This is a genomic window from Actinomadura syzygii, assembly GCF_008085905.1.
Taxonomy (GTDB): Bacteria; Actinomycetota; Actinomycetes; order Streptosporangiales; family Streptosporangiaceae; genus Spirillospora; species Spirillospora syzygii.
Genome location: NZ_VSFF01000022.1, coordinates 1 through 55,634 on the forward strand (window position 1 = coordinate 1; position 55,634 = coordinate 55,634).

53 protein-coding genes, 3 tRNA genes and 2 pseudogenes (1 of these 58 running past the window's edge) are annotated in these 55,634 nt (G+C 71.8%); 28 read left to right on the plus strand and 30 right to left on the minus strand.

The genetic code is table 11. The features are described 5' to 3' along the window. Positions 1–1,293, plus strand: a 1,293-nt coding sequence (gene qcrB / locus FXF65_RS42285) for a cytochrome bc1 complex cytochrome b subunit (protein WP_148356128.1), incomplete at its 5' end; no start/stop codon positions are given. A 21-nt stretch (positions 1,294–1,314) separates the two neighbouring features. Here the strand turns inward: qcrB and FXF65_RS42290 are convergent. After that, positions 1,315–1,884, minus strand: a complete 570-nt coding sequence (locus FXF65_RS42290; protein WP_148356129.1) for a TetR/AcrR family transcriptional regulator — start codon at positions 1,882–1,884, stop codon at positions 1,315–1,317. A gap of 90 nt (positions 1,885–1,974) precedes the next feature. Between FXF65_RS42290 and FXF65_RS42295 the strand changes: the two genes are divergently transcribed. Beyond that, positions 1,975–2,373, plus strand: a complete 399-nt coding sequence (locus FXF65_RS42295) for a DUF3291 domain-containing protein (protein WP_148356130.1) — start codon at positions 1,975–1,977, stop codon at positions 2,371–2,373. A 22-nt stretch (positions 2,374–2,395) separates the two neighbouring features. On the opposite strand, the gene FXF65_RS42300 is transcribed toward FXF65_RS42295, so the two are convergent. The 5 genes from FXF65_RS42300 to FXF65_RS42320 all read right to left on the minus strand — a co-directional run bounded on the left by FXF65_RS42300 (position 2,396) and on the right by FXF65_RS42320 (position 7,282). Further along, entirely contained in the window at positions 2,396–3,097 is a 702-nt protein-coding gene (locus FXF65_RS42300) for a Crp/Fnr family transcriptional regulator (protein ID WP_148356131.1), read from the minus strand. A 46-nt stretch (positions 3,098–3,143) separates the two neighbouring features. Further along, positions 3,144–3,770: a LysE family translocator gene (locus FXF65_RS42305; RefSeq protein WP_148356132.1), complete on the minus strand. Its 627-nt coding sequence runs from the start codon at positions 3,768–3,770 to the stop codon at positions 3,144–3,146. Between the two features lie 63 nt (positions 3,771–3,833). After that, positions 3,834–4,625 carry a DUF427 domain-containing protein gene (locus FXF65_RS42310; RefSeq protein WP_148356133.1) on the minus strand — a complete coding sequence of 264 codons (792 nt, stop codon included), beginning with the start codon at positions 4,623–4,625 and terminating at the stop codon, positions 3,834–3,836. Positions 4,626–4,689: 64 nt separating this feature from the next. Beyond that, positions 4,690–6,039, minus strand: a complete 1,350-nt coding sequence (locus tag FXF65_RS42315) for an erythromycin esterase family protein (RefSeq protein ID WP_148356134.1) — start codon at positions 6,037–6,039, stop codon at positions 4,690–4,692. Positions 6,040–6,151: 112 nt separating this feature from the next. Next, complete coding sequence (locus tag FXF65_RS42320) at positions 6,152–7,282, minus strand: AraC-like ligand-binding domain-containing protein (protein WP_187412825.1); 1,131 nt, start codon at positions 7,280–7,282, stop codon at positions 6,152–6,154. 258 nt (positions 7,283–7,540) lie between these two features. Between FXF65_RS42320 and FXF65_RS42325 the strand changes: the two genes are divergently transcribed. The 3 genes from FXF65_RS42325 (at position 7,541) to FXF65_RS42335 (ending at position 10,760) form a co-directional block, all read left to right on the plus strand. Beyond that, positions 7,541–8,197 carry a dioxygenase family protein gene (locus FXF65_RS42325; protein WP_148356136.1) on the plus strand — a complete coding sequence of 219 codons (657 nt, stop codon included), beginning with the start codon at positions 7,541–7,543 and terminating at the stop codon, positions 8,195–8,197. 249 nt (positions 8,198–8,446) lie between these two features. Then, the gene (locus FXF65_RS42330; RefSeq protein WP_148356137.1) at positions 8,447–9,586 is read left to right on the plus strand and encodes a DUF2637 domain-containing protein; all 1,140 of its coding nucleotides are present in this window, start codon (positions 8,447–8,449) and stop codon (positions 9,584–9,586) included. 106 nt (positions 9,587–9,692) lie between these two features. Further along, positions 9,693–10,760, plus strand: a complete 1,068-nt coding sequence (locus FXF65_RS42335) for a hypothetical protein (RefSeq protein WP_222869050.1) — start codon at positions 9,693–9,695, stop codon at positions 10,758–10,760. A gap of 10 nt (positions 10,761–10,770) precedes the next feature. On the opposite strand, the gene FXF65_RS42340 is transcribed toward FXF65_RS42335, so the two are convergent. The 9 genes from FXF65_RS42340 to FXF65_RS42380 all read right to left on the minus strand — a co-directional run bounded on the left by FXF65_RS42340 (position 10,771) and on the right by FXF65_RS42380 (position 18,996). Next, the gene (locus FXF65_RS42340; RefSeq protein ID WP_222869051.1) at positions 10,771–12,483 is read right to left on the minus strand and encodes an MFS transporter; all 1,713 of its coding nucleotides are present in this window, start codon (positions 12,481–12,483) and stop codon (positions 10,771–10,773) included. A gap of 179 nt (positions 12,484–12,662) precedes the next feature. Further along, complete coding sequence (locus tag FXF65_RS42345) at positions 12,663–13,280, minus strand: YbhB/YbcL family Raf kinase inhibitor-like protein (RefSeq protein WP_222869052.1); 618 nt, start codon at positions 13,278–13,280, stop codon at positions 12,663–12,665. 208 nt (positions 13,281–13,488) lie between these two features. Beyond that, complete coding sequence (locus tag FXF65_RS42350; protein WP_148356139.1) at positions 13,489–14,589, minus strand: hypothetical protein; 1,101 nt, start codon at positions 14,587–14,589, stop codon at positions 13,489–13,491. 45 nt (positions 14,590–14,634) lie between these two features. Continuing rightward, positions 14,635–15,078, minus strand: a complete 444-nt coding sequence (locus FXF65_RS42355; RefSeq protein ID WP_148356140.1) for a nuclear transport factor 2 family protein — start codon at positions 15,076–15,078, stop codon at positions 14,635–14,637. Next, complete coding sequence (locus FXF65_RS42360; protein ID WP_148356141.1) at positions 15,078–15,716, minus strand: SRPBCC family protein; 639 nt, start codon at positions 15,714–15,716, stop codon at positions 15,078–15,080. The genes FXF65_RS42355 and FXF65_RS42360 overlap by 1 nt, the downstream gene beginning before the upstream one ends. Next, complete coding sequence (locus FXF65_RS42365) at positions 15,713–16,069, minus strand: ArsR/SmtB family transcription factor (protein WP_148356142.1); 357 nt, start codon at positions 16,067–16,069, stop codon at positions 15,713–15,715. Before FXF65_RS42365 ends, FXF65_RS42360 begins: the two co-directional genes overlap by 4 nt. A gap of 42 nt (positions 16,070–16,111) precedes the next feature. Further along, on the minus strand, positions 16,112–16,711 hold the full coding sequence (locus FXF65_RS42370; RefSeq protein ID WP_148356143.1) for an FMN reductase: 600 nt from the start codon (positions 16,709–16,711) through the stop codon (positions 16,112–16,114). Beyond that, a complete protein-coding gene (locus FXF65_RS42375) occupies positions 16,708–17,787 on the minus strand; it encodes an LLM class flavin-dependent oxidoreductase (protein WP_148356144.1) in 1,080 nt (359 codons plus the stop codon). Before FXF65_RS42375 ends, FXF65_RS42370 begins: the two co-directional genes overlap by 4 nt. A 72-nt stretch (positions 17,788–17,859) precedes the next feature. Continuing rightward, a complete protein-coding gene (locus FXF65_RS42380; protein WP_148356145.1) occupies positions 17,860–18,996 on the minus strand; it encodes a TDT family transporter in 1,137 nt (378 codons plus the stop codon). 93 nt (positions 18,997–19,089) lie between these two features. Here FXF65_RS42380 and FXF65_RS42385 point away from each other — a divergent pair, with 93 nt between their 5' ends. The 7 genes from FXF65_RS42385 to FXF65_RS45695 all read left to right on the plus strand — a co-directional run bounded on the left by FXF65_RS42385 (position 19,090) and on the right by FXF65_RS45695 (position 22,830). Further along, entirely contained in the window at positions 19,090–20,022 is a 933-nt protein-coding gene (locus FXF65_RS42385; RefSeq protein WP_148356146.1) for a LysR family transcriptional regulator, read from the plus strand. Positions 20,023–20,139: 117 nt separating this feature from the next. Then, positions 20,140–20,955 (plus strand): universal stress protein, encoded by an 816-nt coding sequence (locus FXF65_RS42390; protein ID WP_148356147.1) that lies wholly within the window; start codon positions 20,140–20,142, stop codon positions 20,953–20,955. Positions 20,956–21,128: 173 nt separating this feature from the next. After that, positions 21,129–22,103: a CHAP domain-containing protein gene (locus FXF65_RS42395; protein WP_148356148.1), complete on the plus strand. Its 975-nt coding sequence runs from the start codon at positions 21,129–21,131 to the stop codon at positions 22,101–22,103. 42 nt (positions 22,104–22,145) lie between these two features. Then, a tRNA-Gly gene (locus FXF65_RS42400) sits at positions 22,146–22,218 on the plus strand. 28 nt (positions 22,219–22,246) lie between these two features. Beyond that, positions 22,247–22,317: transfer RNA gene (locus FXF65_RS42405), tRNA-Cys, on the plus strand. 23 nt (positions 22,318–22,340) lie between these two features. After that, positions 22,341–22,415 (plus strand) — tRNA-Val (locus FXF65_RS42410). 19 nt (positions 22,416–22,434) lie between these two features. Continuing rightward, the gene (locus tag FXF65_RS45695) at positions 22,435–22,830 is read left to right on the plus strand and encodes a hypothetical protein (RefSeq protein ID WP_246199496.1); all 396 of its coding nucleotides are present in this window, start codon (positions 22,435–22,437) and stop codon (positions 22,828–22,830) included. Positions 22,831–23,052: 222 nt separating this feature from the next. On the opposite strand, the pseudogene FXF65_RS46375 reads toward FXF65_RS45695, so the two are convergent. The 3 genes and pseudogenes from FXF65_RS46375 to FXF65_RS42425 all read right to left on the minus strand — a co-directional run. Next, a pseudogene (locus FXF65_RS46375) lies at positions 23,053–23,451 on the minus strand (recombinase zinc beta ribbon domain-containing protein); the annotation flags it as partial. A gap of 6 nt (positions 23,452–23,457) precedes the next feature. Beyond that, positions 23,458–24,045, minus strand: coding sequence for a serine integrase family protein (locus tag FXF65_RS42420; protein ID WP_148356149.1), 588 nt, complete (start codon positions 24,043–24,045; stop codon positions 23,458–23,460). Further along, positions 24,038–24,217 (minus strand): hypothetical protein, encoded by a 180-nt coding sequence (locus FXF65_RS42425; protein ID WP_148356150.1) that lies wholly within the window; start codon positions 24,215–24,217, stop codon positions 24,038–24,040. Before FXF65_RS42425 ends, FXF65_RS42420 begins: the two co-directional genes overlap by 8 nt. 58 nt (positions 24,218–24,275) lie before the next feature. Here FXF65_RS42425 and FXF65_RS42430 point away from each other — a divergent pair, with 58 nt between their 5' ends. Continuing rightward, positions 24,276–24,827 (plus strand): DUF5753 domain-containing protein, encoded by a 552-nt coding sequence (locus FXF65_RS42430; protein ID WP_148356151.1) that lies wholly within the window; start codon positions 24,276–24,278, stop codon positions 24,825–24,827. 33 nt (positions 24,828–24,860) lie between these two features. Then, positions 24,861–25,064, plus strand: coding sequence for a DUF397 domain-containing protein (locus tag FXF65_RS42435; protein ID WP_148356152.1), 204 nt, complete (start codon positions 24,861–24,863; stop codon positions 25,062–25,064). A 27-nt stretch (positions 25,065–25,091) separates the two neighbouring features. On the opposite strand, the gene FXF65_RS42440 is transcribed toward FXF65_RS42435, so the two are convergent. Further along, positions 25,092–26,378: an ATP-dependent nuclease gene (locus FXF65_RS42440; RefSeq protein ID WP_246199497.1), complete on the minus strand. Its 1,287-nt coding sequence runs from the start codon at positions 26,376–26,378 to the stop codon at positions 25,092–25,094. A 156-nt stretch (positions 26,379–26,534) separates the two neighbouring features. Beyond that, a pseudogene (locus tag FXF65_RS46380) lies at positions 26,535–26,660 on the minus strand (AAA family ATPase); the annotation flags it as partial. Positions 26,661–27,159: 499 nt separating this feature from the next. On the opposite strand from FXF65_RS46380, the gene FXF65_RS42445 reads away from it, so the two are divergent. Beyond that, positions 27,160–28,239: a hypothetical protein gene (locus FXF65_RS42445; protein ID WP_148356154.1), complete on the plus strand. Its 1,080-nt coding sequence runs from the start codon at positions 27,160–27,162 to the stop codon at positions 28,237–28,239. On the opposite strand, the gene FXF65_RS42450 is transcribed toward FXF65_RS42445, so the two are convergent. Next, complete coding sequence (locus tag FXF65_RS42450; protein WP_148356155.1) at positions 28,229–28,924, minus strand: TioE family transcriptional regulator; 696 nt, start codon at positions 28,922–28,924, stop codon at positions 28,229–28,231. The genes FXF65_RS42445 and FXF65_RS42450 overlap by 11 nt on opposite strands. A 90-nt stretch (positions 28,925–29,014) precedes the next feature. Here FXF65_RS42450 and FXF65_RS42455 point away from each other — a divergent pair, with 90 nt between their 5' ends. The 3 genes from FXF65_RS42455 to FXF65_RS42465 all read left to right on the plus strand — a co-directional run bounded on the left by FXF65_RS42455 (position 29,015) and on the right by FXF65_RS42465 (position 33,438). Further along, positions 29,015–30,184: an erythromycin esterase family protein gene (locus FXF65_RS42455; RefSeq protein WP_246199499.1), complete on the plus strand. Its 1,170-nt coding sequence runs from the start codon at positions 29,015–29,017 to the stop codon at positions 30,182–30,184. A gap of 142 nt (positions 30,185–30,326) precedes the next feature. After that, positions 30,327–32,297 carry a WD40 repeat domain-containing protein gene (locus FXF65_RS42460; protein ID WP_148356157.1) on the plus strand — a complete coding sequence of 657 codons (1,971 nt, stop codon included), beginning with the start codon at positions 30,327–30,329 and terminating at the stop codon, positions 32,295–32,297. 31 nt (positions 32,298–32,328) lie between these two features. Beyond that, positions 32,329–33,438, plus strand: a complete 1,110-nt coding sequence (locus FXF65_RS42465) for an alpha/beta hydrolase (RefSeq protein ID WP_148356158.1) — start codon at positions 32,329–32,331, stop codon at positions 33,436–33,438. Between the two features lie 56 nt (positions 33,439–33,494). Here FXF65_RS42465 and FXF65_RS42470 read toward each other — a convergent pair whose 3' ends face one another. The 8 genes from FXF65_RS42470 to FXF65_RS42505 form a co-directional block, all read right to left on the minus strand. Continuing rightward, positions 33,495–34,472: an alpha/beta fold hydrolase gene (locus FXF65_RS42470; RefSeq protein WP_148356159.1), complete on the minus strand. Its 978-nt coding sequence runs from the start codon at positions 34,470–34,472 to the stop codon at positions 33,495–33,497. A gap of 83 nt (positions 34,473–34,555) precedes the next feature. Beyond that, the gene (locus FXF65_RS42475) at positions 34,556–35,542 is read right to left on the minus strand and encodes an NAD(P)H-dependent flavin oxidoreductase (RefSeq protein ID WP_148356160.1); all 987 of its coding nucleotides are present in this window, start codon (positions 35,540–35,542) and stop codon (positions 34,556–34,558) included. A 73-nt stretch (positions 35,543–35,615) separates the two neighbouring features. Further along, positions 35,616–37,277, minus strand: a complete 1,662-nt coding sequence (locus tag FXF65_RS42480) for an AMP-binding protein (RefSeq protein ID WP_148356161.1) — start codon at positions 37,275–37,277, stop codon at positions 35,616–35,618. 3 nt (positions 37,278–37,280) lie between these two features. Beyond that, positions 37,281–38,051 carry an enoyl-CoA hydratase/isomerase family protein gene (locus FXF65_RS42485; protein WP_148356162.1) on the minus strand — a complete coding sequence of 257 codons (771 nt, stop codon included), beginning with the start codon at positions 38,049–38,051 and terminating at the stop codon, positions 37,281–37,283. Between the two features lies 1 nt (position 38,052). Continuing rightward, positions 38,053–39,243 carry a CaiB/BaiF CoA transferase family protein gene (locus tag FXF65_RS42490; RefSeq protein ID WP_148356163.1) on the minus strand — a complete coding sequence of 397 codons (1,191 nt, stop codon included), beginning with the start codon at positions 39,241–39,243 and terminating at the stop codon, positions 38,053–38,055. Continuing rightward, positions 39,240–39,980 carry an enoyl-CoA hydratase/isomerase family protein gene (locus tag FXF65_RS42495; RefSeq protein WP_148356164.1) on the minus strand — a complete coding sequence of 247 codons (741 nt, stop codon included), beginning with the start codon at positions 39,978–39,980 and terminating at the stop codon, positions 39,240–39,242. The genes FXF65_RS42490 and FXF65_RS42495 overlap by 4 nt, the downstream gene beginning before the upstream one ends. Continuing rightward, complete coding sequence (locus tag FXF65_RS42500) at positions 39,973–40,944, minus strand: hydroxymethylglutaryl-CoA lyase (protein ID WP_148356165.1); 972 nt, start codon at positions 40,942–40,944, stop codon at positions 39,973–39,975. Before FXF65_RS42500 ends, FXF65_RS42495 begins: the two co-directional genes overlap by 8 nt. Positions 40,945–41,055: 111 nt before the next feature. Next, positions 41,056–41,547, minus strand: coding sequence for a MarR family winged helix-turn-helix transcriptional regulator (locus FXF65_RS42505; RefSeq protein ID WP_067888371.1), 492 nt, complete (start codon positions 41,545–41,547; stop codon positions 41,056–41,058). Positions 41,548–41,681: 134 nt separating this feature from the next. On the opposite strand from FXF65_RS42505, the gene FXF65_RS42510 reads away from it, so the two are divergent. From FXF65_RS42510 to FXF65_RS42555, 10 genes are all read left to right on the plus strand, one after another. Next, positions 41,682–43,130, plus strand: coding sequence for an aldehyde dehydrogenase family protein (locus tag FXF65_RS42510; RefSeq protein ID WP_148356166.1), 1,449 nt, complete (start codon positions 41,682–41,684; stop codon positions 43,128–43,130). Between the two features lie 14 nt (positions 43,131–43,144). Next, positions 43,145–44,452: an aminotransferase family protein gene (locus FXF65_RS42515; protein ID WP_148356167.1), complete on the plus strand. Its 1,308-nt coding sequence runs from the start codon at positions 43,145–43,147 to the stop codon at positions 44,450–44,452. A 45-nt stretch (positions 44,453–44,497) separates the two neighbouring features. Beyond that, positions 44,498–45,562 carry an ABC transporter substrate-binding protein gene (locus tag FXF65_RS42520; protein WP_187412827.1) on the plus strand — a complete coding sequence of 355 codons (1,065 nt, stop codon included), beginning with the start codon at positions 44,498–44,500 and terminating at the stop codon, positions 45,560–45,562. A 4-nt stretch (positions 45,563–45,566) separates the two neighbouring features. Further along, entirely contained in the window at positions 45,567–46,469 is a 903-nt protein-coding gene (locus FXF65_RS42525) for an ABC transporter permease (RefSeq protein WP_148356169.1), read from the plus strand. Beyond that, positions 46,462–47,304, plus strand: coding sequence for an ABC transporter permease (locus FXF65_RS42530; protein ID WP_148356170.1), 843 nt, complete (start codon positions 46,462–46,464; stop codon positions 47,302–47,304). The genes FXF65_RS42525 and FXF65_RS42530 overlap by 8 nt, the downstream gene beginning before the upstream one ends. After that, on the plus strand, positions 47,301–48,452 hold the full coding sequence (locus FXF65_RS42535) for an ABC transporter ATP-binding protein (protein ID WP_148356171.1): 1,152 nt from the start codon (positions 47,301–47,303) through the stop codon (positions 48,450–48,452). Before FXF65_RS42530 ends, FXF65_RS42535 begins: the two co-directional genes overlap by 4 nt. A 62-nt stretch (positions 48,453–48,514) precedes the next feature. Continuing rightward, positions 48,515–51,520, plus strand: coding sequence for an aminotransferase class III-fold pyridoxal phosphate-dependent enzyme (locus FXF65_RS42540; RefSeq protein ID WP_148356172.1), 3,006 nt, complete (start codon positions 48,515–48,517; stop codon positions 51,518–51,520). A 19-nt stretch (positions 51,521–51,539) separates the two neighbouring features. Further along, on the plus strand, positions 51,540–53,204 hold the full coding sequence (locus FXF65_RS42545) for an amidohydrolase (RefSeq protein ID WP_148356173.1): 1,665 nt from the start codon (positions 51,540–51,542) through the stop codon (positions 53,202–53,204). A gap of 37 nt (positions 53,205–53,241) precedes the next feature. Continuing rightward, positions 53,242–54,354 (plus strand): NAD(P)-dependent alcohol dehydrogenase, encoded by a 1,113-nt coding sequence (locus FXF65_RS42550; RefSeq protein WP_148356174.1) that lies wholly within the window; start codon positions 53,242–53,244, stop codon positions 54,352–54,354. 66 nt (positions 54,355–54,420) lie between these two features. Further along, the gene (locus tag FXF65_RS42555) at positions 54,421–55,602 is read left to right on the plus strand and encodes a GNAT family N-acetyltransferase (protein ID WP_222869053.1); all 1,182 of its coding nucleotides are present in this window, start codon (positions 54,421–54,423) and stop codon (positions 55,600–55,602) included. Here FXF65_RS42555 and FXF65_RS42560 read toward each other — a convergent pair. After that, positions 55,599–55,634, minus strand: the end of a protein-coding gene (locus tag FXF65_RS42560) for a serine/threonine-protein kinase (protein ID WP_148356175.1). The gene runs 1,611 nt beyond the window's last position; the window shows 36 of its 1,647 coding nt (coding positions 1,612–1,647); its start codon lies off the right edge, out of view — the gene reads right to left on this strand; the stop codon is at positions 55,599–55,601. The genes FXF65_RS42555 and FXF65_RS42560 overlap by 4 nt on opposite strands.

Genomic DNA, 55,634 nt, shown 5'->3' on the forward strand with positions numbered 1-55,634 from the left:
GGCGCGATCCTCGTCCACCTGCTGCGCAACTTCTTCACCGGCGCGTTCCGCAAGCCGCGCGAGCTGAACTGGCTGCTCGGCCTCGTCATGTTCGTGCTCGTGATGTTCAACGGGCTGTTCGGGTACTCGCTGCCGGACGACCTGCTGTCCGGGACGGGGCTCCGCGTGGTGGAAGGCGTGACGCTGTCCGTCCCCCTGGTCGGCTCGTACGCGGTGATGTTCCTGTTCGGCGGCGAGTTCCCGGGGACGGACATCGTCCCCCGCCTGTACGTCATCCACGTCCTGCTGATTCCCGGTATCCTCGCCGCGCTGATCCCGCTCCACGCGGTTGTGCTGACGTGGCGGCAGACGCACACGCAGTTCCCGGGCAAGGGCAGCTCGAACACGACCGTCAAGGGCTATCCGTTCTTCCCGGTGTTCATCGCCAAGACCACGTCGCTGTTCCTGTGGGTGCTGGGTGTGGCGACGCTGCTGGCTGCGTTCGTCCAGATCAACCCCGTCTGGCTGTACGGGCCCTACGACCCGGGCGCGATCAGCTCCGGCTCGCAGCCGGACTGGTACATGGGCTGGCTGGAGGGCGGGCTGCGGATCATGCCCGCCTGGGAGATCGACGCCTGGGGCCACACGGTGTCGCTGAGCGTGGCGATCCCGGGGCTGGTCGTCCTCGGCCTGCTGATCGGCGGCCTCGCCGCCTACCCGTTCCTGGAACGCTGGGTGACCGGCGACCACGCGATCCACCACCTGCTCGACCGGCCGCGGGACGTCCCCGCCCGGACGGGCATCGGCGTCGCCGGGATCGTGTTCTACGGCGTGCTCTGGCTCGCGGGCGGCAACGACGTCCTGTCCGACCGGTTCGAGATCCCGCTGTTCTGGACGACCTGGTTCTTCCGCGGCGCGGTCGTTCTCGGCCCCCTGCTCGGCTACGCCGTCGCCTACCGCATCTGCGTCGGCCTCCAGCGGCGCGACCTCGGCCTCGCCCAGCACGGGCTGGAGACGGGCGTGATCCGCATGTCGCCGGACGGCCGGTTCAGCGAGGTCGAGCGTCCGATGCCGGACGAGGCGATCGCCGCGATCACCGACCCGCGTCCGGCGGTGGCCGTCCCGGTGGACGTCCCGCCCGACCTCGACGGCGTCGAGAGCCCGCGCGCCCGCGGCGGCGTGCGGCGGGTGCGGGCCGCGCTCAACCGGCGGTTCCGCGCCGACCTCGCGACCGTCCCGGAGCGGACGCCGGTCGACGGGAACGGCGACGGGCGGAAGGAGATCACCGGCTCCGGCACGGTCTCCAAGCGCTGAAGCCCGCCCCCAGAACGACGGTCAGCGCTCGAACAGCATGCGGATGACGGGACCGGCGGCGGCCACCGGATCGTCGCCGAGGTCGTCGGGCAGGGCGCCGCTCAGCCACAGGTGCGCGAAGCCGTGCACGATCGACCAGGCGGCGAGCCCGGCCGTCTCCTCGTCCCCGGAGCCGCCCGCCATCACGCCGCGGACGCCCGCCGTGAGCACCTGGTCGGCGCGCGCGCGGGCGGCGCTCAGTTCCGGGTCGTCCGGACGGTAGAGCCCCGGCGCGAACATCACCTCGAAGTACGCCCGGTGGTCGACGGCGAAGCGGACGTAGGCGAGGCCCGTCTCGTGCAGGTCGTCGCCCGCGGCTTCGAGGGCGTCCGCGAACAGCGTGTAGCCCTCGGCGGCGACGGCGGTGAGCAGGCCGGTCTTGTCGCCGAAGTGGTGCGCGGGCGCGGCGTGCGAGACGCCCGCGCGGCGGGCCAGCTCGCGCAGGCTCCAGCCCGCCGGGCCCGACTCGGCGATCGCCGCCACGGCGGCGTCGAGGACGGCCCTGCGCAGGTTCCCGTGGTGGTAGCTCGGCTGCGGTCGCTGCTCGGTCATGCCGCGATCCTATCTTTCCATTGACAAGTTCGCCGCCCGGATGGCAATCTAGTCACTGGCAAGATACTGCTGCGAACCCAGGGGGACCCCATGCCGACGATTCCGTGGACGAAGCTCGCGGACGCCGAGCCCGGCGCCGAGGTGGTGGTCATGGCGTCCCGGCTTGAGGTGCGCTCGCTGCGCCACGTCCCGGGCTTCCTGCGCGCCTCGCTCGTCCTGCTCCGCCAGGCCCGGACGGCCGACGGCGCGCTCGGCGTCACGCTGAGGGCCGAGCCCTTCAAGCGGACGTTCTGGACGCTCTCCGCATGGCGCGACAAGAAGGCCCTGTACGCCTACTCGGCCGCCGAGCCGCACAAGTCCGTCATGCGCGGCAAGCGCGCCGTGATGCGCGGCTCGACGTTCGTGTTCTGGGAGACCAAGGCGGGCGACCTGCCGATCGACTGGCCGGAGGCCGAACGGCGCATCGCGGAGAACCGGGCGGAGAGCTGAGACGCCCGCGCCGGACGCGCCGTCAGGTCTCCTTCGCGAACTCGTGCAGGCCGGGCAGGTCGGTCACCGTGATCCGGCGCCAGCCGGTGCGGATCAGCCCCTCGCGGCGCAGCCCGTTGAGGGCGCGGGCGACCGTCTCGCGGGACGCGTCCATCCAGCTCCCGAGCTCCTCCTGGGACAGCGGCGGCGCGATCTCGATCGACCCGTCCGGGGCGGGCGGGACGTGCAGCGCCGACAGCTCGGCCAGGTGGGCGAGGAGCGTCGCGAGCCGCTGCGTGCCGCGGCTCGTCATGTGGGCGGTGAGGCGGCGGTCGGCGTCGTCGATGCGCTGGACGAACGTGCTGGTGACGAGCATCCACACGTCCGGGTAGGCGTCCAGGAAGCCGGTGAAGCGGACGGCGGGCACCACCAGCGCGCGGACCGGCGACAGCGCGGTCACCGTGGCCGAGCGGGTCCGGCCGCCGAGCACGGCGCTCTCGGCGAGCAGGTCGCCGGGCCCGCGCACGGCGAGTACCACGTCGTGGCCGTCCTCGGTGGTCGAGGTCACCTTCGCCCAGCCGCGCTCGATGACGATCACGTGGTCGGACTCGTCGCCCTGGTACACGAGCGGCGCCTTCACCGGGAACTGCCGGGGCCGCGCCGCCGCGCGGAGCACTCCGCGCTGGTCGGGGTCGAGCGCGGCCCAGAACCCATGACGCGGAGCGGACGCCGCGTACGGTGCCACCGGCCCTCCTTGCCTGTCCCTTACCAGAACAGTAAACCCGATGACCTCACTTCGGGACGGCGATGAGGCGCACCGCGAGGCCGGTGAGGACCGTCCCGCTGAAGACGTTCAGGCAGCGCGCCGCGCGGCGGCTGCGGCGCAGCAGGTCGGCCAGCCGCCCGGACGCCAGCCCGACGCCCGCGTCGAAGGCGAAGCCGATGAGGACGAGCGTCACGCCGAGCACGAGGAGCTGCGCCATCGGATGCCCGATCGAGGGGTCCACGAACTGCGGGAGGAAGGCGATGTTGAACAGGATCACCTTCGGGTTGAGCAGGTTCGTGACCATGCCCTGCCAGTAGGCGCGCCGCCGTCCGGGCCCGACGGCGCCGGTCGCGCCGTCGAAGCCGCCGCGGTCGCGGAACGACTTGACCGCGAGGTAGAGCAGGTACGCCGCGCCCGCCCAGCGCAGCACGTTGTACAGCACGGGCAGGGTGCTGAACAGGGCGGACAGCCCGAGCGTCGCGGCGATCGCGTGCACGAGCGCGCCGGTGGCCACGCCCGTCGCGGCCATCACGCCCGTGCGGGGACCCCCGCGCCCGCCCATCGCGACGATGAACATCATGTCGGGCCCCGGCGTCGCGCAGAGGGCGAGGACCGCGACGACGAACGCCGCGTACAGCGAAATGTCCACCATGGTCGACATCATGCGGCAGCGGCGCGTCCGGCCGCGACTCCATTACCGGCGGGCCGGAACCGGTCAGGCCGTCGTCGGCGGGGGCTCCGTCTCGATGGTCAGCGCGTCGTGGTCGAACGAGAAGTGCCCGCGGACCTTGGACGCGTTCTCCAGCGGGTCCTCGTACGACCAGGCGGCGTTCTCGGCGCCCTCCAGAGACCAGTAGGTCGCCTGGCCCTTGTACGGGCACACGGTCTGCTTGTCGCTCCGTGTCAGCAGCTCGCGGCGGACGTCCTCGGCCGGGATGTAGAACCGGTTCGGCAGGCCCGTCTCCGACAGCACCTTCGGCCGCTCGGTCTCGGCGATGACCTTCCCGTCCAGCAGGATCCGGACGTGCCGGGACGACGCCCTCGCGTCCACCCGGTGGAACGGGTCGCGCAGATGGCCGTGGATCTCCTCGTCCTCGTCGTACCAGGCGTCCATCGGGTCCCAGTAGAAGGCCAGGTAGCCGCGCAGCCAGGACGACTCGGCCTTCGGCTCCGGGTAGGCCCAGACGGCGTTCTCGGCGGCGCGGTCGCCGACGCGGATCGTCCAGTAGGCGGCGTCGCCCTTGAACGGGCAGTGCGTCGAGCGGTCGGTCTTCTCGAGCAGGTCGGTCCGGACGTCCTCCTCCGGGACGTACAGCACCGGCAGCAGCCCCGTCTCGTGCAGGAGCATCCCGCGCTCGGTGTCGAGGACGGTCTCCCCCGCGAACCGGGCGCGCACCCGGCGCGGGAACCCGTGCATGAACAGCTTGTGCTTGGGTCCGTCGATGGCGTAGTTGACGTCGGCTCCCGGCGAGCCCGCGAGCGGTCCCGGCCGCAGCGTCAGCGACATGCGTGCTCCCACCTTCCGTCGGCTCGGATGGCCCAGGACCCATGATCCCCCAGCCGCGGACCGCTCAGGCCCGCGACGGCGCCGCCGCCCGCTCCCCGCGGGCGTCCGCCTCCCGGTGGAGCGGCTCGAGCGCCGACGTGATCCGGAACCAGCAGAGCGCGTCGTACCGGTCGGCGAGCCGCGCCGGGACGTACTGCCGCCCGTCCCGGTCCGGGTCGTAGACGGCGCCGATCGCGCGTTCGGCGAGCGTGTCGGTGAGGAACGCGGGCTTGTCCTCCTCGGGCGGGACGACGAACAGGCCGCGGTGCAGCTCCGACTCCGCGAGCGCCGCCTCCAGCGTGCCGTGCTCCGGCGGCGGGACGTGCGTCAGCTCCGGCGGCGCGCCCCAGCGCGGAGCGGCGACCACCTCGCCCGGTCCGCCCGCGAACCCGACGAGGACGGCCTCGTCCGGCCCGTAGCGCTCCCTGGCGAGCTGTCCGAGGCTGACCGTCCCGGCGGCGGCCATGCCGGTCGCGCGGGCGTCACCGGCCTGGGATGCGTGGGCCCACACGACCGCCTTGCCCGTCCCCCGCTCGGACGCGTGGAACGCCATGAGGCGGTCGAGCGTGTCGGCCATGTGCGCGGTCCGGGCGTTCCACGCCTCGGGACCGCCGCCGAGCATGGTGCGGTAGTAGCGCTCCGCACCGGCCGCGACCTCGGCGTTGTGCCCGGCGTCGAACGCGTCCACCGGCTCCCGGCCGCCGCCCTGCGTGACGGGCCGGCGCAGCCGGGTCAGCAGCGCGAGCACCTCGTCCGCCGCCGCGTCCGGGACGAGCGCGGCGCGCCGCCCCGCCTCCGCCGGATCCGCGGCGGGCGGCTCGAAGCAGCGGAACGCCTCCAGCGTCGCGTCCAGGTGGTCCGGAGCGTGCTCGGCCACGTGGTCGGCAACAGCCCGGAGCGACTCCCACAGGCCGTAGACGTCCAGCCCGTAGAAGCCGGTCCGCGCCGACGACGGCAGCCCCGCGTTGCGGTCGCGCAGCCACCGGCAGAACTTCGCGGTCTCCTCGTTGGCCCACATCCACGCGGGCCAGCGCGCGGACGCGGCGAGGACGTCGCGCGGATCGCCCGGCGCGCCGGGCGCGAGCGTCACGCTCCGCCCGACGCGGCGGCCGTCCGGCCAGTCACCCTCGACGGCGACGAACGAGAACCCGCGTTCGGCTACCAGCCGTCTGGTCAGCGCTGCCCGCCACGCGCGGTACTCGTGCGTGCCGTGGCTGGCCTCGCCGACCAGCACGCAGCGGGCGTCCCCGATCAGGTCGAGGAGAGGGTCGAGGTCGTCCTCGTACTCCAGCGGGAGGGCGTCGCCGAGGACGTCCGCGGCGACGCCCTCGACCCTCCCGCGCGTGAAACGGTCGTCGCCTCGCGGCTGCGGCATGTCGGCGTCCCCCCTGTCCGGCCTCGGGCCGTCGTCGTCCGCCCTCCACAGCCGCGTTCCCCGGATCGGGCAAAGGATGCGGAGGGGGACGTACAGGGCTTTCCAGGACGCACTACAGATCTCGCCGGATGCCGGTCGTGGCGGCCCGGTACGCGGTGGGCGTCACGCCGTACGCGGCGCGGAACGCGCGGCTGAACGCCGCCGCGTCCGGCAGCCCCCAGCGGTTCGCGATCGCGCCGATCCGCTGCGTCCCGAGGAACGGGTCGCCGAGCTCGCGGCGGCAGTGTTCGAGCCGCCGGGTCCGGACGTAGCGGGCGACGGTCGTCCCGGCGGGCTGGAACACCCGGTACAGCTGCCGGACCGAGATGTGGTGCGCCTCGGCGATCGCCGCCGGGGACAGCGCCGGGTCGTGCAGCCGCGTCTCGATCCACTCCTTGATCGCGCGCAGCATCTCGGCGCCCTCCGGGGACGGCGCCGTCGGCGCGCCCAGCCATTCGCTGGCCGTCCCGGTCACCAGCTCGACGATGGCGCCGCCGAGATGGTGGGCGTAGGGCTCGTCGCCCGTGCCGAGATCGACGTCGGCCGTGGCCAGCGCCGTGCCGTTCAGCTGGTCGGCCATCGCGCCGATCGCCCTGTCCACCGTCATCTCGCCGCCTCCGCCCGCCATCACGTCCGCCGTCAGCCTGTCCGCCATCCGCTCCGCCGCCCGGTCGGCGGCGAGTTCGGCTTCGATGGCGCTGTCCTCCGCGAGGGCGCAGAGGAGCGAGGAGACGAGGCGGCCGTTGCGGGAGCCCTCGGCGAGCAGGGTGCCGCCGAAGGCGGCGAGGCGGTCCTGTGGGAGCGGGACCGCGCGGTGCGGGATGACCACGGTGAAGATGTGATGCGCGTCGAACGAGATCTCGACCGGGCGGGTGAGATCGTAGAACACCACGTCACCTGCGCCGACGCGGGCATAGCGGCCGTTCTGCCGCAGTACGCACGAGCCGCGCAGCATGAGGCCGAGCTTGTAGCACTCGCGCGTGTCGCGGGCGATCTGGCGGGCGCTGCGGCGCACCGCGTGCGCGGGCGCGCGAACGTCGCCGGCCTCGACCGGGCCGAACGTGCGGCCGGTCAGTCGCGCGGCGAAAGCCCCAGGTAGGGACGGCTGTACATGGAACGGCCCGAATGCCGAGCTGATCAGATGCCGCCAGTAGTCGGCCTGATCGCGGGCAGGGTGGTCCGAGGTGTCAGCGAGCGTTGGCATGACGCTCCTCCGGTGAGCGGGCGGGGGGTCTCGGACGCCACCCGCCAGGTTGCTACTCCGGGTCAGGAAGGTCAATGAGCGAGTCGGCACGAGGGTCGCGGCGGCCTTTGTCACTCGACAACAAATGTCCGGCACGGAAACCCAAGACCAACCCCTCGTGACCGGCTTATACATGTTCGCGACGCACTCCCAGGGCGCCCCGCCAACCGGACGGACGGAAGATCCCGAACGTCCGGAAGACCTCGAGAGGAACCCCCCATGCCAGAGGACGCGCAGGACCAGGCTCAGGACCAGCAGGATTCCGGCATCAGCCGGAAGAGCTTCATCGTCGCCGCCGGTCTCGGCGCACTCGCGGTGCCCGCGGCCGTGACCGCGGTGAACGCGGCGACCGCCGAAGCCGGGGTCAAGCCCCAGTGGCTGGAACTGACGCCGAAGTGCACCGACGGCGACAGCACCGCCACCCCGCCCCAGACCGAGGGCCCGTACTTCACGCCCGGCTCCCCCGAGCGCAGCGACATCTCGACCGGCCAGGCCGGGACGAAGCTCATCGTCTCCGGGATCGTCTACAACCAGGCGTGCCAGCCGGTCGCGCACGCGCTGCTCGACTTCTGGCAGGCGGACAACGCCGGAAACTACGACAACTCCGGCTACACGTTCCGCGGGCACCAGTACTCGGACGCCCAGGGCCGCTACTCCCTGACGACGATCGTGCCCGGCCTGTACCCCGGCCGTACGCGGCACATCCACGTCAAGGTCCAGGCGCCGAACCGCCCGATCCTGACCACGCAGCTCTACTTCCCGAACGAGCCGCGGAACAACAGCGACACGATCTTCGACCGCAGGCTCCTCATGACCATGGGCACCGGCCCCAACGGCGTGCGGACCGGCACGATCGACTTCGTGATCAACGCGTGAGCCACGTGTGAGCCATTGATGAGCAGGCGCCGGAACGCGCGTAGCGCGCGCACACGTCCCTCTGCCGGACGTGTGGCTCAGGTTCCGTAGCTCCCGCGGAATCCAGTCCCCGCCCGGGCACCGGCGCGCCCCGGCGGGGACATCCGCATGCCCGGGTACTGGGAATCTCCCACGAAACGCCTAAGGAATGGATAGTCTCCCACCGATCACTTTTTGTGTTGGGTAAGGAAATCTGGGAGCACAGGCCGCATGAGCGTTGGCAACCGGGCACAGGTCATCACACGCTGGGGGGCCATCGCCTTCATGGCCGCGGCGGTCCTCACCGCCACCGCCGGCGGGTTCGCCCAGTCCTACGCGGGCCTCTACCACTGGGCGATGGAGCACGGCCTGCGCGGCTGGAAGGCCGAGTCGTTCCCGCTGCTCGTGGACCTGTTCATCATCGTCGGCGAGCTGGGCCTGTTCCTGCTGGCCATCGACGCCTTCGTGCTCCGCCGCCGGGCCCTGCTGAGCTGGCTCGACTTCTTCCTGCCGCTGACCATCGCCCTCGCCGGGTGGACGGCCAGCCTCGTCTTCAACGTCGGCCACGTCGGCAACAAGACGTTCTCCTACCAGGCGACGGCCGCCGTCCCGCCGATCGTGTCGATGCTCGGCCTGTTCGTCCTGCTGCGGACGCTGCACCGGTACGTCGCGCGGGACGACGAGGAGGAGCCGCAGAAGCCCGCCGAGCCGCAGGCCCGCGCCATCGCCGGTCCGGTCACGCTGAACCAGATCACGCTGATGCCGCTGCGCAACACCGGGCCGTTCCCGCAGATCCAGGTGCCCGGCCACGCCGGGAAGGCGATCGAGTCCGGCGTCCCGGAGGCCGGCCAGGCGCGGGACGGGGAGTCCGCCGACGCGGCCGAGCCCGCCGAGGCCCCGGCCGCCGCCGCGGCGGAGGCGTCCCCCGCGCCGAGCACCGCCGTGCGGGCCGCCGCCGCCAGGCCGCCCGCGCGCGCCCCCGAGCCGGAGCCCGAGCCCGAACTGGCCGTCGTGAGCGCCGCCGCGCGCGGCGCGATGAACGGCCGCAGCGGCTACGGCGCGCCCGCCCCCGTCGAGGAGCCCGCGCCCGCCCCCGACCCGGAGAACCTGCGCGCCCTCGTCATCGAGATCCTGGAGCGCCGGCACGGCGACGTCGCCGCGACGCTCGACGAGGTGAGGTCCGAGGGCTACACCTCCGACGAGGCCGAGATCCAGCGGATCAGCGACAACCACTGGTTCCCGTACGCGGTGTACCGGCTGCTGGCCAAGCACCACGGCGACGGCGAGCTGGTCGCGCAGGAGCTGCGCGCGCAGGGCATCCAGTACGACCAGGCCGCGCTGGACGAGCTCGTCCGCTCCTGGCGCGTCTGAGGCTCCAGCCCCACCCGGCACTTTCCGGACCGGCCGTCCCCGTCATTGCGGGCGGCCGGTCCTCCGCGTATTCACATGATCACGCGCGGTCCGTGTCAGGCTGTGCGTGTCCTCGGTCCGCGCCGGGCCGTCCGACGACGGCGGGGACGGCGCGGGCGCCCCCGCGACGCCGGGAGATCCGATGAAGACGCCTCTCGCCGCGGTCGCCGCCGCGGCCGCCCTCGGCGGTGCCCTCACCGGGTACCTCCTCGCCCCCTCGACGGGCGACGCCGCCGCCCGTCCCGTCGCCGCCCCGATCGCGTACCCGAGCGGCACCCTGCACGTCGCGCTGAACATGCCCCCCGGGGACCGCGCCAAGGCGGCCGCGCTCGGCTACAACCTGTTCGACACCGAGCCGAACGAGGGCGACATCGCGTCCCTGCCGAGGGGCGGGCGCGCGCTGATCTGGGTCGGCAACACGACCTGCGGCTCCTTCGCGCCGGACGACGTGTCCGAGTTCGCCGGGCTGGTGAAGCGGTTCGCCGACGACGACCGCGTCTACGGCTGGTACCTGTCCGACGAGCCGAACCCGGACGAGTGCCCGGACGTCGTCGGCAAGATCCGCGAGCGCGCCGACGTCGTCCACCGGTACGCGCCCCGCCAGAAGGCGTTCGCGTCGCTCACCGACTGGGAGATGGAGCCGCTGAAGCCGTCCGCGACCCATCTCGACCTCGTCGGCCTCGACCCCTACCCCTGCCGGGCGGAGGGCGGCCGCTGCGACCTGACCGCGATCGACAAGATGCTCGGGCGGGCGCGCCGCGCCGACATCCCCGGCCGCATGGTCGTCCCGGTGTTCCAGACGTTCGGGCAGAGCTGCAACGCGGGCGACCACAACTGGCGGCTCCCGGCCGCCGCGGAGATGCGGAGCATGCTCGCGCGCTGGGACCGGTTCGTCCCCCGGCCCGCGTTCGACATCAGCTACTCGTGGGGACGGCAGGACGCCTGGGCCTGCCCGTCCCTCGCCGACGCGGACGGCCGCAACGGCATGCCCGACCTGCACGGCGTCATGAAGCGGCACAACACGCGCCGGGACGGCCCCGGCCTGCCCGCGCGCAGCCCGAAGCCCGCGACGTCGGCCGAGCCGGAGTCGCCGCCGTCGACGCCGCCGCCGAGCGGGTGCCCCGGGACGCCCTAGGCCGCCGCGGTCAGGCGGCGCCGGGTGAGGCGTTCTGCAGCGCGGGCTCGTCCCGGACGTCGTCGTCGTGCACGTAGCGGCGCCCGCGCAGCAGCGACACCAGCGCCGCCACCAGCGACATCGCGATCGCCATGCTGAACACGATGACGAGGCCGTGGTGGAACGGCTCGGAGATCAGGTTCGGGAAGTAGGAGCGTCCGGTGAGGGTGTTCAGGTCGTCCGGCGCGAGCCTGCCGAGCACGCCGAACGGCGCGAGGAGGTTCTGGATCGGGTTGTAGCCGAGGAACGCGGCGAACAGCGTGCCGACCGGCGGCAGGTCCCCGACCTGCGCGGCGGGCCCGGCCGGGACGCCGTGCTCGGTCAGCCCCCGCGTCAGCGTCCGGGGCAGCGTGTTCGACAGGCCCGCGATCATCAGTGAGAAGAACACGCCGATCGACAGCACCATGCCGGCGTTCATGAAGGTGGCGCGCATGCCGGAGGCGACGCCGCGCTGGTCCGCCGGCACCGAGTTCATGATCGCCGTGGTGTTGGGGGCGGCGAACAGCCCGGACCCGATCCCGTTGAGGAAGATCAGCAGCGCGAACGTGCCGTAGCCGAAGTCGGTGGGGATCACCAGCAGGCCGCCGAAGGCCAGCGCGGACAGCACCAGCCCGCCGGACGCGAACGCCCGCGCCCCGTACCGGTCGGACAGGTGCCCGGAGATCGGCCCGGCGACGAGGAACCCGCAGGTGAGCGGCAGCAGGTAGATCCCGGCCCAGAGCGGGGTGTCCTCGAAGTCGTAGCCGTGCAGCGGCAGCCAGATGCCCTGCAGCCAGATGATGAGCATGAACTGCATCCCGCCGCGCGAGATCGCCGCGAGCAGCCCGGCGAGGTTCCCGGCCGCGAACGCGCGGATGCGGAACAGCCCGAGGTGGAACATCGGCTGCGCCACCTTCGTCTCGATCACGCAGAACGCGGCGAGGACGGCCGCGCCGCCGATGATCCCGCCGAGCACCCAGGGGTTCGTCCAGCCCATGTCGTGGCCGCCGTAGGGCTGGATGCCGTAGGTGATCCCGGCGAGCAGCGCGGTCAGCCCGACGGCGAACGTCGCGTTGCCGAGCCAGTCGATCTTCGCGCCGACGGCCCTGGTCGCGGTCTCGTTGAGGCTGCGGTAGGCCCAGATCGTCCCGGCGATCCCGATCGGGGCGGACGCGAAGAACACCAGCCGCCAGTTGACCTCGCTGAGCAGGCCGCCCGCGACCAGGCCGAGGAACGTTCCAGCGATGCCCGCGACCTGGTTGACGCCCATCGCCATGCCCCGCCGGTCGGCCGGGAAGGCGTCGGTGAGGATCGCGGCGGAGTTCGCCATCAGCATCGCGCCGCCGATGCCCTCGAACACCCGCCAGCCGATGAGCCAGACCGCGCCCGCGCCGCCGTGCAGCGGGTCCAGCGCGAGGACGATCGTCCCGACCGTGAACACCGCGAACCCGAGGTTGTACATCCGCACGCGCCCGAACATGTCGCCGAGCCGGCCGAGCGTCACGACCAGCACCGCCGAGACGAGCATGTAGCCCATCAGGATCCAGAGCAGGTAGCTGACGTTGCCGGGTTCGAGCGGGTTCAGGTGGATGCCGCGGAAGATCGCCGGCAGCGAGATGATCACGATAGAGGAGTTGACCGTTGCCAGCAGCATGCCCAGTGTCGTGTTGCTCAGCGCGATCCACGGATAGTGCTTGGACGGCACGTCCCGAACCCCTCCCGGTCGGCGGGCAGATAGTTGCTTTCGCTAACTAATCATATGCCCGTTCCAATCCGCGGTGGAGGCTTCGGGGTGGCACCAAAAAGCGGAGGGCGCCTCCATCCGGTGGGACGGAGGCGCCCTCTGACGCACTCGCACACGCGCTCCGCGGGCGTTGCCGCGGCTCAGGACTCGCCGGACACCTTGGTCGTCGCGATCGTCGCCTTGGCGATGACGTCGGCCGCGGCGCGAACCGTGGATTTGTCGTTCAGCTCGGTGAGCGTCGCGCGGTTGAGCGCGTAGAGGGTGAACTCGTAGGTGTTCACCGACGACGGCGAGCACGGCCCCTGGTATCCGAAGAGGCTCGCGCTTCCACGGTAGTAGACCTGCCGCGAGCCCTTCGGGACCGCGGGCTGGTAGACGTGCTCGACGTTCTGCGGGAGCGCGGCCGCGTCCGGCGGGATGTCGTAGATGATCCAGTGGAGCAGGGCGTTGTTGTCGAGGTCGCGCATGATGATCGCGTAGCTCTTCGCCTCGGCCGGTCCGCCCGACCACGCGAACGGCGGCGACTCGTTCTTCTTCTGCGGATCGTTGTCGCCGCTGCTGGTGCACTCGTGCACCTTCGGGATCATCCCGCCGGGCTGGAAGGCGCTGCTGGTGATGGTGAACGCGGCCCGCTTCGGCGCCGCGGGCGCGGGCGCGGCGGGATCCGGGGCGGCCGTCGAGGGGGCGGCGGCGGCCACCGACGTACCGGCGGCGCAGACGACGAGCAGGACGGATGAGACGGTTCGCTTGATGATCACGGAGGGCTCCTAAGAATGGCAGTGATCCGGACGCCCCGCCCATTTCCTCGCCGTTGGCCGAAGTGTAGGAACCGGGGCCGGAGGCGGCCATTGCAGGCCGTGCCGGATCGACCGTCCGCCCCGGCTGCGGTTTCCCGCCGGGGAATGCGCGCCCTTGTCCGTCCCTGCCAACCGGACGGCCACTCCGGCGGGCCTCGATGAGCGGCCGTCAATGGGCGAACGCGGACCCGCACTGCCGTCCCCCGCCATTGGCGGCCACCAGGTCTCCGTCGACCACCCTGCCGAACGCGTCGATTCCGCCCAGGCACGCGTATCGCGGCCGTTCCCCGCTGGTGGAGAGCGCGACGAAGTCGACCGAGCCCGGCTTCGTCTCGGTCGTGTGGGTCACGCGCATCGGCTTCCCCTGGGCGAATCCGAACGCGATGATCCGCCCCGGTTCCTTCATGAGGCCGTAGCCCTTGCGGCCGTCCTGGCCCATGACGGCGGTGGTGACGACTCCCGAGCCGCCGTCCGGCCGGCGGAAGAGGACGCGGCCCGCGCGCAGATCGGCGCCCTTGGCGCGGGTGTCGAGGGCGTACACGGTGGTGTTCGCGACGTCCCGTCCGATCCGGCCGACGCCGCTCTCGAACTCCGGGGACGCGGTCGGAGCGACGTCGCTGACGGCGTATCCGAGCGTCCGGCCGTCGTCGGCCCAGACGATGTCGCCGAGGACGGCCGCGCCGGGGCTGCTCCATGTCCGGCGGCGCCCGGAGCGGAGGTCCAGGACGGTCAGCGCGGCGCTCGGCCGCCCGACGTCGGCGCAGGGCGCGGTGGCGTAGGCGATCCGGTCGCCGTCCGGGCTGAGCGCAGGTCCGGCGACGCGTGCGGGCGTGCCGCCTCCGCTCACCGGCCGGATGCCCTTCACCCGGCCGTCCCCGGTGAGCCCGAACCGGTAGAGGACGGACTCGCACGGCTCGTCCCGCGTGGACGCGACCACGAACGTGTTCCCCGGACCGGCGACGATCTCCTCCGCCTCACCGGCGGACGGGGACGGCCGCGCGACGGAGTCCACCAGCCGGGCCCGCCCGTCCGGCCCGGGAACCGACCGGACCTCGAACCACGCCTCCGGCCCGGAGCCCCGCGAAGCGGACTGCCCGACCGTGAGGATGAAGCGCGGTCTCGCGACGGGCCCTCCGGACGGGCCGGGCTCGTCCGCCAGCAGGTTCGCCGCGCCGACCGAGCCCGCGACCGCCGCGGCCAGCGCGATCGGAGCCGCCCAGCGCCGCACCCGCCAGGACACCGGATCACGGCCGCCCGAATCGTCCGCCATACGATGATCATGCCGCCCGGCGGCGCCCACGCGCGCGCCTTTCGGCTATTCCGCCGCGCGCCTGATCTCTTCGATCAGCAGATCGGCGTCCCCGCGGGCCAGGTGGGTGCGGATCGGGTCGATGTAGTCGCGCGACTCGACGATCTCGCCGTCCCGGATCCGCATGACGAACACGCAGGGCACCCGCGCCGCCGTCCCGCCGGGCCGCTCGAACTCGTACGCGAACTCGGCGATGATCACTTCCGGGTCGGTCGTCTCGTGCACGACGGGGTCGACGACGCGCCGTTTCGGCAGTGTCGGACGCACCTCCGGCGGGACGGTGAAGTGCTCCGCGAGCTCGGCGCGGGCGGTCAGCGGCGCGGACTCCGGCGTCGCCATCGGGTGCCGGACGTCGGTCGCCTCCGCGTAGAGGCCCGGCAGCTCGTCGAAGCGGGCCTCGGCCACACCGTGGACGAGCCGCAGGAACACCTCGCGCGGCGTAGGGCTCATCAGCCCTCCGGGTTTCCGGTGTAGGCGGCGATGGTGCGGTCGGCGGAGGCGCGGGCGGCGGGCTGGTCGGCGCCCGACGCGACGTGGGCCTCGTACCAGCTCTCGCCGCTCAGCCGGGAGAACTCCCTGCCCTCGTCCGACGCCGCCCACGTCTGGCCGTACGCGGCGCGGACGTCCTCGCCGGTCCGCAGGTGGAGGGCGAGGCCGAGGAGGCCCTGGTCCCAGCCGATGCCGACGGCGCCGGGGCCGAACCTGGCCCAGATGTCCTCGTCGACGTGCGCGATGTGCTCCAGCTCGAAGCGGGACCGGCCGTCCGGCTCGGGGGTGAGCCGGACCTCGATCCAGCTGGTCTGGCCGCCGAACTCCCAGGTGGCGAAGAAGCCCTTCGGCGGGTCGCAGCGCTCGATCGTCCCGCCCGCGTTGCCCTCCAGCTGGTAGCGGCCGCCGAGCCGCAGCTCGCCGGAGACCGGCAGGAACCAGCGGGCGATGCGCTCGGGGTCGGTGACGGCGTTCCACAGGTCGTCGATGCCGGTGTCGTAGGTCTGGCTGATGGTCGCGGTACGCGCCTCACCGGCTTCGAGCACCCGCTCGCCGACCGTGCGGCGCACCGCGTTGATCTGGCCGGACACGTCGATCATGGCTCGCTCCCTGGGTCGTCGTCCTGCTCTCGTCGTGCGCGCCTACCGCGGGCGATCTCCGTCGCCAGGGCGTCGAGGCGCGGCGCCCAGAACCCGCGGAACCGGTCGAGCCAGGCGTCGATCTCCCGGAGCGGGGCGGCGTCGACGGCGTAGAGCCGCCGGGTGCCGTCCGCCCGGACGACCGCGAACCCGGCGTCCCGCAGCACCCGAAGGTGCTGCGACACGGCCGGCTGCGAGATGCCGAACTCCGCGCGGATGACGCCCGAGACGTCCCCGGCCGACCGCTCGCCCTCGGCGAGCAGTTCCAGGATCCGGCGGCGCACCGGGTCACCCAGCACATCGAACGCGTGCACGAGGACAAGTTACAGTCTCGGCTTATATAAGCCAACCCTTAATTAGGAGCGGGCGGTTCCGGACAGCAGCGTCTCGAACGGGACGGGTTCGTCGTACGGGTCGACCTTCGGCGGGGCGGGCCGCGCGCCCATCAGCGCGGCCAGCTCGCCTCCGGCGCGGGCGACGCGGTCGGCGAGCCGCTCGCCGCCGCCCCAGTCCTCGGACGCGGCGTACACGGCGGTCGGGACGACGTTCGCGCGCAGGTACGCGAACAGCGGGCGCATCGCGAAGTCGATCGCGAGGGAGTGCCGCTCGGTGCCGCCGGTCGCGCCGAGGAGCACGGGCCTCCCGTCCATGGAGTCGCGGTCGAGGATGTCGACGAACGTCTTGAACAGTCCGCTGTAGGAGGCGTTGAAGGTCGGCGTGACGGCGATGAGGCCGTCCGCCTCCCCCACGGCCTCGACGGCGGCGCGCAGCGGCCCGGTCGGGAAGCCGGTGAGCGTCGCGTCCACCATGGCGTGCGCGTGGTCGCGCAGGTCGATCGTCGTGACGTCCACGCCGCCGGGCAGCGCCCCGGCGGTCGCGGCGGCGAGCCGGTCGGCGAGCAGCCGCGTCGACGACGGCTGCCCGAGCCCGGCGGAGACGACGGCGAGCCTGGTCATCGGGCCTCCTCGGTGATCCGTGAGCCGTGGGTCGGGGCGGTCGCCGGGACGTGCGCCGGGCGCAGCGCCTCGAACTCGCGGCGCAGCACCGGGACGACCTCCTCGCCCAGCATGTCGATCTGCTCCAGGACGGTCTTCAGCGGCAGCCCCGCGTGGTCCATCAGGAACAGTTGCCGCTGGTAGTCGCCGAAGCTGTCGCGGAAGGTCAGGGTCTTGTCGATGACCTCCTGCGGGCTGCCGACGGTCAGCGGCGTCTCCTCGGCGAACTCCTCCAGCGACGGCCCGTGCCCGTACACGGGCGCGTTGTCGAAGTACGGACGGAACTCGCGGACGGCGTCCTGCGAGTTCTTCCGCATGAACACCTGCCCGCCGAGCCCCACGATGGCCTGGTCGGCGGAGCCGTGGCCGTAGTGCTCGAAGCGCTGCCGGTAGAGGCCGATCAGCCGCTGGAAGTGCTCCTTCGGCCAGAAGATGTGGTTGGCGAAGAAGCCGTCGCCGTAGTAGGCGGCCTGCTCCGCGATCTCCGGGCTGCGGATGGAGCCGTGCCAGACGAACGGCGGCACCCCGTCCAGCGGGCGCGGGGTCGAGGTGAACGACTGGAGCGGCGTGCGGAACCTGCCCTCCCAGTCGACCGACTCCTCGCGCCAGAGGCGGTGCAGCAGGTGGTAGTTCTCGATCGCGAGGTCGATGCCGTCGCGGATGTCCTTGCCGAACCACGGGTAGACGGGGGCGGTGTTGCCGCGTCCCATCATCAGGTCGACCCGGCCGCCCGCCAGGTGCTGGAGCATCGCGAAGTCCTCGGCGATCTTCACCGGGTCGTTGGTGGTGATCAGCGTGGTCGCGGTGGACAGGATCAGCCGCTCGGTCCGGGCCGCGACGTAGCCGAGCATGGTCGTCGGGGAGGACGGCACGAACGGCGGGTTGTGGTGCTCGCCGGTGGCGAACACGTCCAGCCCGGCCTCCTCGGCCTTCTCCGCGATCGCGACCATGGCCTGGATCCGCTCGGCCTCGGACGGGACGCGTCCGGTCGTCGGGTCGGGGGTGACGTCCCCGACCGTGAAGATCCCGAACTGCATGCCGGCCTCCAAAGTAGTAGAACGTTCAATCATTCTAGGGGAACCGGTCCGGGCCCGCCCGTATTCCTGGGCCTAAGCGGGCGCCGGGGCGGGGGCGGGCACGAAGAGGCGTCCGGTCAGCGCGCCGCCGACGGTCTTCACCGCGGCGACCGCCCAGGCCGTGGCGAGCAGCAGGTAGAGCGCGACGGCGAGGCCGGTCAGCGCGTCCAGGCCGGTCGCCCGGGAGAGCCCGGACGCGCCCGTCACGCACGTCCCGACCGGGAAGGTGAACGCCCACCACGTCATCGCGAACGGCATCCCGCCGCGCATCGCGCGCAGGTTCGCCGCCCCGGCGATGACCAGCCAGAACACCGCGAATCCGAGGACGGGCGCACCGTACAGGACGGCGAAGGCGCGCATCGCGGTCGCGTACTCGGGGGCGGCCAGGCCGGCGGCGTTCCCGAGCTGGACGACCGCCGTCGTCGACTGCCCGAGCGGCCCGAGCACGAGGAACAGCGTCGGCGTGAGGACGACCGGCGTCGGCCGTCCGGCGGCGAGCCGCGTCCAGATCCCGGGGAGCAGGACGAGCGTCGCCAGCAGGCTCGCGCCGAACATCCCGTAGCAGCCGTAGAGGAGCGTGGCGCGGGCCTGGCCGTCCGGCAGGTGCGGGACGAGCGCGGGCCCGAGCGCGGCGGCGACCATGGGCGCGACGACGGGGAGCAGCCAGGTCGGGTCCGCCGAGCCGGGTACGAGCCGGTGCCGGGTGATCATCAGGTAGGGCACGCCCGCGGCGACGGCAAGGGCGTAGACCGTCCCGAGGGTCCAGAGGACGGCGTCGAGCGCGACGGCCGGTCCGGCGCCGAGGACGCCGGGGCCGAGCACGAGCGTCCCGTAGCCGACGGCGAGCAGCGCCATCGGCGGGCAGCCGTAGAAGACGGCGGTCGCGGGGTTCTCCAGGAGCTGGAACCGCGCGACGTCCGGATGCCGGACGAGATGGACCGCGCGCGCCGCCATCAGCGCCGCCAGCATCGCGAACGCGACCGCCCAGACGGAGACGGCGAAGGCGTGCCGCCCCGGGAAGCCGACCGGCAGCGCCGCCGCGCCGTTCGCGACGATCGACGTGCCCATGACGGCGGCGTACCAGTTCGGCCCGAGGTGCCGGAGCGCGTCCGCCGGACGTTCGAGCTCGCCCAGCAGCGAGCCGCGTGTCGGCGCGGTGATGAGACCCATGGCCTCAAGGCTGCATCCGGCGCTGCCGCGTCAGTAGAGGTCATCGGCCTATGGGCTCATAAAGCGCGCTTATGGGCGACGTAGGATCGGGGCATGGTCGCGTCCTCGAACGGCTCGTCTCCGGTGTCGCGGCGCGTGCCCGAACTCGGCGCGCTGGAACTGCTGCTCGCGGTCGTCCGGCTGGGCAGCGTCGGACGGGCCGCGGCGGAGCTCGGCGTCACCCAGCCCGCGGCGAGCGCCCGGATCCGCGCGATGGAGCGGCAGGTCGGCGTCGCGCTGCTGGACCGGTCGCCGCGCGGGTCCCGGCCGACCGAGGCGGGCGCGCTGGTCGCCGAGTGGGCCCGGCAGGTGGTCGGCGCGGCCGAGGAGCTGGCGGCGGGCGTCGAGGCGCTGCGCGAGCGGCGGGACGGGCGGCTGCGCGTCGCGGCGAGCCTCACCGTCGCCGAGTACCTGATGCCGGGCTGGCTGGTGACGCTGAAGTCGGTCCGTCCCGGGGTCGCGGTGACGCTGAGCGCCGCCAACTCGACCGTCGTCGCCGAGCAGGTCCGCGACGGCGCCGCCGACCTCGGCTTCGTCGAGGGGACGCGGACGCCCGCCGGGTTGCACGGCGCCGTCGTCGCCGCCGACCGCCTCCTCGTCGTGGTCGCGCCCCGGCACCGCTGGGCCCGCCGCCGCTCCGGGGTGTCCGCGGCGGAGCTGGCGGCGACGCCGCTCGTGCTGCGCGAGCAGGGGTCGGGGACGCGCGAGGTGCTCGACCGCGCCCTCGCCGCGCACGGCGGGACGGCGCCGCCGCTGCTGCAACTGGCGTCCACGACCGCGCTGAAGTCGGCGGCGGCGTCGGGCGCCGGCCCGGTCGTGGTGAGCGACCTCGCCGTCGCGGACGAGCTGTCCGCCGGACGGCTGGTCGCGGTGCCCGTCCCGGAGCTGGACCTGTCGCGGCCGCTGCGCGCGGTGTGGCCCGCCGGGCGGCGCCCGTCCGGTCCGGCGCGTGACCTGCTGGGCCTGACCCGCGGCCCCAAAGGGTGACAACAGGGGAAAGTCACCGCAAATCCCTACTGGTCTGACCGGCGTCGTCGGGGGAATGCTTGGTGCCATGATCGGATCGATCGGGCCCGCGGGCCCCCGGCCGGGGACGCGGCCCACGTGATCGGCGAGCACGTCCTCGCCGGGTACGTCAACGACGCGGGCGGACGGGAGGCCCTCGACCTCGCCCGCTCGATCGTCGCGCTGACCGGCGGGCGGCTCAGCCTCGCGACCGTCCACCCGCCGGACCTGCCCGCGGCCGCCGGGGAGGCGCGGGCCCTCCTGGACCAGGCCGCCGAGCTGCTCGACGGGGACCCGGTCGACCTGCACGTCCAGGAGGGGCGCAGCGTCGGCCGCGGCCTCACCGTGCTCGCCAGCCGGATCGGCGCCGACCTGATCGTCGTCGGCTCCCCGGAGGGCGGCGCGCGCGGCCGCATCGGCGTCGGCGCCGCCGCCGACCACCTGCTGCACTCGGCGACCGAGGCGGTGATGCTCGCGCCGTCCGGGTACGCCCCGCCGGAGGAGCCGGCCCGGATCACCGTCATGTACGTCCGGCGGCCGCAGTGCGACGAGGCGGTCATCCGCGCCGCGCAGGCCGCCGACCGGCTGGAGGTCCCGCTCCGCCTGGTCACCCTCGCCGTCGGGGACGTCGGCGGGGACGCGGGCGCCGAGCGGCTCCGCGACGACCTCGCCCTCGCTATCCGGCTCGCCCTGGACTCCGCCGACCTCCTCCCCGAGGACGTGTCCGCCGACCTGGCCGAGGGCGCCGACGTCGCCGACGCGCTGGACGACGTCGACTGGGCGGACGGCGAGCTCCTCGTGTGCGCGTCCAGCGAGGACGCCGCCGCGCACCGGGTCTTCCTCGGCGAGGTCGCGCTGAAGGTGCTGCGGGCCGCGCCGTGCCCGGTGACCGTCCTGCCGCGGGGCTACTTCTGAGTAGTCCGATTTGACCGTTTCAGTGGAACGGGTTGCCGGTCACCGTTTACCTCGGCTACATTCCGTCGAGATCAGAACGTGACCTCGGGGCGCGCGCCGGCGGGTCCGTGTCACGTTCCGTCCCCCCGGTCGGGCGCCACCCTGCCCGCACGCGCGAGACGGCAGGGAGCGAGATGGACCCGATCGGCAAGAAGCTGCTCCACATCGCCGAGAAGGAACTCGGCTACGCCGAGAAGGGCGACGGCTACACCAAGTTCGGCGAGTGGTACCGCAAGAACGTCGACGGCGACCACGACTCGTACTTCACCACCGCCCCCTGGTGCGACATGTTCCTCGCCTGGGCCGCCGACAAGGCCGGGGTCGCCGAGCAGACCGGGCAGTTCGCCTCCACCGTCGACCACGCCCAGTGGTTCAAGAAGAACCACGCCTGGGGCCACGACCCCGAGCCGGGCGCCATCGTGTTCTACGACTGGAACGGCTCCGGCGACATCGACCAGATCGACCACGTCGGCATCGTCGAGAAGGTGGACGGCCGCACCCTGCACACCATCGAGGGCAACGCCGACGGCTACAAGCTCATGCGCAAGACCCGCGACATGGACTCCGTCGTCGGGTTCGGCTATCCGTCCAAGATCAAGGTCGCCGAGACGGCCTACACGCCGAAGCACGCCGCGCCCGCGCCGACCGTCGACAGGATCGGCTCGCCCGCCGCCGCGACCGTCACGCAGGAGCAGCAGGAGCACGCCGCCCCCGGGCACCTGCCGACGCAGGAGGTCGTCCTCGGCGGCATCCTCGCCTTCATCCTGTGCGGCACCGTCGCCCTCGCCGCCGGCCGCGCCGCCGCCGCGAAGGCGCCCACCACGCCGCCGATCCGCGTCCGCAAGCGGGGCAAGCACCACCGCCCGGCCACCCCGGTCGCCCTCCCCGCCGACCTCACCCCCGCCGACCTCGACCGCGCGGACGCCGGGACCACGATCATGCCCGTCCTCTCCCTCGCCGCCGCGCACGAGGCCGAGGACCGCGAGTTCTGGGGCCGCATCGCCCACCTCGAAGAGGACTCCGAGCTCACCTTCTGGAACTCGCTGCACGCCGACCTCACCGAGGAGAGAGAGTCCGCGCGGTACGCAAGCACGCCGGGATTCCGCTAGAGTCGTACCTGCGAGCCCGGAGGGCGACCTCCGGACCGGCATGCGGACGTGGCTCAGTTGGTAGAGCATCACCTTGCCAAGGTGAGGGTCGCGGGTTCGAATCCCGTCGTCCGCTCTGAGAGGCCCCGATCCGGCCTCGCTCTGGTGGAGTGGCCGAGAGGCGAGGCAACGGCCTGCAAAGCCGTCTACACGGGTTCAAATCCCGTCTCCACCTCGTAACACGCCGAACCCCGGCACGGGCGATTAGCTCAGTGGGAGAGCGCTACCTTGACACGGTAGAGGCCACTGGTTCAATCCCAGTATCGCCCACCATGACCGTCTTACTTGAACCGTGACCAAGATCATGGCCAAGCCGGACGATCAAGGAATCAAGATCACTAGAGCCGGACTCCTTCGGGAGCCCGGCTCTAGTGGTGTCTGGGGCTTCCCGTCCGCTCTCCCAGCGCTCACCACCCGCCTGGGCATAGTCCCGCTGTACCTCATACAGCCGGTACAGCACGTCAAACGGCTCCTTGAGGTCGGCACCAGTCACCCGGTCGCCGTCCACGTAGAGCTTGCGGAAGAACGCCTTGTTGAGGATGGACCGCACCGCCTTACCACTCGTGACATACAGCTCGTGCGGCCGCTCCAGGAGATCCAGCGCGCGCTCCAAGAGGTCGCGACCCGTCGCCAGCCGCCGCTCCGCTTGCTGGGTTGCCCGCTGGATGCCCTGCTTCTCGGTGCGTAGCGCTAGCAACTTCTCGCGGAGCTTGTCCTTGGGCCACTCTTCGTCTGCCGCCAGATCCAGGAAGTAGCTCTCCTTGCGGTCAATGGCTTGGGTCCGTCGCTCCAAGCGCTCCCGCTCGTCCGGACTCATGGCGGCGTTGTCCCGGGCCGCCTGGATCACGCCCTCCCGTACCGTCTGGATGAACTCTGGCGGCAGCACCACCGCCCGGGCGTAGTGGTCCGCTACCGCCCGCTCCATCACCTCCACCGGGATGTACGGCTGCACACACGACTTGTCCTGACGGCCCGCGCACATGAAGTAGAAGTACAACCCGCCGTTGCCCTTACCCGGCTGGATGATGAACCGCTTGCGGCAGCGCCCACACCACACCGTGCCCTTCAGGTAGTGGTGGTGCTTGCGCCTACGGGTCCCCGCGCCGGAGTGGGCGTCCAGCACCCGCTGCACCCGCTCAAAGACCTCCGGAGTCACGAGCGCTTCATGCCGCCCCTCGATCCACACGCCGTCCGCCTTGACCTCCCCCAGGTAGTACCGGTCCCGTAGGGCCTTGCGCAGCGTCTCCTCCGAGATCTGCCGCCGGGGCCATTTGGCCGTTGCGGGCAAGTACAGCCCGGCATCCGTCAGCCGCTCTTACAACGTCTCCACCGTGAAGCGCCCGGTGGCGAACCACTCAAACGCGCTCGTCATGAGTGAGGCCCGCTCCGGGTCCCGTTCAACCGTGCGCACCTCCGCCCCGTCGATGCGCTTGCGCACGTTCAGGTAGCCCACCTTGGCGCGGCTAATCGTGCCGCCATTGCGGGCCCTATTATGCATCTTCGTCTTTATATCCTGGCCATTCAGCCGGACCTGCACCTCGTTAAAGATGTCAGTCATGGCCTCCATCGCGTCCGCCATGATGCCCTCACCAAAGTTCTCCTTGGCGGATATCAGGCGTACCCCGAGCTTGAGCAGCCGCCGTTTGTTCGCCGACACCTCAAAGACCACACCCCCGGCGGCGAACGGGCGGACCCGGCGGCGAGCACTCAGCCCCGACAGACCAGCCAGGAAGCCACCAGCGGCCGCCGGGTCAAGCCCGCGGGGAAACTTCAGCCGGTAGGCCACGAGGCTCCGCCGCCAGCGGGCAGCACTTCGAGCCCGCGTGCCGAGGACGCCACCCATGCCGGCCAAGCCAACCAGAGCGGTCACGGCAGCAGCAAGGAGGAAGAATCCTTCAGTCATCTGCCACCTCCTCCGCGCCATTGACCGTCTCCGTCACCTCCTCGCGGCGACTTGTGGGAAGCTTGCTCACTTCCTCCTGCAACTGCCGCGCCAACTCGATAAGGGCGAGCACATACAGCCCGACATTGAATTCCTCCCTATACACGGCCCTAATCTTGATCCTGCGTTTCATGCTCGCCCCCCTTCTTTCTTCCCACCGTTCTCCGGTTTGCGCCCGAGCAGAGTCCTATGTGGGCTTCGAGGCCGAAGCCCTCACCTTCGGCGACTTCCAGCCGCTCTACATCCCCGGATTGCTCCAGACCGAGGACTACGCCCGGGCCGTCCTCCAGGCCAGCCCCACCCCCGGCACGCCCGAGGAAATTGACCGCGAAGTGGCCGTCCGGCTAGAGCGACAAGGCATCCTCACCGCGGATCACCAACCCGAGTTCTGGTTCGTCATCTCCGAGGCAGCCCTCCGCGTCCGGCTTGGAGACGACAACCTCATGCGCACAGAGCTCCGGCACCTGGCGGAGGTGGCCCGCCAGCCAAACGTCACCGTCCAGATCTTGCCCGCCACTGCCACAGCGCACGTCAACCCGGTGACCGGCTTCCGCATCCTCAGCTTCGCCGACCCCAAGGACCCCACCATCGTGTACGTGGAGCACCTCACCGGCGCCCTGTTTCTGGAGCGTGACGACGAAGTACGGCGGTATAGACTGGTCTTTGACCATCTTCAGGCCGAAGCGCTCGGCAAGGGCGCATCGCTCGACCTCATCCGCCACATCGCCGACGAGATGGGCTAAGGCGACGGGCAGATGGAACAAAGGAGGGGCGGGATGGCACCCACACACCACCGCGTAGACCTGTCCCGCGCCCGCTGGCGCAAGAGCAGCTACTCCAACGGCGGCGAGGGCGCGTGCGTTGAGCTCGCGAGCCTGCCGGGCCTGATCGCGGTACGGGACTCCAAGGACCCGGACGGGCCGACGCTGACCCTTGAGGCGACGGCATGGCGGAGGTTCGTAATTAGGACTAAGCAGTAGCGGAATCCGACGCGATCCTTCTACTGCTTAGAGTGTCTCCAAGAAATTACCGAGATCTGTGCCTTCGAGATCGGATCTTGTCATCAATGAGGCTACACGCCAATTATTTGCCTTAGGCCAACCTTGCCCAGGTCCCTTCTTTTCGTAGGGGCCAAGAGCGGTCGCCGAGTCGCTGAAGGCTCGCTTGACCGCCGCCTCAGGGAAATAGTTCTCAAGAGCGCGCCGTTCGAGTACCAGACCTTGTATTCCTTGCTGAGCACACAGATCTACAAAGCCTTGGCGATTTCTCGCAAGCGGGGCATCTTCGCTATTGCGCTCACTATCTATGAGGTAGGAAATGTTGCTACTGATCCGCGAAAGCTGTGAAATTTCTTGCCCGACGTCAGGCCGGATCATTTCATCGCCGTGGAGAGGTAGCATGAGGACTTCATGCTCCTTGCCATAAAGTCTCAGAAACTGCATTAGCGCTCGAAGTTCAGTCTTCCCCTCGACAAGCAAGATCTTGCTAAAACCAAGCTCCGGCACCCCGCCAAATGACAACTGGCCGAGGAGAGTTACAAGCTCACGATCCCTCTCGTAAGGCTGCACACTGCTTGCCTCGCCGAGGGGTTTGGTCAGAGTATAGATTCGGTCGGAGGCAGTTCTGGCCAAGCCGAGACTGTGGGTGGCGAAGATCACCCCATTGCGGGTGTACTTCGCGAGCGTGGTAAGAAAGTCCAGTTGGAGCGAAGCATGAAGATTAAGTTCGGGCTCGTCAATCAGCAGAAGGCCGGGACGTCGCACCAGGACGTTGACCAGAACCACGATAAAGTGAGCCAGGCCGGCACCTTGCTCCGATAGACGGTAACTCCGACCGTCAGCCATTATTTGAAGAGTCTTCTTATCTGGAGAGGCATTTATATCTAGACTGCTAAAACCAAAAATGCGCTGCAGTTCGGCAATCAACTGAAAGATGGCTTCGTTGTGAGCGGGATTCTCGCCTGATTTGTATTCCGCGAATGTGTTAACAAATGCATCCCCCGTCTTAATGTCGTAATACGAGGCTTGAGCCCCCACATTGATGGTGTTTCGGAATGGGCCGATGTACATAGTGTCAGCCAGCTCGCCCATCGCCGCATGGAACGGCTCGAAACTCAGCTGACTCGAAAGTTGGGCATCCAACGGCGTGTCCGGACCAGCAATAACCGTTCCTCGCTCTGTTCTTAGCTCTCCAGACGTACCTTCTGAGGTGTACTTTATCTTATGGACCAAGAGCTCATTGTTGAGCTTGAATGCGCCGGCAGGTCCCTCATGAACGACGAACTCGAGCTCCATTGGCCTCTCCGTGTCCGCTCGGAGTGCTCGTTCACCTCCAAGCACTATGGGCTGCCAGATCGTTCCCGGAGACCCCCCTCTGAGGAGAGTGGTAGCCCATTGATTTGAATCTGCCCCATATATGCGGAGGAGAGTTCTAATCTCATACAGAAAACGAAGCAACGAGCTCTTACCGGAATTATTTACTCCTACAAAGGCCGTAAACCCATCGGCGATGCGGATCCGGGCCGGCTCATCCCCAAAGCAGCGATAGTTGCGAATAGCTAGTTCGATGTCAATCATATTCTTATTGTAGGGCACTGAGACGAAATGTGGGAGCTACACTAACTTCAGATGGCACCTGAGGTCGGGCGAGAGGGGCAAATGGAGATAATTCGCCCTAATCGACGCATCGCGGGGCATATCTTCTCAGTAGTCGCTTCATGCTGCTCAAGCTGATGCCATACTCCTCGGCCAGTGCCCGTTGCGTAGTGCCAGCCCGAAATCGGTTGACCACGGCACGAATGTCCGATTCTGTTAGACGATCAACAACTCGCTGTCGGGAGAGACGCGCCTCTGAGTTGGGTTGGCTACGGACGCTGGGCGACGCCTCGACCAGCTCAGCCAGGCTCTTCTGGAGGTTCCGGATGGAGGATTCAAGATCCACAAGGATGTCTGTTCGGTTGGTGTACGGGAGAACCAGGCCCACCACTTCTTCTCACCGGCGACTGACGCCGTCCGTCTTTGGCGGGCGTGTATCCCGGGTGCGTATCTCCAAGTGACTACTCACTTTGGAGGAAGCATGCGGAAACGGATAGCGCGCGCCCTTGCTCTGCTCGCGGCGCCCGTCGCGGTCGCGGCGGCGGCCGTGGTGCCCGCCCAGGCGGCCGCCAGGGCTCCAGCGCACTACCAGTTGACCGTGATCAAGGCTGCGAACGGTGCGTTCGGGAACGTTCCGTACGCCATCAACGCCGCCGGGCACACCGCCGGGCTCGCCTCGTTCCCCGGCAAGAACCAGAGCGCCTACCTCTCCACCAGTCCTACGCAGCTGACCAGCCTGCCCGGCATCGTCCCGAACGACCCGACCTTGGCCGACGCCACGGCGGCGTACGGGGTGAACTCCTCCGACACCGTCGTCGGCTCCGCCTATGAGACGCTGCCGATCCGCGAGACCGCGGTGGTCTGGCGCAACGGCGTCCCGACCGACCTGCGCATCCTGCCCACCGACGGGCACGTCCAGGCGCGGGCGATCAACGACGCCGGTCAGATCGCAGGGACGGGATTCGACACCGGCACCGCCTGGCTGTACCAGAACGGGCAGACGTCCGTGCTGCCGGCGCTGCCCGGCGGCCACGCCGCCGAGGCGTTCGGGATCACGGCCGACGGCCAGGTCCTCGGCCTGTCCTCGACGTCGAACGACACCAGCAACGCCGAGGCCACGGTGTGGCGCGACGGGACGCCGAGGGACCTGGGCTCGCTGCCCGGCAGCACATGGTCGGAGGTGCACGCCATGAACGCGAGCGGCATCGCGGTCGGCGCCGCCGGGGTCGGCGGCGGCGAGTTCTCACCCCGCCACCCCGTGATGTTCAGCGGTGGCAAGGTGACCGACCTGTGGCCCGACCTCGGCGGCAGCACCTTCGGCGCAGCCCAGGCCATCAACAGGTCCGGCACGATCGTCGGTGACGGTCGCGGCGGCTGGGTTTATAGCAATGGTGTCCGCACCGACCTGACCACTCTCATTCCGGCCGACAGCGGATTGCGGATCACCGCCGCCTACGGGATCAACGACGCGGGGCAGATCGCCGCCTCCGCCGTCTCCACTTCCAACAGGCACGTTTCGTTCGCCGTCCTGCTCACACCGGATTCGTCCGCTACTCGGTAGCTCGCTTGTCGCGGGCGTCCAGGTAGGCGTCCAGCTCGGCGGCGCCCTTGAGCATGGCGCGGGCGCGAGTGGAGAGTCGGGTCCGCCAGTCGCGGAGGGTGGACTCCAGTGGGGCGACGCCTCCGGCCGAGCGGACCTGCTCGATCAGCGGGGCGATCTGCTCCAGCAGGTAGCCGCCCCGTCTGAGCTGGTGGACGAGCCGCGCGTCCCGCACGTCGGCCGCGCCGTAGACCCGGTAGCCCGTCCGGGGATCGCGGCGCGGCCGGACCAGCCCGGCGCTCTCCCATTTGCGCAGGGTGGCGGGACGGAGGCCGAGCCGCCTGGCCAGGGGCCCGATGAGGACGTCACCGCGTTCCGGCGGCACGGGCGCCAGGTCGCGGAGCGCGGCCTCGACCGCCTGGAGGGTGCGGCGGTCGTCCAGGAGCCGCTCGTGGCTCTCGTCGATGAGCAGCAGCGCGTCCTGGACGTCGCCCCGGTTGACCGCCTGCATGATCGCGGTGGCCGTCCGGTGCCCGTGCCCGGGGACGAGGGCCAGGAACGCGCGCAGGGCCAGCGCGTGCAGCGGGGTGTAGGCGCGGTAGCCGTGGACGGAGCGTTCGGCGGCGGGCAGCGCCCCGGCGTCCTCGTAGTTCCTGACCGCCTGGGTGGACAGACCGTGCTCGCGCGCCAGGTCGACCGGCCTCATGGGTGCACGTCCGTTTGAAGGTTCATCGCCGAATGGCTCGCATTTTCGCGCGAAAGTTTACATCGAATGTTCAACGATACCGTCGAATGTATGGACATCAAGGACATGGCCTGGCCGGTCGACGGCGCGGGCATCTCGGCGTTCCTGCGGTCGCTTCCCGCCCGGCCCGCGCTGCTCGGCCTGGGCGAGGCCCGGCATTTCGTCGGAGAGCTGGGCGAGCTACGCAACGAGGTCTTCCGGTATCTGGTCGAGCACGAGGGCTACCGGTCGTTCGCCATCGAGAGCGACTGCCTCAAGGCCCTGGTCGTGGACGACTACCTCGCGACGGGTGCGGGCACGCTCGACGACGTCATGGAACGCGGCTTCAGCCACCGTTTCGGCACGACGCCCGCCAACCGCGAACTCGTGCGCTGGATGCGCGAATACAACCGGGAGCACGACGAGAGACTCCGGTTCTTCGGGTTCGACGGCCCGCTGGAGTACTGGGCGGCGAGCCCGCGCGAGGCGCTCACCGCTCTCCACGCCCTCCTCGACGGCCCGCTCCCCCACACCTTGGAGACCATCGACGAGCTGCTGGGCCCGGACGAACGGTGGTCGGACGAGGCCACGGCCATGGACCCGTCCCGGTCGATCGGGCAGTCCGCCGACGCCCGGCGGCTGCGCCTGGTCGCCGACGACCTGCTGGGCCTGCTCGACACCCAGGCGCCGCGGCTCGGCGAACGGGACGCGGAACGCGCCGCGCTGTACGCGCGCACCGCCGTCGGCCTGCTCCGCTACCACCATTGGATGGCCGACACGTCCCCGGAACGGTGGTCCCGGCTGTCGGCGCTGCGGGACGCGATGATGGCCGCCAACCTGCGGGCCGTCGCCGCGCGCGGCCGTCCCGCCCTGGCCTTCGGCCACAACCTCCACCTGCAACGGAACAAGAGCGCCATGCGGTTCGGCGACCAGGAACTGGAATGGTGGAGCGCCGGGGCGATCGCGGCGACGCACCTCGGCGACCGGTACGCCTTCCTGGCCACGGCCCTCGGGACGGCCGGCGACGACGTCCCGCCTCCGGACAGCGTCGAGGGAATCCTGTCCGCCCTGCCCTGGGACCGCTTTCTCGTCGACGCGCGCCGTCTGCCCGAAGCGCTCAGCGAAGCCACCCCGCGCGTCTCCAGCGACTTCGCCTACTTCCCCCTGGACCCGGCCCGGCTCGGCACGATGGACGGCATCGCCTTCGTCGGAACGGCCGTCCATTTGGATTCGGTGACCTGAAAGACCGCGCGGGTGCCGGGGGCCAGTAGGTGAGCACGGGATATATGGGGCGAAGCTCCGATATCTTGGCCGAGTCTGGTTTCTGGTCCGCGTGATCGGAGGGTCGATGCCTGGACGTCCGCACACTGATGGCGACGATTTCGTGCCCCTTCCCTTCGGGGCTCAGATCGTCCCGGCGCTGGGCGGGCCCGACGCGTTCCTGGAGGTCGTGGACACCGGGCTGGTGGACGGGCGCCCGGTCGTGATCAGCGACGGGCCGGACGGCCTGGTGCGGATCTGGGACCTCGGGTCCCACCGGCAGATCGGCCCGCCGCTGGAGGGCGAGTCCCGGATGACGGTCCGGTCGCTGGCCTTCGGTCACCTGGACGGAAGGCCCGTCGCCGTGCGGGGCAACGGCGACCTGACGATCTGGGAGCTGACCGGGCACGGGCAGACCGACCGGCCCGCCGAACCGCGCACCATCAGGCACAACGACAGAGGGTCGGTCTACTCGGCGGCCTGCGGCGTGCTCGACGGACGCTCGATCACGGTCACCGGCGCCCACGACACGACCGTCCGCGTCTGGGACCTCGGCGACGGCGCCCAGATGGGCGGGCCGCTGATCGGCCACGAGTCGGCGGTGCGGGCGGTGGCCGTCGACGTGCTCGCCCGGCGGACCATCGCCGTCAGCGGCAGCGAGGACAACACCGTCCGGGTCTGGGACCTGGCGTCCGGCATGCAGCGCGGCCGGGCCCTGACCGGGCACACGAAGCCGGTCCGGGCCGTGGCCGTGGGCATGGTCGACGGGCGGCCCGTCGCCGTCAGCGGCAGCGACGACAAGACCGTGCGGCTGTGGGACCTGCCCACCTGCGAGCAGATCGGCCCCACCATGACCGGCCACGACGGCTGGATCCGGACGGTGGCCCTCGCCGCGCCGGACGGCGTCCCGATCGTCATCAGCGGCAGCCACGACTTCACCGTGCGGATCTGGGACGCGCGCACCGGCGAGCAGATCGGCATGCCTCTCAGGGACGGCCGGACCCTCGGCATCGGATCGGTCGCCTACTCCCTGCTCGGGGGCCGTCCCCGCGTCATCGCCGCCGACGGCCACGGTTTCGCCCGCGTCTGGGACCTGGACGCGCACCGCGCGATGGGCGAGGGCTCCCCCACCCGCTACGCCGCCGAGCTGCCCGGCACCTGGACCGATCCCGACTCCGGCGACGTCTACGACCTGACCGGCCCATTGGTCGACGACGAGGACGGAGACTGGAAGTACGTCGATTTCGACGGCTTCGAACCCCTCGTGACCGACACCGACGACCCTCGTCTCGCGTGGAGCGTCGTCGCCGCGCACCACGCATTCGGCTTCAGCGAGATCGTCACTCCCGGCCCGATGGAACCCGCCTTCACGCGGATCACCGCCGAGGAATGCCCGTCCTGCGGAAGCGAATCCGACCCTGGTGAAGAGATCTCCATCGACACAGCCCTCACCGGCTTTCTCGACTGCCTCAGGCACGACCCCGCGATGACCGACGAACGCTACGAGGATATGGAAGACGCCGTCCAAAGCCTGCGCGGCTCCGTGGGCTGGCATCTGGAGGACGGTTCCAAGTCCCCGGCGACCGAACTGCCCGACCACATGTGGGAATTCCTCCGCGTCTGGATGCCGCGCAACATCTCCTCCGGCGATGACGAAGAAGACGGGGAAATGGCGGCGATCGGCGAGATGGTCGAGCACCTCGCCGGATGGCTGCGCGAGCGGGGACACCTGCCCGCCGGCGCCGCCGAGGAAATGGCCGGCGCGGGACGGAAGGCCGCCCGCGACCTTCCCGCCGGAACACGCGCCAAGCGGATACTCAGCGACCTCATCGTGGACAGTCCCTTCGCCTTCCGCAATCTCGACCCCGAGGAGGTCCTCGAAGAATGGATGGGCAACATGTCCATCGCCACGACCGGAAACGGCGCTCTCCGGTTCACCGAAGGCTATGACGACGACCCTCCGCAGGACATGACGCTCTTGGTCGCCGCGGATGTCGCGGAGCAGATCGGCGTGGGCTGGACGGTCTGGGTCCGCCTCGTCCGCACCGAGTCCGACGGCTGGCAGTTCAGCCAGATCGGCACCGTTTTCACGTGACCGTCCCGCTCAGAGAGGACGCGGAGGGCCGATGAGTTCTGACCGCTTGGATCGTCGGCGGATTTCCCGGTTCACGCTGTCGGGGGTCACCGACGCCGAGATCAGCGCGCATCCCTTTTCGACGGACGACGGGCTGGGCCTGAGCCTCACCCGGTTCCGCCGCCGCGAATGCGACGACGTGGTCCTGCTGATACACGGGATCTCGTGCTCATCGGACATGTTCATCATGCCGGAGCACACCAACCTGGTGAATTTCCTGCACGACTCCGGGTTCGGCGACGTGTGGACGCTCGACTTCCGGATGAGCGCCAGATTTCCGTACAACTCCGAGACACACCGCTACAACCTCGACGACATCGCCCACTACGACCACCCGGCGGCGCTCGCCGAACTGCGCCGCCACATCGGCGACAGGCGCGTCCACGTCATCGCGCACTGCCTGGGCGCGGCGTCGTTCTCCATGGCCCTGTCCGCCGGGACGGTCACCGGCATCACCAGCCTGACCTGCAACAGCGTCTCGCTGGTCGCGCGGACGCCGCGCTGGTCGAAGATGAAGCTCGGCTACGCGCCGCCGATCGTGGAGTACCTTCTCGGGCCGTACCAGCTCGACCCGCGCTATTCGACCGCGCCCGTGCTGACCCGAGGCTGGATGCTCGCCAAGGCGATCAGGCCGTTCCATCGCGCGTGCGACGAGCCCGCCTGCCACATGCTCGCCTTCATGTGGGGCTGCGGAAAGCCCATCTTCACGCACGAGAAGATGTCGCCCGTCACGCATGCCCGGCTGACCGACCTGTTCGGCGTGTGCAACCTCAATTACTACCGCCAGGTCCACAAAATGGTGCAGGCGGGACGCGCGGTGAAATTCGACCGCCACGACTCACGCCACAGGGACCTGCCGGACGACTACCTCGCGAAGGCCGCCGACGTCACAACGCCGATCCTGTTCCTCACCGGGGACCGCAACAACGTGTTCAGCGGCTCCAACATCGCGTGCCACCGGCGGCTGGAATCGGTCGCGCCCGGTCTCCACGAACTGGCGGTCCTGCCCGGATACGGCCACCAGGACCCGTTCATGGGCGCCCGCGCCGACACCGAGGTGTTCCCGCAGATCCTCGATTTCCTGAAGCGAAAAGCAGGTTGAGCAAAATTCGCCGGAGAGCCCGTGGCGGGGCACGGGCTCTCCGGCACCGTCAACGCCTACCGTGAGTGCTTGCGCACGAACGCGCGGAGGGCTGGGTTGTAAACATCCGAGCGCTCCCACTGGGGCGCGTGACCGCATTCGTTCGCCACCACCGTCTCCACGTCGCGGAAATAGCTCGCCATGATCCGCTGGACGCTCGGCGGGCTGTAGAGGTCGGCGTCCCCCCAGATCAGCAGGGTCGGCACCCGCACCCGCCGCTTCACGTCCGCCCAGCTGAACGTGTTCTCGTTCCCCTGATCGACGTCGCTGTTGCGGGCGCGGTGGTGGATGTCGAGCCATGCCGCCGTCCCGGCCACGTTGACCGCGCGGTAGGACGGGCCGAGCTCGATGAAGTCGGCGGGCATGTCGGAGAAGCCGGTCGGCCGGAGCCGCTTGAGCATGTCCTTGTAGTCCTGGTCCGACGCCCCGGTGAGGCTGCCGCTGATGACGAGGCCGAGCAGCCGCTCCGGGTGGGACAGCGCGTAGTCGAGCGCCACTCCCCCGCCCGCCGCCACGCCCACGGCGTGGAACTTGCGGATGCCGAGGTGCTCGACGAGGGCGTGCAGGTCGGCGGTCCCGGTGCCCGGGTCGTCGGCGGGCGGCGCGTCCGACTTGAAGTGCCCGCGCCGCGAGTAGCCGATGACGCGGTACCCGGCCTTGGCGAAGTACGGCTGCTGGTAGGGCCAGCTCTCCGCGCTGCCGCTGTAGGGGTGCAGCAGGACGATCGGCGTGCCGCGGCCTCCGGTGTCCCAGTACCAGACACGCCCGCCGGGCACCGGGGCGTAGCCCTCGGTGGCCGGGGCCTGCGGCGGGATCGGGATGATCGGCAGCGGGGAGTCCGGCCGGGGCAGGCCGCCGCCCGCGGCGAACGCGCTCCCCCCGGTGGCGGCGAACGCGGCGCCGCCCGCCGCGAGCATCGCCGCCCCGCCGAGCAGGCCGCGACGGCCGACCGCCGGCTCCGCCCATTTTCGCAGGGCTCTTTCGTTGGTCGTCATACAAGACCTCCTCAGTCTCGACCTCAGATGTCCGCGCCCTAGCGCGCGGCACCCGGTCGCTCTCCCCCGAAGCTCCGTGCGTCCTACCTGGACGGGGTCGGCGCCGCCGCCGACCTCACCTCCGGCAGCCGTCCGATCGCGGCGGCGTACTCCTCCACCAGCCGCTCGACGATCCGCGCGGCGGGCAGGACCGCGTCGATGAGGCCCGCCGACTGCCCCATCTCGACCTTGCCGCCGGCGACGTCGCCGTCGACGGCGGCCGTCCGCAGGCTGGCGGCGGTGAACTCGGCGCGGCGCCGCTCCAGGTCGGCGCCGCCGCTCTCCAGTTCCAGCATCCGCTCGGCGAAGTCGTTCGCCCGGACGCGGATCAGGCCGAGGCCGCGGCCCACCGTCCGGGTGTCGCCGATCCCGGACGCCAGCACCGCCTCCTTGTAGGAGGGGTGCACGTTGGCCTCGTCGCTGGCGAGGAAGCGCGTGCCGAACTGCGCCGCGCCGCAGCCGAGGGCCAGCGCGGCGGCGAGGCCCGCGCCGTCCGCGAACCCGCCCGAGGCGATCACCGGGACGCCGGGGAACCGCCGCGTCACCGCGCGCACCGTGACCAGCGTGGAGACCAGCCCGGCGGGCGGGTGGCCGCCCGCCTCCGCGCCGACGACGACGAGGCCGTCGACCCCGGCGTCCACCGCCTTGGCCGCGTGCTCCTCGGACGCCACGACGTGCAGGCAGATCGTCCCGACGTCCTTGAAGCGGCGCAGGTAGCGGCGCGGGCCGCCCTGCGACGCGATCAGCACCGGGATCCGCCGGGCCGCGAGCAGCTCGATGACCTCGTCCGCGGCCGTGCGGTAGAGCGGCAGGTTCACCGCGTACGGACGGCCGGTGCCCGCCGCGACCTCGCCGATCGTCCGGTCGAGGTCGGGCAGCCGCATCGGCCCGGCGGCGACCACGCCGAGACCCCCCGCGTTCGACACCGCGAGCGGCAGCCGCGAGTCCGACGACGCCCACGACATCCCCGCCTGGACGATCGGCAGATCACAGCCGAGCAGCCGCGTGACACCCGTCTCGATCACGCTCATCCTGCTCTGCCTTTCTGGGGGACGACCCCCAGGCCCCCGGCCCGGAGGCGGGATGATCCTCGCTTCGCTCCGGTCATCCCGCCTCCGCGGGATCCAGTAGGCGTCGGGCGTGGTCGGCGAGGTGGCGTTTCGGGACCTTCGAGCTGGCCGTCATGCCGAACTCCTCGAAGCTCGCGACCACGTGGACGTGGCGCGGCACCTTGAACCCGGCGAGGCGCTCGCGGGCCCAGGCGGTGACGTCGTCCGGCCCGACCCGGTGCCCGTCGGCGGGGACGACGAACGCGAACGGGACCTCCATCAGCCGGTCGTCCGGCACGCCGACCACCGCCGCCTGCCGGATGCCGGGATGGTGGTGCAGGACGTCCTCGATCTCGGTCGGCGAGACGTTCTCCCCGCCGACGCGGATGACCTCCTTGGCCCGGCCGACGAACTCCAGGCGGCCGTCGGGGCCGAGGCGGCCGAGGTCGCCGGTGCGCAGCCAGCCGTCCGGCGACAGCGCCTCCGCGGTCTCGGCGGGCATCTCGAAGTAGCCGCGCATGACGTTCCAGCCGCGCACGAGGATCTCGCCGACCCCGCCGGGCGGGACGTCCCGTCCGGCGGCCGGGTCGTGCACGCGGACCTCGACGCCGGGCTCGGGCAGCATCCGGCCGGAGAGCCGCACGTCCTCGGGCTCCCACCAGGCCGACTGCGCCACGTTCGGGGACGCCTCGGACAGCCCGTAGCCGACGACGCACTCGGCCGCGCCGAGCTCGGTCGCGATGCGCCGGACGACGGCGGGCGACGCGGCCGCCCACGCCCCGCGCAGCCGCAGCCGCCGCCGGGGCAGGTCGGGATGGTTCAGCAGCATCAGGGCGATGGTGTCGTTGCCGGAGAAGTGGGTGCAGCGCTCGTCCTCGATGAGGCGGAGCGCCTCGCCGGGCTCGAACCTGTCCATCGTCACCACGGTCGCGGCGTGCTGGAGGCAGGCGAGGACGGTCAGCGTGCTGCCCGCCGCGTGGAAGAACGGCCGCGCGCTGTGGAACCGGTCGCCGGGCCGCAGCCCGAGCCGCGCGCCCGAGAAGAAGGCGTCGGCGCACATGCTGCGCTGGGTCAGCAGCACGCCCTTCGGGTGGGACGTGGTGCCGGACGTGTACTGGATCAGCAGGACGTCGTCCGGCGCGCCGCACGGCTCCACCGGCGGCGCCGGGGCCGCGCGGAAGTCGTCCCAGGAGCGGGCGGCGGCGGGGACGTCCGAGCCGAGCACGACCACCGACCGCAGGTCGGGCAGCGCGGGGTCGGGCAGCGCGGAGTCGGCGGCGGGGCAGATCTCCCGCAGCACGGCGATGAAGTCGATGTTCAGGAACCGGTCGGCGACGAATAGGATCGAGGACCGCGACTGCCGCAGCGCGTACGCGATCTCCGGCGCCCGCCACCGGGTGTTGACGGGCACGGTCACCGCGCCCAGGGAGCCGATGGCGAGGAAGAGCGTGACCCATTCCGGCCCGTTGCCGAGGCAGACGGCCACGTGGTCGCCGCGCCGGACACCGGCCGCGGTCAACCCCGCCCGGACGGCCGCGACCTCGTCGGCCAGCGCGGCGTAGGTGATCCGGCCGCGCGGGGTGACGACGGCCTCGACATCGCCCGCGACGGCCGCCGCGCGGCGCAGCGCCTCGTGGACGGTCAGCGGGCACACCCCGGCCAGCTCGTCGGCCGGGGCCGGTGCTTCGGCTCGGGTCTGCGCGGTCCGCGGTTCCATGGCTCAGCTCTCCTTGCGCCGCATGGCCGTGGCGAAGTTCTCGACGCCGCCGCGCCAGCCGCCATCCGCGAGGCAGCGCTCGATCGCCGCCATCTCGATCCGGATGCCCTTCGCGAGGTCGGTCTCCGAGCCGAGGTCGACGGCCTGCTTGGTCAGCGCCATCGCGAGGCGCGGCGCACCCGCGATCTTCGCGGCGAGTTCCGCGCCGGTCGCCAGCAGCTCGGCGGCGGGGACCGTCCGCGCCACGAGGCCGATGGCGACGGCCTCGGCAGCGGGCATCGTCCGGGACGTGAACAGAAGCTCCTTCGCGCGGCGCTTGCCGACGACGCGCTGGAGCCGCTGCGTCGCGCCGACCGTCCCCCAGTGCGCCTCGGGGAACCGGAACGTCGCGTCGTCGGCGGCGACGATGAAGTCGCAGGACATGGCGATCTCCCCGCCGGAGCCGACGACCGGGCCGTGCGCCAGCGCCACCACGGGCTTCGCGCACCGCTCGATCGCCTCGTAGGCGGCAAAGGACGCGAGCCGCCGGGCGCGCACCCAGCCCTCGTCGCGGCCCTGCCGCTCCTTGAGGTCGGCGCCCGCGCAGAACGCCGGCCCGGCCGCCCGCAGCAGGACGGCCCCGACGCCGTCGTCGGCGTCCAGCCGCGCGAACACCTCGCTCAGCCGGTGGCACATGGCGAGGTTCAGCGCGTTGCGGGACCCCGGCCGGTTCAGCACGACGTGCGCGACGCCGTCCGCCTCCTCCACCAGCACCGGGTCGTCGGTGGCGCCCATGTCAGACCGTCCCTTCTTCGCGCAGCCGGGCCACGTCCGCCCGGTCCAGGCCGAGGAGGCCGGTGAGCACGTCCTCGGTGTCGGCGCCGAGCAGCGGCGGGACGCCCGGCTCGGGATAGTCGCGGCCGTCCACGCGCAGCGGCGTGCGCAGGGCGCCGAACTCGCCCTCGACGGGATGGTCGAAGCTGCCCACCATCCCTCGGGCCGTGGTGTGCGGGTCGGCGAGCGCCTCGCGGGCCGAGTTCACCTCCCCGGCGGGGACGTCGACCGCGCGCAGCTCGTCCGCGAGGGGGTGCCGGGTCCGGCGGCCGATGGCGGCGGCGAGCGCGGCCATCACCCGGCCGCGCTGCGCGAGCCGTCCGGCGTTGGCGGCGAGGCCGGGGTCGGCGGCCAGCTCGGGCAGGTCGAGCACCCGGCACAGCGGGCCCCAGTGCTGGTCGCTGCAGCTGATGTGCAGCCAGCCGCCGTCCGCGCACTGGAACGCGGCGGACGGGACCCGTCCCGGGTGCTCGGTGCCGGTGCGGGACGGGTCCTCGTCCAGCGCGAAGATCCGCGCGGCGGCCAGCGCGAGCAGGCTCGTCTGGACGTCCATCATCGCGAGGTCCACGTGCGAGCCGCGTCCGTCCGCGCCGCGTCCGAGGAGCCCGGTGAGGATCGCGATGGTGATCCACAGCCCGGACGTCATGTCGGAGATCGGGACGCCGACCTTCGCGGGCGGCGTGTCCGGGTGGCCGGTGAGCGACATGATCCCGGACAGCGCCTGGAAGACGGTGTCGTAGCCCTTGCGGTCCGAGTACGGCCCGGACCGGCCGAAACCGGAGCTGGACACGTAGACCAGCCGCGGGTTGCGCTCTGCCAGCGCCTCGTATCCGAGCCCGTACTTGTCCATGGTGCCGGGCATGAAGTTCTCCACCACGACGTCGGCGCGGTCGGCCAGCTCGCGGGCGATGTCCTGCCCGCGCGGGGAGCTCAGGTCGAGCGTCACCGACCGCTTGCCGCGGTTGACGGTGAAGAAGTAGGCGCTCTCGCCGCCGGGCAGGCGCGGCTCGAACGTCCGGGTCTCGTCGCCGCGCCGGGGCCGCTCGATCTTGATGACGTCGGCGCCGAGCTCGGCGAGGATCTGGGTGGCGAGCGGACCGGCGAGGACGCGGGTGAAGTCCAGCACGGTCACACCCCGCAGCGGCCCCGTCATGCGCCCGCCCCGGGGAACCCGCGCATGATCGCGTTGACGTCGCCGCCGGTCCGCATGGCCTCCGCGAACGGCAGGTCGGCGACCCGGTGGAACAGGCTCTTGGCCGCCGCCATGGCGAGCGGGTTAACCTCGGCCCAGGCGGCGGCGATCTCCAGCCCGGCGGCGAGCGCGTCCGCCGGCTCGGCCACCCGGTTGGCGAGGCCGAGGTCGGCCAGCTCGGCGGCGGACAGCACGCGGCCGGTGCTGATCAGCTCGAACGCCAGCTTGCGTCCGAAATGCCGCTGCAACCCGGTCATCACGATCGCCGGGACGATCGAGTGCCGCAGCTCCGGGTAGCCGAACTTCACGTCGGACGCGGCGACCATCATGTCGCAGCCGATGGCGAGCCCCGCCCCGCCGCCCATCGCCGCGCCGCGCACCACGGACACGACGGGCTTGGAGAGCTGCTGCAGCATCGCCTGCGTGCGGGTCGTCAGCTCGGCCCGCCGGACGACGGCGCGCTGGTTCGCCGGGGTGAGGTCGGCGAACTCCTTGAGGTCGGCTCCGGCGCTGAACGCCCGTCCCTCGCCGGTGAGGACGACGGCGCGGACCGCCTCGTCCTCGTCGGCCGCGCGCAGCGCGTCGTGCAGGGCGCGGGTGAGCGCGGTGTCGAGCGCGTTGAGCTTGGCCGGACGGTTCATCCGCAGCACCCGGACGGGGCCGTGGTCGTCCACGAGGAGCACCTCGGACTCAGCCATGAGCGACCGCCTTCTCGCCGACCGGTCCGCCGATCGGCCCGCCCACCAGGCCGAACCCGGCGCGGGCGACCATGCTGTGCAGCGGGCGTCCGAGCGCCCGCTCGCAGCGCTCCGATGCCGCCATGACCGCGTCGAGGTCGAGGCCGGTGCGGACGCCCTCGGACTCCAGCAGGTTCACGAGGTCCTCGGTGCTGACGTTCCCGGTCATCCCCTGCCCGTACTGGATCTTGGTCGGATGGCCGCCGACCCCGCCGAACGAGCTGTCGAAGTCGCGGCACCCGGCCTCCAGCGCGGCGAAGCAGTTGGCGAGCCCGCTCCCGCGCGTGTTGTGGAAGTGCGCGACGATCGGCGGCGCGGGCCCGCCCGCCGCCGTGATCCGCCGGAACATGCTCTTGACGGTGGTCGGCGTCGCGAGTCCGGTGGTGTCGCCGAGCGTCACGAGGTCGACGCCGAGGTCGGCGAAGCGGGCCGCGTCGGCGGCGACGACGCCGGGGTCGACGGCGCCCTCGAACGGGCAGCCGAACGCCACCGAGATCACGCCGACGAGCCGGAAGCGGCCGGCGGCGAGCCGCACCATTTCGGTCACCCGGGCCCACTGCCCCTCGCGGGTGGTGCGCATGTTGCGCTCGGTGTGGGACTCGGTCGCCGAGACGAGCAGGCTCAGCTCGTGGGCGCCGTGCCCGGCGTCCAGATCGGCGATGGCACGTTCCACCGCGCGGACATTGGGACAGGTGGCCTTGTAGGCGACCCCGGCGGGGCGGGGCAGCCCGGCGAGCACCGCGGTCGCGTCGCGGAGCGCCGGGACCCGCTCGGGATGGCCGTAGCCGGTCGCTTCGATCCTGGTGAAGCCCGCGTCGGCGAAGGCCCCGATCAGTTCGATCTTGACGTCGGTCGGGACGTGGGCGCTCTCGTGCTGGAGCCCGTCGCGGGCGAAGCACTCGCAGATCGTCGCGTGGTCGGCCATGCGCGTCCAGCCTCCTAGGGGAGCGTCGAGGTCGTCACGGGAGGAATATAGCCTACTGTTGACAACATCAACACCCGCCCCGGTCGGCGGCCGTCCGCGCCCGGCGGCGGGTCAGCGTTCGGAGCGCTCCAGCGCCTTGGCCAGCGTGGCGAGCTTGCGCAGGGCCGAGTCGAGCACCTCCTGTTCCAGCGGGGTGAGGCAGACGAGGAAGGCGTTGTTGCGCTCGTTCGCGGCGCCGATGAGCCCCCGGTAGAGCGCCCGCCCGCTGCGGGTCAGCGTGAGCTGGGTCGTGCGGCCGGGCCCGGGCTCGCGCTCCACCAGGCCGCCCGCCGCCAGCTTGCTCGCGACCCGGCTCATCTGCGCCTTGTCCAGGCCCGCCAGCCGGGCCAGCCGGTTGACGGTGAGCGGCTCGTCGGCGCCGAGCAGGGCGATCGTCCGCCACTCCTGCAGGCTGACGTTGAATTCCCGGCGGTAGCGGAGGGCGGCGCTGCGGGACAGGGCGTTGGCCACCCGGTGCAGCCGGTACGACAGCAGCTCCCTGATCGGCAGGAGTTCGGTCTCCTGGGCGGCGGGATCGGCCGACGGAGACGGTTGGGCGTTCATGCCCCCACTGTAGGGCGGCGCGCGGCCGTCAGGACGCAGGTTCCGCCAACTGTTGACAAATACAACACCGGCCTTGGAAACTGTGCGGCATCGATTACGGTCGGCGTAACGGATGACACAGGGAGGGCCGCAATATGCCCGCAGATCCGTCCGCAACCCTGCTCGTCGACGGGGTGTGGGAACCGGGATCCGCGACCTTCGACGTGGCGGACCCCGCCACGCTCCGCGTCCTCGGCCAGGTCGCCGACGCGGGTCCGGAGGAGGCGCTCGCGGCGCTCGCCGCCGCCGACCGGGCCGCCGGCCCCTGGCGGCGGACGCCCGCCGAGTCCCGCTCCACCGCGCTGCGCGCCGCCGCGGCCGAGATCCGCGCCCAGGCCGAGCCGCTCGCCGCGCTCATGACGAGCGAGAACGGCAAGCCGCTCGGCGAGGCCCGCGGCGAGATCCTGGGCAGCGCCCGCATGCTGGAATGGGCCGCCGAGGAGGCCCGCCGCACGAACGGCCGGGTGACGCCGGACGCCGCCGCCGGACCCGGGCTGGTGCTGCGCGTCCCGGTCGGCCCGGCGCTCGCGATCACCCCGTGGAACTTCCCGGCGAGCATGCTGGTCCGCAAGGTCGGGCTGGCCCTCGCCGCCGGCTGCCCGGTGATCGTCAAACCGGCGGAGCAGACGCCGCTGGTCGGCACCGCGCTGGTGCGGATCATCGCCGCGGCGGGCGAGCTGCCCGCCGGGGTGCTCCAGTCGCTCACCACGTCCCGTCCCGGGGACGTCGCCGGGGCGCTGCTCGCCGACCCCAGGCTGCGCAAGGTCAGCTTCACCGGCTCCACGGCCGTCGGCCTCAGCCTGGTCCGCTCGACGGGCGACCACCTGCGCCGGACGTCCCTCGAAATGGGCGGCCACTCCCCCGCCATCGTGTTCGACGACGCCGACCTCCCCGCCGCCGCGGCCGCGGTCGCCGCCGCGAAGTTCGCCAACGCGGGGCAGAGCTGCATCGCGGTGAACCGGCTGCTCGTCCAGCGGTCGGTGCACGACGAGTTCGTGGCGCTCCTCCTGGAGAAGGTGGCCGCGCTCAAGCTCGGGCACGGCTCCGCCGAGGGCACCACCGTCGGCCCGCTGATCGACTTCACCGGGCTGGACAAGGTGGAGCGGCACGTCACCGACGCGGTGAAGCGCGGCGCGACGGTCGCGGCGGGCGGACGGCGCTGGACGCCCGGCGACCCCGCCCTCACCGGCGCGTTCTACGAGCCGACCGTCCTGACCGGCGCGGACGACGCCATGCTGATCAGCTCCGAGGAGACCTTCGGCCCGGTGCTCCCGGTCTACGCCTTCGACGACGACGAAGAAGCCGTGGACCGCGCCAACGCCACCGACTACGGGCTGGCCGCCTATGTCCACGGCTCCGCGCTCGCCCGCGTGTGGCGGGCCGTCGACCAGCTGAGCTTCGGGGTGGTGGCGGTGAACGAGGCGTTCCCCGTCCGTCCCGAGCTGCCGTTCGGCGGGATGAAGAACAGCGGCCTGGAACGCGAGGGCGGCACCGAGGGCATCGACGCCTACCTGGAGACCAAGTCCGTGGCGATGAGGCTCTGAGGGGGCGCGGGATCATGACCACGCAAGAGCACGTGGGGACGGAGCGGGCCGAGCTGCTCGCCGAGGCGGACAAGCGGACGCTCATCCATCCGCACAGCGTCATCGGCGCGCCCGCCGAGCCGCTGGTCCTCGACCGGGGCGAGGGCGCCGTGGTCTGGGACGTGAACGGCAAGTCCTACATCGACGGCACCTGCGGCCTGTGGCAGTGCCCGGTCGGCCACGGCCGGGACGAGCTGGCCGCGGCCGCCGCAGAGCAGATGGGCAGGCTGGAGTTCTACTCGTCCTTCGGCGACTACTCCAACGAGCCGGCGATCCGGCTGGCCGAGCGGCTGCTCGAACTGGCGCCGCCGAACATGCGCCGGGTCTTCCTGACCAACGGCGGGTCCGAGGGCAACGAGACGGCGATCAAGCTCGCCCGGCTCGCCCACCACCACGCCGGGAACCCGGAGCGGTTCGTGATCCTCGCCCGCGAGGGCGGCTACCACGGGATGGGCGGCGGCTCGCTCGCCGCGACCGGGATCGACCGGCTGCGCGAGGGCTACGGGCCGCTGATGCCGGGGATCGAGTTCCTCGCCAAGCCGCACTCCGTGCGCGGCGCGGACGTCACCGACCGGCTCGTCGGCGAGCTGGAGGAGCGGATCGCCGAGATCGGGCCGGAGCGGATCGCGGCGTTCATCGGCGAGCCGGTGCTCGGCGTCGGCGGCATGGTGCCGCCCCCGGAGGACTACTGGCCCAGGGTCCAGGACGTCCTGCGCCGGCACGGCATCCTGCTGGTCGTCGACGAGGTCGTCACCGCGTTCGGCCGGATCGGCCACTGGTTCGGCTCCGCGCGGTACGGCATCGAGCCGGACCTGATCGTCACCGCGAAGGGGCTGACCAGCGGCTACATCCCGATGGGCGCGGTGCTCGCGGGCGAGCGGGTGCTCGACCTCGCGGACGGCGCCGCGTTCCTGCACGGGTTCACCTACAACGGGCACCCGGTCGGGTCGGCGGTGGCGCTCGCCAACATCGGCGTCCTGGAGCGCGAAGGGCTCCTGGAACGTGCCGAAACGCTCGGCGCCCGGCTGCTCGCCGCGCTCAAGCCGCTGGAGCGGCTGGACCGCGTCCTTGAGGTGCGCGGCGTCGGGATGATGCTCGGCGTCGAGCTGACCGGCCCCGACGCCGCGACCGCGGCGGCCGGGGTGCAGGCCGGCGCCCGCGCGGACGGGGTGATCGTGCGGGCCTCCGGCACCACGATCGTCCTCTCACCGCCACTGGTGATCGACGAGGGGCGGCTCGACACGCTGGCCCGCGTCCTGACCGAACACGTCACAGCGGCCTGACGGGGCAGGACGCGCGAAGCCCTTACCCACCCCCAGGAGGAGATCGTGCGACACACCCGGCGTATCGGCCCGGCGGTCAGAGTCTCGGCCGCCGGCCTGGCCGCGGTCCTCGCGGCCGCGTCCTGCAGCATCGGCAACGCGAGCGGGGGCGACGACGACGGCAGCCTGACGTTCGTGTCGACCGGGGCCCCGTTCCAGGACTACCAGGCGGAGGCGTGGCAGAAGCCCTTCACCGCCGAGACCGGGATCAAGTTCCGCAACGACGGCCCGGTCGACGAGGCGAAGATGAAGACGATGGTCGAGGCCAGGAAGGTGACCTGGGACGTCGTCGACACCAGCGCCGCCGCGACCGAGCAGTACTGCGGCAAGTACGTCGAGAAGCTCGACTTCTCGATCGTCGACAAGAGCATCTTCCCGCCCGGGACGGTGAGCGAGTGCGGCGTCCCCGCGTTCTTCTACAGCACCATCTTCATGTTCAACAAGCAGAAGTACGGCGCGAACCCGCCCACCAAGATCGCCGACTTCTTCGACGTGAAGAAGTACCCGGGCAAGCGGATCGTGCCGCCGGAGATCGCCGTCGGGCTGCTGGAGGCGGCGCTGCTTGCGGACGGCGTCCCGCAGGACAAGCTCTACCCGCTCGACCTGGACCGGGCGTTCAAGAAGCTCGACCAGATCAAGGGCGTGACGACGTTCGCGCAGACCTACGGGCAGATGCAGCAGATGATGGTCGACAAGCAGATCGACATGGGGCTGATGCTGAACGCCCGCGCCTACCAGGCGCTCAAGGCGGGCGCCCCGTTCGAGCCGGTCTGGGACAAGACGATCGTGAACTGGGACGATCTCGTGATCCCCAAGGGCTCGAAGAACAAGGAGCAGGCGATGAAGTTCATCGCCTCCGCCTCCGGGGAGAAGCCGTCCGCCAGGATGTCGGAGCTGGCGTCGGTGCTGCCGATCAAGGAGAGCATCAAGCCGAACTTCGACCAGTACCAGCAGCGGCTGAACGCGTACGCGCCGGAGCACAAGGACAGCATCGTCCGGACGGACGCGGCCTGGTGGGGCCAGAACTTCGACATGGTCACCAAGCGCTACACGGCGTGGCTCAACGGGTGACGCGATGAGCGCCCCGACCGCATCGGCGCCGCCGGTCGCCGCCACCGGCGGCGCCGGCCCGGCCCCCGCCCGGCCGCGCAGGCGGATGGCGGGCTGGTTCATCCTGCCCGCCACCGCCCTGCTGCTGGTGTTCTTCTGCTACCCGCTCGCCTTCGTCATCTGGCGGAGCTTCACGGACCCGTCCGCGGGGCTGGGCAACTACACGGCCCTGCTGCACGACGGCGTGTCCACCACGGTCCTGGTGCGGACGCTCGTCACCGGGCTGATCGTGTCCGCCTGCACCCTCGTCATCGCCTACCCGTACGCGTACACGATGACGCGGGTCGGGCCGCGCGGCCGCAACCTGATGACGGTCGTGGTCCTGCTGCCGTTCTGGACGTCGATGATGGCCCGCAACTTCGCCTGGTACATGCTGGAGCAGCGCGGCGGCCTGATCGACGACGCGTTCTCCGCGGTCGGGATCCACGGCGTCGTCCTGCTCGGCTCGGTGCCCGGCGTGGCGGTCGCGATGGTCCAGGTCATGCTGCCGTTCATGGTCCTCCCGCTGTACAGCGGGATGGAGGGCATCGACAAGCGGCTGCTGGACGCGGCGACCAGCCTCGGCGCGCCGCGCTGGCGGGCGTTCGCCCGGGTGTACCTGCCGCTGTCGCTGCCGGGGGTGCTGTCGGGGTTCACGCTCGTGTTCATCCTGACGCTCGGGTTCTACGTCACCCCGGCGCTGCTCGGCTCGCCGCAGGAGTCCCTGGTCGCCCAGTTGATCGCGACGCAGGTCAGCAAGCTGCTCGACTTCGGCGGCGCGGGCGCGCTCGGCACGGTGCTGCTGGCGGTGACGCTGCTGGCGCTGTTCGTCGTGTCGCGGTTCGCGAACCTCTCGTCCACGACGGAGAAGGCGGTGACGAATGACTGAACAGGCGTCCACGGCGGCGGCCGCGGGCAGGCCCGGGTTGCGGGCCGGACGGGACGGCGGCGTCGGCTGGGGCCTGCGGTCGGTGGTCGCGCTGACCGGGCTCGTGCTGATCGCGCCGACCGCCGTCGTGATCCCGATGAGCTTCTCCGCGGGCGACACCTTCCAGTTCCCGCCCGAGGACTGGTCGCTGCGCTGGTACCAGGCGTTCTTCAGCTCCGAGAAGTGGATGCGGTCGCTGCTGACCTCGGTGCAGATCGGGCTGCTCGTGGCGGTGACGGCGACCGTGCTCGGCGTCGCGGCGGCGTTCGGGCTGAACCGGGCGGGCTTCCGCGGCCGGGGCGCGATCCGCTCGCTGATGATGGCGCCGCTGATCGTCCCGGGCATCGTGGTCGCGGTCGCGATCTACGGCGTGTTCCTGCGCTGGCAGCTCAACGGCACGGCGATCGGGTTCGTGACCGCGCACACCGTGATGGCGCTGCCGTTCGTGGTGACGGTCATGACGACCAGCCTGGCCGGCTACGACCGCACGCTCGACACGGCCGCCGCGTCGCTCGGCGCCACCCAGGTGACGACGTTCTTCCGGATCACCGTGCCGCTGATCGCGCCCGGCGTGCTGTCGGGGTTCGTGTTCGCGTTCGTCATGTCGCTGGACGAGGTCGTCGTCGCGCTGTTCCTGCAGACGCCCGACATCCAGACGCTGCCGGTGCAGATGTACAACTCCATCACGCTGGAGATCGACCCGACCATCGCGGCCGCGTCCAGCCTGATGGTGACGGCCACGACCCTCGTCCTGCTGGTCCCGCAGTTCGTTCGCCGCAAGCGGAGCACACCATGAGCCATTCCGACACCAGCACCAGCACCGGCCCCGGGATCCGGATCGCGGGCGTCTCGAAGGTCTACCACGGGACGTCCCGTCCCGCCGTGGACGACGTGTCCCTCGACATCGCGGACGGCGAGTTCATCACCTTCCTCGGCCCGTCCGGCTCGGGCAAGACGACGATGCTGTCGATGCTCGCCGGGTTCGTCTCGGTGTCCGGCGGGACGATCGAGATCGACGGCCGGGACGTCTCCCGGCAGAAGCCGCACAGGCGGAACCTCGGCGTCGTGTTCCAGCAGTACGCGCTGTTCCCGCACATGAGCGTCGCGAAGAACGTCGCGTTCCCGCTCCAGCAGCGGCGGATGCCGAAGGCGCAGATCGCGGCGAAGGTCGCCGAGACGCTGAAGCTCGTCCACCTGGAGGACTACGCGGACCGGCTGCCGAGCATGCTGTCCGGCGGGCAGCAGCAGCGCGTCGCGCTGGCCCGCGCGGTGGTGTACCAGCCGCGCGCCCTGCTGATGGACGAGCCGCTCGGCGCGCTCGACCGGCGGCTGCGCGACCAGCTCCAGCGCGAGATCGCCCGCATGCACCGGGAACTGGGCATGACGTTCATCTTCGTCACCCACGACCAGCACGAGGCGCTCACCCTGTCCGACCGCATCGCGGTGTTCAACGACGGCAAGGTCGAGCAGGTCGGGACGCCCTCCGAGCTGTACGAGCGTCCCGGGACGCTGTTCGTCGCGCAGTTCCTCGGCGAGTCCACCTGCTTCCGCGGCACCGTCGACGCGACCGCGGGCCTGCTGCGCTGCGAGGGGTTCGCGGCGCGGGCGCCGCGCCTGGACGCCGGGCTCGACGGGACGGGCGGCGTCGCGATCGTCCGGCCCGAGCGGCTGGAGCTGCACCCCGGCGCGGGCGACGTCCCGTCCGGGCACAACCAGGCGAGCGCCACCGTCACCGAGATCGTCTACGTCGGCAACCACCACCAGGTCGGGCTGCGGTTCGGGGACGGCACGACCGGCTCGGCCATGCGGGTGGCCGGGCGGTCGCTCCCGGCCGTGCCGGGCGAGGAGGTCACGGTGAGCTGGGACCCGGAGCACCAGTCGATCGTCCCCGCCCCCGGCGGCGCGTCCGCCTCGCCCTCCGTGCTGGAAGCCGCGGGCGCCTGACCCCGCCCCCGCCCCCTGATCCGAACCCGCCACCGCATCCCGACCACCAGAGGGAGTCGCCCATGCCCGTCCAGACCCACCGCGCCGGGCCCGACGAGCGCTACGAGCGGATCACCGCCGGGGTTCCCGAGCTGCCCGCCGAGCTGGTACGGGACGTCCTGCGCGACCGGTACGGGCTCGACGCCGACGACCTCCGCCCGCTCGCCGGGGAGACCGACCGCAACCTCCGGGTCCTCGCGGGCGGCGCGGAGTACGTGTTCAAGGTCTGCGACCCGGCCGACCGCGCGGCCATCGACTTCCAGTCGGCGCTGCTCGCGCATCTCGACGGGCGGGACCTGGGCTTCGAGGTTCCGCGAGTCGTCCCGGACGTGTCGGGCGCGCCCGTCACCTCCGTGTCCGAGGGGGGCCGCGACCTGCCGGTCCGGCTGCTGACCTGGGTGCCCGGCGAGCTGCTGGCCGAGACGGCCCCGGCGCGCCGGTCGGCCGAGCTGCTCGCCGACGTCGGCGCGGTGGCCGGACGGCTGACCGCCGCGACCGCGTCCTTCGCCCATCCCGATCCGCCCGCGCCGCACTACTGGGAGTTCGGCCACGCGGGCACGGCGCTCGCCGGGTCGGCCGGGCACGTCCCCGACCCGGGCGTGCGCGCCGCCGTCGACGCGATCCGGGAGCGGTACGAGACCCCGCTCGCCGAGCGGCTGCCCGAGCTGCCCACGGCCGTGGTGCACCACGACCTCAACGCCTTCAACCTGCTGGTCCGGCGGGACGGCGGCCGCCGCCGGGTCAGCGGCGTGATCGACTTCGGCGACGCGCTGCCGACCGCGCGGGCCGCCGACCTGGCGGTGCTGATCTCCAGCGTGGCGCGCGGCGCCGCCCGCCCGCTGACCGTCGCGCGGGCGCTCGTCGCCGCCTACCACGCGGCGTGCCCGCTGACCGAGGCCGAGCTCGACCTGCTGTTCCCGCTGGTCGCGGTGCGCGCCGCGACGGTCGCCGCAACGACCGCCCGGCTCGACGCGGAACGGCGGCACGGCGACCCCCGGCACCGGTCGGCGGCCGCCGCCGACCTGGTGCGGGCGCTGGCGGAGATCCCGGCGGAGCTGGGGCGCGGCGCCGTCCGGGACGCGTGCGGGCTGCCCGCGCATCCGTCCGGGCCGACGCTCGTGTCCTGGCTCGCGGATTGCGCGGCGACCGCGCCGGTGGACGGCGCGCTCACCACTGTCGACCTCGGCGCGTCCTCTTCTGTCTTCGACGGCGTCGACCCGCGCGACCACGACGCGCTGGGGGCCGCCGCGAACGCCGCCATCCTGGCCGAGCGTCCGAGTGTGGCGGTCGGGCGGTACGGCGAGCCGCGCTTCCTCGCGCCCCGCCCGCGCCGCGACGGCGGACCGGACGAGCCCGACAACGTCCACCTCGGCGTCGACCTGTTCGCGGCGGCCGGGACGCCGGTCCGCGCGCCGCTGTCCGGCCGGGTCGAGGAGAACGGCACGGCCTTGGTGCTGCTGCACGAGCCGCCCGGAGGCGTCCCGTTCCGCACGATCTACACCGGGCTGGACGGCGCGCCCGAGGCGGGCGCGGAGGTCGCGGCGGGCGAGCGGATCGGCCGGATCGCGCCGAGCACCGGGCTGCCGCCGCACGTCCGGATCCAGGTGACGTGCTCGGAGCTCGGCACCTGGGCGTCCGTGCCGTCCGGCGTCCCCGGCTCCGAGGAGGCGGTGTGGCGGGGCCTGTTCCCCGACCCGACGCCGCTGCTCGGCGCGCGGAACGCGGTCACCGCCTGGACGCCCGCGATCGACAAGGCGCTGGAGGCCCGCCGCAGGCACCTGCCGAACACGCACCCGACGTACTTCGAGGACCCGATCGCGATGTCCCGCGCCCGGGACTGCCTGTTCTACGACGAGCGGGGCCTCTCCTACCTGGACGCGCTCAACAACGTCACCCTGCTCGGCCACGGCCACCCCCGGCTCGTGGACGCCGCGACCCGCCAGCTCGGCAGGCTGAACACCAACACCAGGTTCGTCTACGACACGCTGACCGAGTACGCCGAGCGGCTCACCGCGACGCTCCCGGACGGTCTCGACGTCGTCTACTTCGTCAATTCCGGCAGCGAGGCCAACGACCTCGCCCTGCGCATGGCCCGCTTCCTGACGAAGCGCGACGACATCGTCATCATCGACGACGCCTACCACGGCTACACGACCGTGGTGGCGGACGTGAGCCCGTCGCGGTACCGGAACTACGGCAAGCCGGACACGACGCATCCGACGCCCGTCCCCGACCGCTACCGGGGCGCGTACGGCTACGACGACGCGGACGCCGGGGCCAAGTACGCCCAGCACGTCATCGACGCGTTCGACGAGCTGACGGCGGAGGGACGTCCGCCCGCGGCGTTCCTGTACGAGTCGCTGCTCGCGGGCGGCGGGCAGGTCGTCCTGCCACCCGGATACCTGGAGCCGATCACGGCGGCGGCGGCCGAACGCGGCGTGCTGACGATCGCGGACGAGGTCCAGGTCGGGTTCGGCAGGCTGGGCGAGGCGTTCTGGGGGTTCCAGACGCAGGGGCCGGGCGTCGTCCCCGACTTCGTGACGATGGGCAAGGCCATGGGCAACGGGTTCCCGATGGCGGCGATGGTCACGACGCGGGAGATCTCGCGGGCCTTCGACCCGGCCGGGCGGTTCTTCTCCACCTACGGCGGCAACCCGGTCGCCTGCGCGGTCGGCCTGGAGCTGCTGGACGTCGTCGCGGACGAGGGCCTCCAGCACAACGCGCTCGTCGTCGGCCAGTACCTGCGCGACCGGCTCGCCGGGCTCGCCGACCGGCACCCGCTGATCGGCGACGTGCGCGGGCAGGGCTTCTACAGCGGGGTCGAGTTCGTCCGCGACCGGGAGACCAAGGAACCGGCGTCGGAGGAGACGCTGACCATCTGCGAACGGCTCAAGGACCGAGGGGTGCTCGTGTATCCGACCGGACGGTCGTGGAACATCCTCAAGCTCAAACCGCCGCTGACGTTCACGCGGGGGCACGCCGACGAGTTCACGGACGCGCTCGACGCCGTCCTCGAGACGGGCTGGTGACATGACCGGACACGCTGACATGACCGCACACGCTGACATGGTCCTGCTGGGCGGCCGGGTGCTGACCGTCGACGACGCGTTCACGGTCGCGTCGGCGCTGGCGGTGACCGGCGACCGGATCACGGCCGTCGGGTCCGACGACGAGGTGAGGGCCCTCGCCGGGCCGTCCACCACGGTCGTCGACCTCGACGGCCGGACGGTGCTCCCCGGCATCAACGACGCGCACCTGCACCTCGCGATGTTCGGCCTGGCCGGGCCGCCCTTCTCGGCCGACCTCAACGGCGTCGCCTCGCTGGAGGACCTGCGCGCGGCGCTCGCGGACGGCCCGCCCGGACCCGGCGGCAGCCGCTGGCTGATCGGCGAGGGCTGGCGGGAGGCGAACATCGCCGAGTTCGACGCCGCCGACCCGGGGCCGCACCGCTCCCTCATCGACGAGGTCACCGGCGACCGGCCGACCGTGCTGCACCACGCGTCCCGGCACTCGGTGCTGGTGAACACCGCCGCGCTGCGGATCGCGGGGATCACCCGCGACACCCCGGACCCGGCGGGCGGGCACATCGTCCGCGACCGCGCCGGGGAGCCGTCCGGGCTGCTGCTGGAAGGGGCGAAGGGGCTGGTCACCCCGTACGTCCCGGCGCACTCCGAGGCGGAGCGCCTGGACGCGATCGAGTCGGCGATGCGCACGCTCAACGCGCTCGGCATCACCAGCGTCACCGACCCGATCGTGTGGCCGGAGCTGCTGCGCGACTACACGACGCTGCGGCGGCAGGGGCGGATGACCGTCCGGGTGAACGCGCTGCTGCACTGGGACTGGCCGTCCCCTGCCAGCTCGTCCGAGCGGCTGGAGACCGCGCTCGGGTACGCCGGGCTGTCCGCTGGGTTGGGCGACGACTGGCTTCGGATCGGCGGCCTCAAGCTGTTCGCGGACGGGGTGCCCACGCAGTGCACCGCCTGGCTGCACGAGCCGTACCCGTCCGGCGGGCACGGGAGCCTGATCACCTCCGGCGACGACGACGAGGCCCGCTACGAGGAGTTGCTGCGCTCGATCGAGCTGGGGCACCGGCACCGGCTCCAGGTCCAGGTGCACGTCACCGGCGACCGCGCGGCCGACGCCGCCGCGGACGGCCTGGTCCGCGCCCTCAAGGAGGACCCGTGGCCGGACGCGCGGCACGCCCTCATCCACGGCACGCTCCTCAACGAGCACGGCTTCGCGCGGCTGGCCGAGCACGACATCAGCGTGATCACCAGTTCGCTGATGAAGTCGCACAGCGGCGCGTCGATGACGCGGGCGATCGGCGCGGACCGGTGGGCCCGCGCGTTCCCGGCCGGGGCGCTGCTCGCGGCGGGAGTCCACGTCGCGGACAGCTCGGACGCGCCGGTCACCTTCCCCGACTGGCTCCGCGGCATCGCCACGTTCACCGGCTCCGCCCCGGGCCCGTTCGCCGACGTGCCCGCCGACCTGCGGCTCACCCGCGAGCAGGCCGTCCGGCTGTGGACCACGGCGGGCGCCTATCTGGAGCACGCCGAGGACCGCAAGGGGACCCTCACGCCCGGGAGCCTCGCGGACCTCGTCGTCCTGGACGGCGACCCGGTGACCGCGGACGGCGACGCGCTGCGGCGCATCACGCCCGTGTTCACCGTGGTCGGCGGGCGCGTCGTCCACACTGGGGGGACGCCCGGCTAGCGACCTTGGCCGTCCGACCCCGTGAAGGAGCCCGCCCATGCGGATCACCGCCGCTCTCGTCGAGGAACTGGACGGCCCGTTCACCCTCACCGAACTGGAGCTGGACGAGCCCGGCCCCGGCGAGGTCCTGGTCAAGGTGGCCGCCGCCGGGATCTGCCACACCGACGGGCTGGCCCGGCACGGCGACCTGCCGTTCCCGCTGCCCGGCGTCCTCGGCCACGAGGGCGCCGGAACGGTCGCGGCGGTCGGGCCCGGCGTCACCGGCTTCGCCGAGGGCGACCCGGTCGTCATCGGCTGGCCGTCGTGCGGCGCGTGCCGGAACTGCCGGGCCGGGGAGCCGCGCTACTGCGAGCGGCTCGCGACGGCGCTGGTCGGCGGCGGACGGCTCGGCGGGCCGCGCGCCGGGGAGACGGCGCTGCGCCGTCCGGACGGCAAGCCCGTGTCCAGCCACTTCTTCGGCCAGTCGTCGTTCGCGACGCACGCGCTGACCACGGCCGCCGCCCTGGTGCCCGTCCCGCCGGAGCTGCCGCTCGCGCTGATGGGGCCGCTGGCCTGCGGGGTCTCCACCGGCGCCGGCGCGATCTTCAACTCGGTCCGGCCGGGCGCGGGGGCGCGGCTCGTGGTGTTCGGGACGGGGACCGTCGGCCTCGCCGCGATCATGGCCGCCCGCAACTCCCCCGCCACCCGGATCATCGCCGTCGACCGGCACGCGTCCCGGCTGGAGCTGGCCCGCGAACTGGGCGCGACCGACACCGTCGACGCGACCGAGCACGACCCGGTCGACGCCGTCCGCGACCTGTGCGGCGGGCCCGCCGACTACGCGCTGGAGTGCACGGGGGTGATCGACGTCGTCCGGCAGGCCGCCGACGTGGTCGGCATGCTCGGCACCTGCGTCCTCATCGGCGGCGCCCCGGCCGCCGCCGAGTTCTCCCTCGACCACCTGTCCACGCTGTGGGGCAAGCGGATCGTCGGGGTGCTCGGGGGCGGCGGGCGCAGCGAGGAGCTGATGACCGCGATCATGCGGCTGTACGCGCAGGGCCGCTTCCCGTTCGACCGGCTCGTGGAGTACTTCGACTTCGCCGACGTCCAGACCGCGCTGGACCGGTCCTACGCGGGCGAGGTCGTCAAGCCGGTCCTGCGCATGCCGTGAGGCGGCGCACGGGCTGACCAGGGGACCTGCGAAAAACCGGTTGCGCGGCCGACATACGGTGGAAGCGTGATCGAGATCAAGGACATCCCCGAGGCCGACGCCGACCGCATGGTGGACTTCGCCGGGATCGTGTTCCACAGCCGCATCGAGGACGGCGACTACGAGCGCAACTCGTGGGTGGCCCGGCGCGCCGAGCGGATCGGCGCCTACGACGGCGGCACGGTCGCCGGGCAGCTCGCGGCCCTCCCGATGCGGCTCGCCGTGCCCGGCGCGCTGCTCGACTGCTCCGCCGTCACGTTCGTCGGGGTGCTGCCCACGCACCGCCGCCGCGGCGTCCTCACGTCCATGATCGAGCGGATGCACGCGGACGCGGTCGCCGCGGGCCGCCCGGTCGCCGCGCTCTGGGCGTCGCAGGGCGCGATCTACGGACGGTACGGCTTCGGCCTCGCGACCCGCGCCGTCGGCCTGGAGATCGACGCCGCGCGTCCGCTCGAACTGCGCACGACGCCCGATCCCGCGCCGCTGCGGCTGATCGACCCCGCGTCCGCGCCGGAGATCCTCGACCCGATCCACGCGCGCGCCCTCGCCGCGCGTCCGGGCGGGCTGGTCCGCGACCCGGAATGGTGGACGTGCGGCACGCTGCGCGCGGTCGAGCAGGAGGCCCCCGGGTTCAGCCCGCCGCGCGTCGTCGTCCATCCCGGCGGGTATGCGGCCTACCGCGCCAACGAGCACACCGTCAGGGTCGAGGATCTCGTCGCGGACACACCGGCGGTGGAGGCCGCGCTGTGGCGGTACCTCGCGTCGATCGACCTGATCAAGGTCGTGCAGGCGCCGACCCGCCCGGTGGACGACCTGCTCCCGTTCATGGCCGCCGACCCCGACCAGGTCGTCGTGAAGAACGGCTACGGCGCGCTGTGGCTGCGGCTGATCGACGTCCCGGCCGCGCTGCGCGCCCGGTCGTGGGCCACCGAGGACACCTTCGTGCTGGACGTCCGCGACGCCCGCCTTCCGGCCAACGAGGGCCGCTGGCGGCTGAAGACCGGCGCCGAGCCCGCATGCGACCGGACGGACGAGGCCCCCGACCTGACCCTGTCCGCCGCCGACCTGGCGTCCGTCTATATGGGTGGCACGCCGGTGTCCGCGCTGGCCCGTCTCGGCGTGGTGACCGAGCACACTCCGTCGGCGGTCGCCCGGCTGGACGCGGCCCTAACCATTCCTCTCGCGCCCTATACCAACGACGACTTCTAGGCGACGGTGAAGCCCGTGCAGGCCATGGGCTT

What these genes read in the sequence shown, in the direction of transcription:
- FXF65_RS42420 (WP_148356149.1), bottom strand. Translation starts at nt 24,045, where the DNA reads ATGACTGAAGGATTCTTCCTCCTTGCTGCTGCCGTGACCGCTCTGGTT.
- FXF65_RS42375 (WP_148356144.1), bottom strand. Translation starts at nt 17,787, where the DNA reads ATGCAGTTCGGGATCTTCACGGTCGGGGACGTCACCCCCGACCCGACG.
- FXF65_RS42305 (WP_148356132.1), bottom strand. Translation starts at nt 3,770, where the DNA reads ATGGTGGACATTTCGCTGTACGCGGCGTTCGTCGTCGCGGTCCTCGCC.
- FXF65_RS42500 (WP_148356165.1), bottom strand. Translation starts at nt 40,944, where the DNA reads ATGGCCGACCACGCGACGATCTGCGAGTGCTTCGCCCGCGACGGGCTC.
- FXF65_RS42310 (WP_148356133.1), bottom strand. Translation starts at nt 4,625, where the DNA reads ATGTCGCTGACGCTGCGGCCGGGACCGCTCGCGGGCTCGCCGGGAGCC.
- FXF65_RS42515 (WP_148356167.1), top strand. Translation starts at nt 43,145, where the DNA reads ATGACCACGCAAGAGCACGTGGGGACGGAGCGGGCCGAGCTGCTCGCC.
- FXF65_RS42355 (WP_148356140.1), bottom strand. Translation starts at nt 15,078, where the DNA reads ATGAGCCCTACGCCGCGCGAGGTGTTCCTGCGGCTCGTCCACGGTGTG.
- FXF65_RS42290 (WP_148356129.1), bottom strand. Translation starts at nt 1,884, where the DNA reads ATGACCGAGCAGCGACCGCAGCCGAGCTACCACCACGGGAACCTGCGC.
- FXF65_RS42545 (WP_148356173.1), top strand. Translation starts at nt 51,540, where the DNA reads ATGACCGCACACGCTGACATGGTCCTGCTGGGCGGCCGGGTGCTGACC.
- FXF65_RS42455 (WP_246199499.1), top strand. Translation starts at nt 29,015, where the DNA reads ATGGACATCAAGGACATGGCCTGGCCGGTCGACGGCGCGGGCATCTCG.
- FXF65_RS42505 (WP_067888371.1), bottom strand. Translation starts at nt 41,547, where the DNA reads ATGAACGCCCAACCGTCTCCGTCGGCCGATCCCGCCGCCCAGGAGACC.
- FXF65_RS42315 (WP_148356134.1), bottom strand. Translation starts at nt 6,039, where the DNA reads ATGCCGCAGCCGCGAGGCGACGACCGTTTCACGCGCGGGAGGGTCGAG.
- FXF65_RS42450 (WP_148356155.1), bottom strand. Translation starts at nt 28,924, where the DNA reads ATGAGGCCGGTCGACCTGGCGCGCGAGCACGGTCTGTCCACCCAGGCG.
- FXF65_RS42380 (WP_148356145.1), bottom strand. Translation starts at nt 18,996, where the DNA reads ATGGGTCTCATCACCGCGCCGACACGCGGCTCGCTGCTGGGCGAGCTC.
- FXF65_RS42440 (WP_246199497.1), bottom strand. Translation starts at nt 26,378, where the DNA reads ATGGAGCTCGAGTTCGTCGTTCATGAGGGACCTGCCGGCGCATTCAAG.
- FXF65_RS42385 (WP_148356146.1), top strand. Translation starts at nt 19,090, where the DNA reads ATGGTCGCGTCCTCGAACGGCTCGTCTCCGGTGTCGCGGCGCGTGCCC.
- FXF65_RS42495 (WP_148356164.1), bottom strand. Translation starts at nt 39,980, where the DNA reads ATGGCTGAGTCCGAGGTGCTCCTCGTGGACGACCACGGCCCCGTCCGG.
- FXF65_RS42425 (WP_148356150.1), bottom strand. Translation starts at nt 24,217, where the DNA reads ATGAAACGCAGGATCAAGATTAGGGCCGTGTATAGGGAGGAATTCAAT.
- FXF65_RS42465 (WP_148356158.1), top strand. Translation starts at nt 32,329, where the DNA reads ATGAGTTCTGACCGCTTGGATCGTCGGCGGATTTCCCGGTTCACGCTG.
- FXF65_RS42490 (WP_148356163.1), bottom strand. Translation starts at nt 39,243, where the DNA reads ATGACGGGGCCGCTGCGGGGTGTGACCGTGCTGGACTTCACCCGCGTC.
- FXF65_RS42445 (WP_148356154.1), top strand. Translation starts at nt 27,160, where the DNA reads ATGCGGAAACGGATAGCGCGCGCCCTTGCTCTGCTCGCGGCGCCCGTC.
- FXF65_RS42325 (WP_148356136.1), top strand. Translation starts at nt 7,541, where the DNA reads ATGCCAGAGGACGCGCAGGACCAGGCTCAGGACCAGCAGGATTCCGGC.
- FXF65_RS42510 (WP_148356166.1), top strand. Translation starts at nt 41,682, where the DNA reads ATGCCCGCAGATCCGTCCGCAACCCTGCTCGTCGACGGGGTGTGGGAA.
- FXF65_RS42370 (WP_148356143.1), bottom strand. Translation starts at nt 16,711, where the DNA reads ATGACCAGGCTCGCCGTCGTCTCCGCCGGGCTCGGGCAGCCGTCGTCG.
- FXF65_RS42475 (WP_148356160.1), bottom strand. Translation starts at nt 35,542, where the DNA reads ATGAGCGTGATCGAGACGGGTGTCACGCGGCTGCTCGGCTGTGATCTG.
- FXF65_RS42360 (WP_148356141.1), bottom strand. Translation starts at nt 15,716, where the DNA reads ATGATCGACGTGTCCGGCCAGATCAACGCGGTGCGCCGCACGGTCGGC.
- FXF65_RS42530 (WP_148356170.1), top strand. Translation starts at nt 46,462, where the DNA reads ATGACTGAACAGGCGTCCACGGCGGCGGCCGCGGGCAGGCCCGGGTTG.
- FXF65_RS42295 (WP_148356130.1), top strand. Translation starts at nt 1,975, where the DNA reads ATGCCGACGATTCCGTGGACGAAGCTCGCGGACGCCGAGCCCGGCGCC.
- FXF65_RS42485 (WP_148356162.1), bottom strand. Translation starts at nt 38,051, where the DNA reads ATGGGCGCCACCGACGACCCGGTGCTGGTGGAGGAGGCGGACGGCGTC.
- FXF65_RS42395 (WP_148356148.1), top strand. Translation starts at nt 21,129, where the DNA reads ATGGACCCGATCGGCAAGAAGCTGCTCCACATCGCCGAGAAGGAACTC.
- FXF65_RS42480 (WP_148356161.1), bottom strand. Translation starts at nt 37,277, where the DNA reads ATGGAACCGCGGACCGCGCAGACCCGAGCCGAAGCACCGGCCCCGGCC.
- FXF65_RS42330 (WP_148356137.1), top strand. Translation starts at nt 8,447, where the DNA reads ATGAGCGTTGGCAACCGGGCACAGGTCATCACACGCTGGGGGGCCATC.
- FXF65_RS42320 (WP_187412825.1), bottom strand. Translation starts at nt 7,282, where the DNA reads ATGCCAACGCTCGCTGACACCTCGGACCACCCTGCCCGCGATCAGGCC.
- FXF65_RS42550 (WP_148356174.1), top strand. Translation starts at nt 53,242, where the DNA reads ATGCGGATCACCGCCGCTCTCGTCGAGGAACTGGACGGCCCGTTCACC.
- FXF65_RS42540 (WP_148356172.1), top strand. Translation starts at nt 48,515, where the DNA reads ATGCCCGTCCAGACCCACCGCGCCGGGCCCGACGAGCGCTACGAGCGG.
- FXF65_RS42535 (WP_148356171.1), top strand. Translation starts at nt 47,301, where the DNA reads ATGAGCCATTCCGACACCAGCACCAGCACCGGCCCCGGGATCCGGATC.
- FXF65_RS42525 (WP_148356169.1), top strand. Translation starts at nt 45,567, where the DNA reads ATGAGCGCCCCGACCGCATCGGCGCCGCCGGTCGCCGCCACCGGCGGC.
- FXF65_RS42435 (WP_148356152.1), top strand. Translation starts at nt 24,861, where the DNA reads ATGGCACCCACACACCACCGCGTAGACCTGTCCCGCGCCCGCTGGCGC.
- FXF65_RS42470 (WP_148356159.1), bottom strand. Translation starts at nt 34,472, where the DNA reads ATGACGACCAACGAAAGAGCCCTGCGAAAATGGGCGGAGCCGGCGGTC.
- FXF65_RS42350 (WP_148356139.1), bottom strand. Translation starts at nt 14,589, where the DNA reads ATGGCGGACGATTCGGGCGGCCGTGATCCGGTGTCCTGGCGGGTGCGG.